This is a genomic window from Ruegeria sp. SATB027, from assembly GCF_059613825.1.
In genome coordinates this window covers 54,799-101,788 of sequence record NZ_JBXWTH010000042.1, presented here as the reverse complement: position 1 = coordinate 101,788, position 46,990 = coordinate 54,799, and the positions used below count along the sequence as shown (strand labels likewise).

Annotated in this window: 44 protein-coding genes and 1 tRNA gene (1 of these 45 cut by a window edge); 19 read left to right on the top strand and 26 right to left on the bottom strand. The window is 57.7% G+C overall.

Features of this window, described 5'->3' with window-relative positions; translation table 11 throughout:
* Positions 1 to 489: 489 nt before the first annotated feature.
* Positions 490 to 2,109 carry a GMC family oxidoreductase gene (locus AC2FPW_RS12540; protein WP_496813973.1) on the top strand — a complete coding sequence of 540 codons (1,620 nt, stop codon included), beginning with the start codon at positions 490 to 492 and terminating at the stop codon, positions 2,107 to 2,109.
* A 5-nt stretch (positions 2,110 to 2,114) separates the two neighbouring features.
* On the opposite strand, the gene AC2FPW_RS12535 is transcribed toward AC2FPW_RS12540, so the two are convergent.
* Entirely contained in the window at positions 2,115 to 2,960 is an 846-nt protein-coding gene (locus AC2FPW_RS12535; protein ID WP_496813972.1) for an SDR family oxidoreductase, read from the bottom strand.
* A gap of 87 nt (positions 2,961 to 3,047) precedes the next feature.
* Between AC2FPW_RS12535 and AC2FPW_RS12530 the strand changes: the two genes are divergently transcribed.
* Positions 3,048 to 3,680, top strand: a complete 633-nt coding sequence (locus tag AC2FPW_RS12530; protein ID WP_496813975.1) for a class I SAM-dependent DNA methyltransferase — start codon at positions 3,048 to 3,050, stop codon at positions 3,678 to 3,680.
* A gap of 22 nt (positions 3,681 to 3,702) precedes the next feature.
* On the opposite strand, the gene AC2FPW_RS12525 is transcribed toward AC2FPW_RS12530, so the two are convergent.
* Together AC2FPW_RS12525 and AC2FPW_RS12520 are read right to left on the bottom strand one after the other, a co-directional pair.
* A complete protein-coding gene (locus tag AC2FPW_RS12525; RefSeq protein ID WP_496813971.1) occupies positions 3,703 to 4,692 on the bottom strand; it encodes a sterol desaturase family protein in 990 nt (329 codons plus the stop codon).
* A gap of 21 nt (positions 4,693 to 4,713) precedes the next feature.
* Positions 4,714 to 5,469, bottom strand: a complete 756-nt coding sequence (locus AC2FPW_RS12520; RefSeq protein WP_480586741.1) for a class II aldolase and adducin N-terminal domain-containing protein — start codon at positions 5,467 to 5,469, stop codon at positions 4,714 to 4,716.
* A gap of 114 nt (positions 5,470 to 5,583) precedes the next feature.
* On the opposite strand from AC2FPW_RS12520, the gene AC2FPW_RS12515 reads away from it, so the two are divergent.
* The 5 genes from AC2FPW_RS12515 (at position 5,584) to AC2FPW_RS12495 (ending at position 10,952) form a co-directional block, all read left to right on the top strand.
* Entirely contained in the window at positions 5,584 to 6,453 is an 870-nt protein-coding gene (locus AC2FPW_RS12515) for a LysR family transcriptional regulator (RefSeq protein ID WP_496813969.1), read from the top strand.
* A gap of 140 nt (positions 6,454 to 6,593) precedes the next feature.
* On the top strand, positions 6,594 to 8,396 hold the full coding sequence (gene ade, locus AC2FPW_RS12510) for an adenine deaminase (RefSeq protein WP_496813968.1): 1,803 nt from the start codon (positions 6,594 to 6,596) through the stop codon (positions 8,394 to 8,396).
* A complete protein-coding gene (locus AC2FPW_RS12505) occupies positions 8,393 to 9,856 on the top strand; it encodes an AMP nucleosidase (protein WP_480547262.1) in 1,464 nt (487 codons plus the stop codon). Before ade ends, AC2FPW_RS12505 begins: the two co-directional genes overlap by 4 nt.
* Before the next feature lie 130 nt (positions 9,857 to 9,986).
* On the top strand, positions 9,987 to 10,274 hold the full coding sequence (locus AC2FPW_RS12500) for an HU family DNA-binding protein (protein ID WP_117871130.1): 288 nt from the start codon (positions 9,987 to 9,989) through the stop codon (positions 10,272 to 10,274).
* 204 nt (positions 10,275 to 10,478) lie between these two features.
* A complete protein-coding gene (locus AC2FPW_RS12495) occupies positions 10,479 to 10,952 on the top strand; it encodes a GNAT family N-acetyltransferase (RefSeq protein WP_496813967.1) in 474 nt (157 codons plus the stop codon).
* A 99-nt stretch (positions 10,953 to 11,051) separates the two neighbouring features.
* Here the strand turns inward: AC2FPW_RS12495 and AC2FPW_RS12490 are convergent, their stop codons facing one another.
* A complete protein-coding gene (locus tag AC2FPW_RS12490) occupies positions 11,052 to 12,248 on the bottom strand; it encodes a BCCT family transporter (protein WP_480915028.1) in 1,197 nt (398 codons plus the stop codon).
* Between the two features lie 182 nt (positions 12,249 to 12,430).
* Here AC2FPW_RS12490 and AC2FPW_RS12485 point away from each other — a divergent pair, with 182 nt between their 5' ends.
* The 3 genes from AC2FPW_RS12485 (at position 12,431) to msrA (ending at position 14,399) form a co-directional block, all read left to right on the top strand.
* On the top strand, positions 12,431 to 13,315 hold the full coding sequence (locus AC2FPW_RS12485; protein WP_496813966.1) for a DMT family transporter: 885 nt from the start codon (positions 12,431 to 12,433) through the stop codon (positions 13,313 to 13,315).
* A gap of 125 nt (positions 13,316 to 13,440) precedes the next feature.
* Positions 13,441 to 13,890 (top strand): peptide-methionine (R)-S-oxide reductase MsrB, encoded by a 450-nt coding sequence (gene msrB, locus AC2FPW_RS12480; protein WP_267363147.1) that lies wholly within the window; start codon positions 13,441 to 13,443, stop codon positions 13,888 to 13,890.
* Entirely contained in the window at positions 13,887 to 14,399 is a 513-nt protein-coding gene (gene msrA, locus AC2FPW_RS12475) for a peptide-methionine (S)-S-oxide reductase MsrA (protein ID WP_496813965.1), read from the top strand. Before msrB ends, msrA begins: the two co-directional genes overlap by 4 nt.
* Positions 14,400 to 14,438: 39 nt before the next feature.
* Here the strand turns inward: msrA and AC2FPW_RS12470 are convergent, their stop codons facing one another.
* The 8 genes from AC2FPW_RS12470 to AC2FPW_RS12435 all read right to left on the bottom strand — a co-directional run bounded on the left by AC2FPW_RS12470 (position 14,439) and on the right by AC2FPW_RS12435 (position 26,645).
* Entirely contained in the window at positions 14,439 to 16,442 is a 2,004-nt protein-coding gene (locus AC2FPW_RS12470) for a hydantoinase/oxoprolinase family protein (RefSeq protein ID WP_496813964.1), read from the bottom strand.
* A 72-nt stretch (positions 16,443 to 16,514) separates the two neighbouring features.
* Positions 16,515 to 17,552: a tRNA epoxyqueuosine(34) reductase QueG gene (gene queG, locus AC2FPW_RS12465; RefSeq protein ID WP_496813962.1), complete on the bottom strand. Its 1,038-nt coding sequence runs from the start codon at positions 17,550 to 17,552 to the stop codon at positions 16,515 to 16,517.
* A 74-nt stretch (positions 17,553 to 17,626) separates the two neighbouring features.
* Entirely contained in the window at positions 17,627 to 18,292 is a 666-nt protein-coding gene (gene fzlA, locus AC2FPW_RS12460; protein WP_267363152.1) for an FtsZ-binding protein FzlA, read from the bottom strand.
* Positions 18,293 to 18,350: 58 nt separating this feature from the next.
* On the bottom strand, positions 18,351 to 19,085 hold the full coding sequence (gene mtgA / locus AC2FPW_RS12455) for a monofunctional biosynthetic peptidoglycan transglycosylase (RefSeq protein WP_496813961.1): 735 nt from the start codon (positions 19,083 to 19,085) through the stop codon (positions 18,351 to 18,353).
* A 39-nt stretch (positions 19,086 to 19,124) separates the two neighbouring features.
* Positions 19,125 to 20,039, bottom strand: a complete 915-nt coding sequence (locus AC2FPW_RS12450; RefSeq protein ID WP_496813959.1) for a Hint domain-containing protein — start codon at positions 20,037 to 20,039, stop codon at positions 19,125 to 19,127.
* 181 nt (positions 20,040 to 20,220) lie between these two features.
* Entirely contained in the window at positions 20,221 to 24,753 is a 4,533-nt protein-coding gene (gene gltB / locus AC2FPW_RS12445; protein ID WP_496813958.1) for a glutamate synthase large subunit, read from the bottom strand.
* A complete protein-coding gene (locus tag AC2FPW_RS12440) occupies positions 24,750 to 25,187 on the bottom strand; it encodes a GFA family protein (protein WP_496813957.1) in 438 nt (145 codons plus the stop codon). The genes gltB and AC2FPW_RS12440 overlap by 4 nt, the downstream gene beginning before the upstream one ends.
* Positions 25,188 to 25,211: 24 nt before the next feature.
* Positions 25,212 to 26,645, bottom strand: coding sequence for an NAD(P)-dependent oxidoreductase (locus AC2FPW_RS12435; RefSeq protein WP_496813955.1), 1,434 nt, complete (start codon positions 26,643 to 26,645; stop codon positions 25,212 to 25,214).
* Positions 26,646 to 26,876: 231 nt separating this feature from the next.
* Between AC2FPW_RS12435 and AC2FPW_RS12430 the strand changes: the two genes are divergently transcribed.
* The gene (locus AC2FPW_RS12430; protein WP_496813954.1) at positions 26,877 to 27,680 is read left to right on the top strand and encodes an undecaprenyl-diphosphate phosphatase; all 804 of its coding nucleotides are present in this window, start codon (positions 26,877 to 26,879) and stop codon (positions 27,678 to 27,680) included.
* On the opposite strand, the gene AC2FPW_RS12425 is transcribed toward AC2FPW_RS12430, so the two are convergent.
* Complete coding sequence (locus AC2FPW_RS12425; protein WP_496813953.1) at positions 27,681 to 28,664, bottom strand: complex I NDUFA9 subunit family protein; 984 nt, start codon at positions 28,662 to 28,664, stop codon at positions 27,681 to 27,683. It abuts the gene before it with no gap.
* Between the two features lie 201 nt (positions 28,665 to 28,865).
* On the opposite strand from AC2FPW_RS12425, the gene AC2FPW_RS12420 reads away from it, so the two are divergent.
* Positions 28,866 to 28,952, top strand: a tRNA-Leu gene (locus AC2FPW_RS12420).
* Between the two features lie 622 nt (positions 28,953 to 29,574).
* On the opposite strand, the gene AC2FPW_RS12415 is transcribed toward AC2FPW_RS12420, so the two are convergent.
* Complete coding sequence (locus AC2FPW_RS12415) at positions 29,575 to 30,528, bottom strand: AraC family transcriptional regulator (RefSeq protein ID WP_480484587.1); 954 nt, start codon at positions 30,526 to 30,528, stop codon at positions 29,575 to 29,577.
* A 136-nt stretch (positions 30,529 to 30,664) separates the two neighbouring features.
* Here AC2FPW_RS12415 and AC2FPW_RS12410 point away from each other — a divergent pair, with 136 nt between their 5' ends.
* Together AC2FPW_RS12410 and AC2FPW_RS12405 are read left to right on the top strand one after the other, a co-directional pair.
* A complete protein-coding gene (locus AC2FPW_RS12410; RefSeq protein ID WP_480556396.1) occupies positions 30,665 to 31,186 on the top strand; it encodes a DUF4142 domain-containing protein in 522 nt (173 codons plus the stop codon).
* Complete coding sequence (locus tag AC2FPW_RS12405) at positions 31,186 to 31,533, top strand: cupredoxin domain-containing protein (RefSeq protein WP_496813952.1); 348 nt, start codon at positions 31,186 to 31,188, stop codon at positions 31,531 to 31,533. The genes AC2FPW_RS12410 and AC2FPW_RS12405 overlap by 1 nt, the downstream gene beginning before the upstream one ends.
* A 988-nt stretch (positions 31,534 to 32,521) precedes the next feature.
* Here AC2FPW_RS12405 and AC2FPW_RS12400 read toward each other — a convergent pair.
* Positions 32,522 to 33,007 carry an RNA pyrophosphohydrolase gene (locus tag AC2FPW_RS12400; protein WP_496813950.1) on the bottom strand — a complete coding sequence of 162 codons (486 nt, stop codon included), beginning with the start codon at positions 33,005 to 33,007 and terminating at the stop codon, positions 32,522 to 32,524.
* Positions 33,008 to 33,144: 137 nt separating this feature from the next.
* On the opposite strand from AC2FPW_RS12400, the gene AC2FPW_RS12395 reads away from it, so the two are divergent.
* Positions 33,145 to 35,172 (top strand): FAD-dependent oxidoreductase, encoded by a 2,028-nt coding sequence (locus tag AC2FPW_RS12395; protein ID WP_496813949.1) that lies wholly within the window; start codon positions 33,145 to 33,147, stop codon positions 35,170 to 35,172.
* Positions 35,173 to 35,191: 19 nt separating this feature from the next.
* Here the strand turns inward: AC2FPW_RS12395 and AC2FPW_RS12390 are convergent, their stop codons facing one another.
* Complete coding sequence (locus AC2FPW_RS12390) at positions 35,192 to 35,800, bottom strand: LysE family translocator (RefSeq protein ID WP_496813948.1); 609 nt, start codon at positions 35,798 to 35,800, stop codon at positions 35,192 to 35,194.
* A gap of 423 nt (positions 35,801 to 36,223) precedes the next feature.
* Here AC2FPW_RS12390 and AC2FPW_RS12385 point away from each other — a divergent pair, with 423 nt between their 5' ends.
* On the top strand, positions 36,224 to 37,129 hold the full coding sequence (locus AC2FPW_RS12385; protein WP_209505110.1) for a LysR family transcriptional regulator: 906 nt from the start codon (positions 36,224 to 36,226) through the stop codon (positions 37,127 to 37,129).
* A gap of 51 nt (positions 37,130 to 37,180) precedes the next feature.
* Here AC2FPW_RS12385 and AC2FPW_RS12380 read toward each other — a convergent pair whose 3' ends face one another.
* Positions 37,181 to 38,098 carry a hydrogen peroxide-inducible genes activator gene (locus tag AC2FPW_RS12380; RefSeq protein ID WP_496813947.1) on the bottom strand — a complete coding sequence of 306 codons (918 nt, stop codon included), beginning with the start codon at positions 38,096 to 38,098 and terminating at the stop codon, positions 37,181 to 37,183.
* Positions 38,099 to 38,196: 98 nt separating this feature from the next.
* Here AC2FPW_RS12380 and AC2FPW_RS12375 point away from each other — a divergent pair, with 98 nt between their 5' ends.
* Complete coding sequence (locus AC2FPW_RS12375; protein ID WP_496813946.1) at positions 38,197 to 39,159, top strand: sodium-dependent bicarbonate transport family permease; 963 nt, start codon at positions 38,197 to 38,199, stop codon at positions 39,157 to 39,159.
* Here AC2FPW_RS12375 and AC2FPW_RS12370 read toward each other — a convergent pair.
* Genes AC2FPW_RS12370 through AC2FPW_RS12355 form a run of 4 tightly spaced genes read right to left on the bottom strand, consistent with a single transcriptional unit; the run spans position 39,152 to position 42,068 of the window.
* Positions 39,152 to 40,054, bottom strand: coding sequence for an OmpA family protein (locus AC2FPW_RS12370; protein WP_496813944.1), 903 nt, complete (start codon positions 40,052 to 40,054; stop codon positions 39,152 to 39,154). The two genes, AC2FPW_RS12375 and AC2FPW_RS12370, sit on opposite strands and share 8 nt — an antisense overlap.
* Positions 40,051 to 40,623 carry a peroxidase-related enzyme gene (locus AC2FPW_RS12365; RefSeq protein ID WP_267365930.1) on the bottom strand — a complete coding sequence of 191 codons (573 nt, stop codon included), beginning with the start codon at positions 40,621 to 40,623 and terminating at the stop codon, positions 40,051 to 40,053. Before AC2FPW_RS12365 ends, AC2FPW_RS12370 begins: the two co-directional genes overlap by 4 nt.
* A 15-nt stretch (positions 40,624 to 40,638) precedes the next feature.
* Positions 40,639 to 41,349: a GNAT family N-acetyltransferase gene (locus tag AC2FPW_RS12360; protein ID WP_480484573.1), complete on the bottom strand. Its 711-nt coding sequence runs from the start codon at positions 41,347 to 41,349 to the stop codon at positions 40,639 to 40,641.
* Positions 41,346 to 42,068: a competence/damage-inducible protein A gene (locus AC2FPW_RS12355; RefSeq protein ID WP_496813942.1), complete on the bottom strand. Its 723-nt coding sequence runs from the start codon at positions 42,066 to 42,068 to the stop codon at positions 41,346 to 41,348. Before AC2FPW_RS12355 ends, AC2FPW_RS12360 begins: the two co-directional genes overlap by 4 nt.
* A 50-nt stretch (positions 42,069 to 42,118) precedes the next feature.
* On the opposite strand from AC2FPW_RS12355, the gene sfsA reads away from it, so the two are divergent.
* Positions 42,119 to 42,850, top strand: coding sequence for a DNA/RNA nuclease SfsA (gene sfsA, locus AC2FPW_RS12350; protein WP_496813940.1), 732 nt, complete (start codon positions 42,119 to 42,121; stop codon positions 42,848 to 42,850).
* Between the two features lie 73 nt (positions 42,851 to 42,923).
* On the opposite strand, the gene AC2FPW_RS12345 is transcribed toward sfsA, so the two are convergent.
* Entirely contained in the window at positions 42,924 to 43,841 is a 918-nt protein-coding gene (locus AC2FPW_RS12345; RefSeq protein ID WP_480547220.1) for a homocysteine S-methyltransferase family protein, read from the bottom strand.
* Positions 43,842 to 44,115: 274 nt separating this feature from the next.
* Between AC2FPW_RS12345 and map the strand changes: the two genes are divergently transcribed.
* On the top strand, positions 44,116 to 44,928 hold the full coding sequence (map, locus tag AC2FPW_RS12340) for a type I methionyl aminopeptidase (RefSeq protein WP_209598440.1): 813 nt from the start codon (positions 44,116 to 44,118) through the stop codon (positions 44,926 to 44,928).
* Here map and AC2FPW_RS12335 read toward each other — a convergent pair.
* The 4 genes in view from AC2FPW_RS12335 to AC2FPW_RS12320 are tightly spaced (at most 25 nt apart) and all read right to left on the bottom strand, a layout consistent with a single transcriptional unit that may run on beyond the window.
* Positions 44,916 to 45,095, bottom strand: a complete 180-nt coding sequence (locus tag AC2FPW_RS12335) for a hypothetical protein (protein ID WP_209505120.1) — start codon at positions 45,093 to 45,095, stop codon at positions 44,916 to 44,918. The two genes, map and AC2FPW_RS12335, sit on opposite strands and share 13 nt — an antisense overlap.
* Positions 45,096 to 45,120: 25 nt before the next feature.
* The gene (locus AC2FPW_RS12330; protein WP_496813938.1) at positions 45,121 to 45,756 is read right to left on the bottom strand and encodes an HAD family hydrolase; all 636 of its coding nucleotides are present in this window, start codon (positions 45,754 to 45,756) and stop codon (positions 45,121 to 45,123) included.
* Positions 45,749 to 46,309: a 16S rRNA (guanine(966)-N(2))-methyltransferase RsmD gene (rsmD, locus tag AC2FPW_RS12325; RefSeq protein WP_496813937.1), complete on the bottom strand. Its 561-nt coding sequence runs from the start codon at positions 46,307 to 46,309 to the stop codon at positions 45,749 to 45,751. The genes AC2FPW_RS12330 and rsmD overlap by 8 nt, the downstream gene beginning before the upstream one ends.
* On the bottom strand, positions 46,306 to 46,990 hold the 3' portion of the coding sequence (locus tag AC2FPW_RS12320; protein ID WP_496813936.1) for an NAD(P)/FAD-dependent oxidoreductase. It continues 527 nt past the right edge of the window; the window shows 685 of its 1,212 coding nt (coding positions 528-1,212); its start codon lies beyond the right edge, outside the window; it ends in the stop codon at positions 46,306 to 46,308. Before AC2FPW_RS12320 ends, rsmD begins: the two co-directional genes overlap by 4 nt.

Below are 46,990 nucleotides of genomic sequence, written 5' to 3'. Positions count from 1 at the left end.
CTAAACCTCAACCTCAGATGCCCACCGTCTCTCCGGCGCGTCTCAACCGTCTTTCCAGTCCGTCAGGCCAACCTCAGTTGCGCCGGTGAAGGGGTATTTACGGATTAGGCTTCCGACCTGCAACCCCCATTTTGAAAAAACTTCACATTTCTCACTATTCTCTCATTTAAATGTTGTAAATCAATAGTTTAAACAGATATTTCGCGATTCCCATCGGCCATTTCAGGTGCAGGCTCATCAGAAGAAGAGGGTGAAATCTGCACTTTGGCTGGAATCGTCGACCCCGTCAGCAAACGACGACATCGATATCCGTCTTGAGTCACTCGATCGACGCGGGCGTACCGTTTCGCTGAATGTCGAAGAACACTTGGAAACTGACTTCAGGTCACAATTGTTTTTTTACTCAATTGACGCAGTCTCAGGTGAGCCTGGCTCGGATGGCGAACAGCGGACCGGCACAATAATGGTTCTGATAGTAGGGAAGCCAGCATGGAGTTCGACTATATCATCGTGGGCGGCGGTTCGGCAGGATCCGTTCTTGCAAACCGCCTCACCGAGAACCCGGCTTCACGCGTTTGCCTGCTCGAAGCAGGTGGGAACGGAAACGGCCTGACTGTCAGGGTGCCGGCAGCTGTCGTGGCAGCCCTTCCGGGACGACCCAAAATCAACAACTGGGCTTTTGAAACCATACCGCAACGCGGGCTGAACGGACGCCGGGGGTATCAACCCCGCGGCAAAGCACTGGGTGGTTCGAGCGCGATCAACGCGATGCTTTATGTCCGGGGTCAGCGGCAGGATTACGATGGGTGGGCCGATCAGGGCTGCGACGGTTGGGATTGGGACAGCGTATTGCCGTATTTCAAACGGTCCGAGAACAATGAGCTTGGCGCAGACAGCTGGCATGGTGACAAGGGCCCGTTACAGGTGTCACAGCAAAAGGAACCTCGCCCGATCACCCGCGCGTTCATTGAAGCCGCGCGGCAACTCCAACACCGTCATACTGAAGATTTCAACCGAGGCGATAACGAAGGTGTCGGGCTGTATCAGGTAACGCAGTTTCATGACCCGACAAAGAACGGAGAGCGGTGCTCGGCGGCTGCGGGTTACCTGTTCCCGATTGCCAACCGTCCGAACCTGACGATCATTACACATGCCCACGCGAAAGGGCTGGTCTTTCAGGGTAAGCGCGCAACTGGCGTTGTTTTCAGGGTCAAAGGCAAAGAGGCAGACACCACCGTTACCGCCACTCGCGAAGTTCTGCTGTGCGCGGGAGCATTAAAAACACCGCAGCTGCTGCAAATCTCTGGGATTGGAGCAAGCGCTGATCTTGAACCGCACGGGATCGCTGTTCTCAACGAACTACCGGGTGTAGGGCGGAACCTGCAGGACCACCTCGACTTTACGCTGACCTACCGGACCAAAGACACGAACAACTTTGGGATCGGCGCAACAGCGGCAATGCGACTGCTGAAGCACATCCATCAGTGGCGCAAGACCGGTGTGTCGATGGCGGCCACACCGTTTGCCGAAGGGGCGGCGTTTCTGAAAACCTCACCCGAGCTGGAGCGCCCGGATATCCAGCTGCATTTCACCATCGCAATGGTCGATGATCACGCCCGCAAACTGCATTACGGTTACGGGTACAGCTGTCATATCTGCAAGCTTCGCCCGGAAAGCCGGGGAACCGTTGGCCTGAGCAGCGCCGACCCAATGGCAATGCCTGTCATCGACCCGGGATTTCTTGCAGATGCACGCGATCTGGACACCATGATCAAAGGCGCGCGAATGACGCGAGACATCCTGCAAGCGCCAGCTTTGGCCAAATATCGGCATAAAGAGATGTTCGGAACCGATACAGCCAAATCTGACGCCGATTGGGAGGGGCATATCCGCGCCCGCGCCGATACGATCTATCACCCGGTCGGCACCTGCAAGATGGGTACCGACGATCTGGCGGTTGTGGATCCCGAACTTCGGGTGCGGGGGATTGAGGGGCTGCGTGTAGTTGATGCGTCGGTGATGCCAACGCTGGTGTCGGGAAACACAAACGCGCCAACAATAATGATCGCGGAAAAAGCCTCGGACATGATTAAGGCAGCCGCGCAGTAAAGAACCTACCGGTCCTTCATAAGCGCCTCCAACCCCACCCGGTAGTTCGGGTAGATCAATTCGACACCCAACTCATCCTTGATCCGGTCGTTTCGGACGCGTTTGTTCTCGTTATAAAAACTGCGCGCCATCGGTGTCAGATCGGCCTCGTCAAATGAAACCGCCGGGGGCAGAGGAAGCCCCTGCAACTCGGCGGCATACCCGATGACATCCTGTGGCGGGACAGGCTCATCGTCGCAGACATTGTAAACTCTGCCCGGATTCGGCCTTGTCATCGAAGCTTGCAGAACCTGCGCAATGTCATCCACGTGGATACGCGAAAACACTTGCCCCGGCTTGATGATACGCCGCAGCCCACCGCGTGTGAGCTTAGAGAACGGCCCACGGCCCGGGCCGTAAATCCCTGCCAGACGGAAGATGTGAACAGGCAGGCCCGGCACAGCCGCCCATTGCTCTTCAGCCAGCATGCGCCACTTTCCACGCTTGGCGGTCGGTGTTGGCGGGGTGTCTTCGTCAACCCAGGCGCCCTGGTGATCGCCATAAACAGCCGTTGTCGATAAATAACCCACCCAAGTGAACTGACTTGCTCGTTTTCGGATCTCGTCGCCTAGCGCCGCCAGTACCGGATCGCCCGCCTCGCCCGGTGCCGTTGAGATCAGCAACTGCGTCACCCGATCCAGATTTGGAACCTCACCGGGCCAGATCAGCGGGTCCGCGCCAGAGGCACGTATCGCATCTGTGCCTTCGCCATCTCGTGTGGTGCCAAAAATCTGCCAGCCTTTCGGGGCAAGAATTCGGGAAAGGGCCTGCGCAGAATAGCCGTGGCCAAATGAGAAGAGTGTCTTGGTCATGCACCGTTGATGGGCTTCAGCGCATCGGGATGCAAGCGCCGCATGGACGCACTTGAATCGAATCTTCTGATGCGCCTTTCTGTGGACATGAGCAAAGAGAAACCAGACCTGCATTCTGCCTACGCGCTGAGCTCTCCGGACGAAAACAAACGCCTTTATGCGGAATGGGCCGGGGACTATGACGACAGCTTTGCCGCGCGTGAGGATTATCAGCTTCATATCCATACCGCGCGGGCGTTTGTGGGCGCGGGCGGTCAGGGGCCGGTTCTGGATGTCGGTGCGGGAACGGGCCTGTGCGGCGCGGTGTTGTCTGGGCTTGGTGTTGGGCCGATTGATGCCACGGATATCAGTTCAGAGATGCTGGAACAGGCTATGCGCAAGGATATCTACCGGGACGCGATCGAGGCTGACCTGACCCATGGCATCCCGGTTCCGCCAGACAGCTATTCCGGCATCGTGTCATCTGGCACGTTCACACACGGTCATCTGGGTCCCGAAGTGTTGCCTGCGCTGCTTCGCGTCGCACGGTCAGGCGCTACGTTCGCCCTGTCAATAAACGCCCGCCATTTCGAAAAGATGGGCTTCAAGGGCAAGCTGCACGAACTGGAACAGGACCAGATCCGCAACCTGACCCTGCCCGAGGTTCGCATCTATGGCGATCTTGCTGCAGGACCCAATAAGGATGACACGGCCTTCATTGCATTGTTCGAACGGGTTTAGTCCCCGGACAGAACCAGCCACTTCAGGTGTACATCTGCTTTTTGTAGGCCCTCGTGCGTGTCGTCGCCTCGGCTGAGCCATCGTGATAGGTGCCAAACCACTTGTCGAACGGAATTTCGGATGTACCGTAGTTGCACTCGAAATACCTGTGGTGGAGCTGGTGAAAAAAATCGCCCGCCCGCGCGGCTTCGGTCTCACCGGCCTTTAGCTTCTCGAACCCAGAATGGGACAGTATCGGGCTGACCTGCTGGAACGAGCTGTGAAACAACACATGCAGCGGATGGGAAGGCACGATCAGGTGGATGAAATACGTCGTGAAATACAGCATGTTTTCATACCAGTGATTCGAAATCCCTGACCATGGCCCGGTATTGACATTACGGTGATGGACCGCGTGCACATGTTTATAAAGCCTGGGATGATGTTCCAGCCGGTGCACCCAGTAAAAATGCAGACCGGACCACATGGGAATAAACAACATCCAAACCACGAACCACACCTGCGAGCTGGCCCAGGTAATCGTCGGAACCCAGCCATTTGCCATCGCCCAGAAGATGACCCACTGGTAAATGGTCGCCACCGTCATGGCGCTGCCCAGCGTCCACCAAATGTTATCCCAGACCTGATTGCGGAATGTGAATGTTCCGTTGTCCCGTGTCAGGTCCCTGCGATCAAACTTTTTGTACATCCCCTGCCCTTTGCGCATGTACAGCCACCAGTGCAGGCTTCCTGCTACCAGAGTTTGCGGCACCATGTTCAGCAACCAGATCCGAAACATCCATCCGGGCGCAAAGCTTTTCATCGTCTCTAACGCAGGGAAAAAGAACGCATAGGCGATGACGGCCAAGGTCATGCACAGGGTCAGGGCGGTGATTTGCAACCACGCTCCGCTGTACCATTTCAGCACGGCCGCCGGACGTGGTGGCCAACTGAACAGCGGGTTGAGACCCACTGGCCCGTCGGGGTGGTAATGCCAGCGGGCAGCTTCGGGGTCCTGCTTGGAATCTCGCATGTCGGTCACTCTGTCTTGCATTCAGGTTGCGTAATCCGAGCCTTCTGCATCGAGTATTGCCTTGATCTCTCGCAGATGCGCTTCGGCCTGATCGGGGTAGTCGTCCAGTTCCTGTGCTGTTTTCTCGGCAATCTCATCCGACAGCACCCGCAGGGGCAGGCCTGTTTGCAGCGCCCGGATGTAAGTTTCGGCAGCGCGCTCGAAATAATAGAGCCTGTTAAAGGTATCTGCAGGGTCGCTGCCAGTGATCAGAACCCCGTGGTTGCCCATGATCATGACTTTCTTCTTCGGATCAGCCAACATCCCGGCGCACCGCTCGCCTTCGCTTTCAAAAGCCAATCCGCCAAATTCTTCGTCAACAACGTAGCGGTTGTAGAAGGTCGCGGTGTTCTGGTCGATTGGCGGAAGTGTACTGTCGGCCAGTGACGCCAGAACAGTTGCGAAAATCGAATGCACATGCATGACGCAACGTGCGTGCGGGCAGTGGCGATGGATCGAGCCGTGCAGGCCCCAGGCAGTGGGATCAGGTGCGCCGGGCTGGGACATCACATCCGGATCGTTGGCGTTCAACAGCAACAGATCAGACGCGCGAATACGCGAGAAATGCGCCTGATTGGGGTTCATCAGGAACTGCGTCCCGTCTTCGTTCACAGCAAGACTGAAGTGGTTGGCAACGGCTTCGTGCATGTTCAGCCGGGCCGTCCAGCGAAAGGTTGCGGCCATGTCCACACGTTCTGACCAATGATCGATATTGGGACGAAGGTTGGTGAGACTCATGTGACGCGTCCTTTGGTATCTGCGAATGACCAAAGCCTGCATTTGGTCCGGCAATTTGACCAACGAAAAAAACGCAACTATCCCATTAGCTAAACTTATGCCGGAGTTATGTCGATGCAAAACAGGCTTCCCCCGCTTGGCTGGCTGCGCACATTCGAAGCCGCAGCCCGCCATCTGTCATTCACCGGTGCGGCGCGGGATCTGAACATGACGCAAAGTGCGGTCAGTCAGCAGATCAAATCACTGGAAGGCCATCTGGGTCAGCCACTGTTCCTGCGACGCCCGAAGGCGCTTGAGCTGACAGAGGCCGGAATCACCTATTTGCCGGTGGTGCGCGAGGCGTTTCGGACACTGATACGGGGCACTCAGGCGGTAACTGGCGCGCAACAGAATGCGGTCCAGGTGCAGTGCAACATCAGTTTCGCCGTGAACTGGCTGGCCCCGCGTCTGCCATTATTTCAGGCTGAACACCCGGATGTTCAGCTGAACATCTTCACCGAGTTGTGGGAACCGCGCGAGATGGCTGAAGGCGCAGCAGTCGAGATCCGGTATTCCCTTCGACCCTCAGATACAACCCGGACAGAGATGCTGCGCTCTGAATATTACTATCCCGTCTGCGCGCCGGGATATCAGGTGTGCCTGCAAGACCTTCAGGAAAAACCTCTGTTCGACTGTTCCAACCTGTTGACCAACTGGGCGACGTGGGCTGAAGATCAGGCTCTGAATTGGCAGAATCCGCCTATTACCTACGCGACAACCTATCTGGTTTGTTTGTCAGCTGCGATGGCCGGAGGTGGCCTGTGCCTGGCCCATGACACCATCGCAGGTCATTTGATCGATCAGGGACGACTAGTCGCACCATTTGAGCATCGCGCCCCGATGCCCGAGGCGTATTATCTGCTGCTCTCCCCTCAGGCCGAGGACACGCCCGGAGCGGTTACCTTTGCGAACTGGATACGACGAGAATTCGGGTCCGAAACGTAAACCCGGGCGGGTTCCTGCGCGCTGTCAGCGCCTATGTCAGCTTTCGACGACCGGGTCGGGCAGATTTGCAGAATTGTGATCCGTCGGCAGTAGTAAAGAACCGGGGTTGCACCCGCGCGCGCATTCGTGAAAGTTGAGCCATGGAAAACACACCCTTCCCAACTTGGCCCGATGTCGCCCCCCGATTGATCGCAGTTGCTGCCGGACGTGAGGCAGCAGATACGGTAATAAAGGGTGGGACTTGGGTAAATGTGCACAGCCGCGAACTGCTGCCGAACCATTCAGTTGCAATCGCTGCAGGCCGTATTGCATTTGTCGGTCCCGACGCCTCGCATTGTACCGGACCAGAGACACAGGTTATCGACGCGCAAGGCCGCTTTATCCTGCCCGGCTTATGCGACGCGCATATGCACATCGAATCGGGGATGCTGACCCCTGCCGAGTTTGCCCGCGCAGTTATCCCCCATGGCACAACCAGTATGTTCACCGACCCGCACGAGATCGCCAATGTGTTGGGGCTGGACGGTGTGCGCATGATGCATGACGAAGCAATGATGCAGCCGGTCAACATCTTCACTCAGATGCCGTCCTGCGCGCCCTCTGCACCGGGGTTAGAGACGACAGGCTATGAAATCACCCCCGAAGACGTGGCCGAGGCAATGAATTGGCCCGGGATCATCGGCTTGGGGGAAATGATGAACTTCCCCGGCGTGATTCACGGAGATCCCAAAATGCTGGCCGAGATTGCGGCCACGCAGCGGGCAGGCAAGGTCGTCGGCGGACATTACGCATCCCCTGATTTAGGGCCTGATTTCGCGGCTTATGTGGCTGGTGGACCTGCCGATGACCACGAAGGCACCTGCGAAGCGGATGCCATCGCACGGGTCCGTCAGGGAATGCGGTCGATGATGCGGTTGGGTTCGGCCTGGTATGACATTGAAAGCCAGATTACCGCGGTCACCAACAAAGGTCTGGATGCGCGCAATTTCATCCTGTGCACGGATGACTGCCACTCTGCCACGCTGGTCAATGATGGGCATATGAACCGCGTCGTGCGCCACGCGATTGCCTGCGGTTGTGACCCGCTTGTGGCCGTGCAGATGGCGACGATCAACACCGCCACGCATTTCGGTCTAGAACGCGAGATCGGATCGGTCACGCCGGGACGACGGGCGGACATCATCCTCAGCTCTGACCTGACCGAATTGCCGGTCGAACTGGTCATAGCGCGCGGGAAGGTTGTTGCGGAAAACGGGGTGATCAAGGTTGATTGCCCCCACCTGAACTGGCCCGACAAGGCACGTCGCACCGTTCATCTGAAGCAGGAACTGGCCGCGTCCGATTTTGAGATCGCAGCGCCGAAGGGTGCAAACAAGGTAAGGGCCAACGTCATTGGCGTGGTAGAAAACCAGGCCCCCACTAAAGCCCTGAAAGCCGAATTGCCGATAATCGGCGGGCTTGTTGAAGGTGAGGGTGACGTATGCCAGATATCACTGGTCGAACGACACCGGGCGACAGGGGGCGTCACCAACGCCTTTGTCTCGGGGTTTGGATATCAGGGAAAAATGGCCATGGCCTCGACCGTGGCGCATGACAGTCACCACATGATCGTCGTCGGCACGGACCGTGAACAGATGGCGCTGGCCGCGAATCGACTGGCCGAAGTGGGTGGCGGCATCACGATCTTCCGGGACAGCCAGGAACTGGCGATGGTCGAACTTCCCATTGCCGGTCTGATGTCCGACAGCCCGGCCGCTGAAGTTGCGGCCAAGGCGGACAGGATGGTTCAGGCTATGCAGGAATGTGGCTGCAATCTGAACAACGCGTATATGCAACATTCGCTACTGGCGTTGGTCGTCATACCGGAACTCAGGATCTCTGATCTCGGGCTGGTTGACGTGCGCACATTCGAAAAAATTGATCTTCTGGAACCCTTGGCATGACGACACTCCTGACACCTGAAGCCCTTTCGCCAGAACAGTTCACCGATCCCGCAGCCGCAGTAGCACGACTGGAGGAGCTTTACACTCAAGCAACGGAATTTCTGTGCGACAGCTTCTCGAAGGTACTGCAAGATGGTGCGCCAACTGCCAGATACAGAGCCTATTACCCAGAGATTCGCATAAAGACATCGACCTATGCACAAGTCGACAGCCGCCTGAGTTTTGGGCATGTGTCAGAGCCCGGCGTTCACGCTACAACCGTGACGCGCCCGGATTTGTTCCGATCCTACCTGACCCAGCAGATTGCCCTTTTGATCAAGAATCACGACCAACCGGTGACGATTGCAGCGTCGGATACACCGATTCCGGTGCACTTTGCCGTGGCAAATACGTCGGATCTGGTTGTGCCGCATCAGGGTGCGGCTGCTTTCACCCTGCGTGACGTGTTTGACGTGCCGGATCTGACCACCACGAATGACGACATCGTCAACGGTGTGCATGAAAATGAAGACGCCGTCGGACCTTTGTCGTTGTTTACTGCCCAGCGGGTCGATTATTCACTTGCGCGGCTGGCACATTACACAGCGACGGATGCCCGGCATTTTCAGAATCACGTTCTGTTCACGAACTATCAGTTCTATGTTTCGGAATTCGAAAACTACGCCCGCGAACAGTTGGCTGATCCCAGCAGCGGGTATACCAGTTTTATCTCGACCGGGAATGTCGAGATCACGCAGCCGGACGCAGAAATCGAGCAACCGCTGAAACTGCCGCAAATGCCAACCTATCATCTGAAGCGTGAAGATGGTTCGGGTCTTACTTTGGTGAACATCGGTGTCGGCCCGTCGAATGCGAAAACAGCGACCGACCATATCGCGGTTCTGCGCCCGCACGCGTGGCTGATGGTTGGCCATTGCGCCGGGTTGCGCAACACGCAGGCATTGGGTGATTTCGTTCTGGCCCATGCATATCTACGGGATGACAAGGTTCTGGATGATGACCTGCCGGTCTGGGTGCCCATCCCGCCCCTGGCCGAGGTTCAGGTCGCGCTGGAACGCGCCGTGGCCGAGGTGACAGAGCTGGAAGGGTATGAACTGAAGCGGATCATGCGGACGGGAACAGTTGCATCGGTCGACAATCGCAACTGGGAACTGCGCGATCAATCCGGACCGGTTCAGCGCCTCAGCCAGTCGCGGGCCATCGCGTTGGATATGGAAAGCGCCACAATCGCCGCGAACGGCTATCGCTTTCGCGTTCCTTACGGCACTTTGCTGTGCGTGTCGGACAAGCCCCTGCACGGCGAACTGAAACTACCGGGCATGGCGTCTTCCTTTTATACCACTCAGGTCGGGCGTCATTTGATGATCGGGATACGCGCTATGGAGCACCTGCGCGGCATGCCGTTGGAGCGTCTGCACAGCCGGAAATTGCGTTCCTTCGACGAAACTGCCTTCCTCTGACGCAAAAAAGCAACGTTTTCCCCATATTTTTAGGGATTTCTGCGCTACTATTCGTTGTGTTTGGCCACAATATCCCGTTACAGTTACGCGGTGAGGCCCTATAGATCGGGCACGTTAAGGAGACCAAGAAATGGCAAAACCTATGACAAAGACTCAGCTGGTTGCTGCTCTCGCTGAGGAAATGGGAACCGATAAGAAATCCGCGAACTCTGCGCTTGAGGCCATCACCGGCCTGATCACACGCGAAGTTTCCGCAGGTGGTGCAGTAACCCTGCCTGGCGTCGGCAAAATCTACTGCCGCGAACGCCCCGAGCGTCAGGTCCGCAACCCGGCAACCGGTGAAACCTTCACCAAAGAAGCCGACAAGGTTGTGAAAATGACCATCGCGAAAGCACTGAAAGACAGCGTGAACGGCTGATCTCAAGCGCTTGGAACCATGTAAAGGGGTGGCGGTTACGCGGCCCCTTTTTTTGTGTCTAAACTTTACATCCTACGGCCCGCGCAATTATGTGATAAGGCATCAGGCTGTAACTAAAGGCTACAATCCAACACTGGATGTTCTTGGAACGTTTTTTACGGACAACCCTTTGATTTCCTGCTTGGCCCGCTAAATCCCAGTTCTATGGAACAGGATATAACCTTCACGCGACTGCCCCTCATCTCAGCACCTGAGATACTGGCGCATATGAGAAATCCAATTCTTGCCGAACACATGCCTCTCCTGACGCAGGATTGGGATGAGGAAACAGTCGCCGGTTTCATTCACGCGAAAGAGTCGTGTTGGGCGCGGGACGGCCTAGGTCATTGGGCAATTCTGCACCGCGGGCAATATGTGGGATGGGGTGGTTTTCAAAAAGAAGGTGAAGAGTGGGATTTCGGGTTGGTCTTGAAGCCCGGTGCATTTGGACTGGGTGCCAAAATAGCACGTCGGGCCATCACATTCGCAAAGCAGGACAATCGTATTCCGTTCGTGACATTCTTGCTGCCGCCTTCACGCACGAAACTGCGCGCAATGACCAAACTCGGCGCTTATTTTGTTGGGCAAGTAGACTACGCTGGCCACAGTTTCCTCAAATATCGTCTCGACACGAACTGAAGTGAACGACAAGGAATGAGGGCCGGATCGGGCATTGTCCAAAAACGGCTGCGGGCCCCAATGTCGAGGCCCGCTTTTGGTTTGGTAGGTTCGAAACAATCAGTGAATCGTCTCAACCTTGTGGAAGTCCAGATCGCGATCTTCCGGCATGGCGTCGATACTCATCACCTCTTTGCGCTTGGTGACCAGGATATAGACCACGCAAGCCAGGTAGAGAGCGACTACGACGGCTCCGATCCACTGGATTTGCAACCACTGACTCTGGAACAGCAGCGTCAGCACAAACAGCAGCGCGACGTTGCCAGCGACATAGGTCGCCTTGCCGAACCGCTCAGCGGTCATGTTCAGGTTGTCCGTATAGAGCCTAATCAGCGAGTCCAGCGAGTTGATCACAAAGGTCACGCCCACGATTACCATCGCGATATTGGTGATGCCTGCGGTGCTGAAGCCGTTCAGGTGATAGTAGTAGAGAACGGTGAACCAAATCCCCAGCGGGATCGACGGGAAGATCAACAACGCCGCCAGCAGCTGCCAGGTTTTCAAACCGCCCACAAAGCGCGAAGTAAACTGGCCAATCATGATTGACCACGCAAACCACCAGAACAAGTAGAAGGCATGATAATCGGTCAGCGGCAGGACAAATTTGTGCACATTGGCGAAATAGGCACCAATGTTACTGCCGGTCTCGATAAACCCGGTCATTCCCATGCCAGCGGCCGCCCACATACCCAGAATCAGTGCAAGGAACAGAAAGGTCGAACCGACCGACAGGATGCGCACATATTTCAAATCGGTCGACGAGTATGCCGCCGCCAGAATGACCACAAACACGATGACGTAGAAGGTGGTAACGACAGATTCTCCATCTCCGACCTCTGGCAGGTAGCCAGGCAGGTAGATCAGGAACAGGCTGGCGGTAAAGGCGCAGGTGCCGATGATGACGACGTTGTTGATCAGCTTGACCAGCGGAATCTCAAAGAAGTTCACGCGGGGTTCGATCACGCAGAAATAGAAGGCTGTCAGGAAGTAAAACGCCCAGATCAGAAATCCCCAGAAACCGAACTCGATCGCCAGTGGATTGGCAAAGGCATAGGCCGGATCTTCGGCATAGCCACCAAATTCTGTCAGCGGGAACATGATCAGGCCAACATCCAGACCGGACGTAAACAGGATCGCGATGAACGTGAAAAGGTGGACAGGTGTAACGCCAACGCAGCGCAGGTTCCACCACTTCACTACGAAGAACGCGACTAGGCCCAACGCCAGCAGAACGCCAAAAGATAGAATGTACTCCAGAAGCACCGACAACCCTCCCTTGATATGTCAGATCCCGGAGCCGATAACTTTAATTGTTCAGTCAATCAATAAAAACATCCTTGTGACTTTCGTTGCATCACGGATGTGTCTTTTTTGACGCGGAGCGCTTGCGACCCATCGGAAAATCGGGGACAGTCCGCGCAAAGTGACAGGGGGTCTCCATGGATCTGCGCGCCATAGCCATGGGGCTTACTTTTGCCCTGATCTGGTCGTCTGCCTTTACCTCGGCGCGGATCATCGTGGCAGACGCCTCTCCCTTGTTTTCGCTGGCTCTGCGGTTTTTGATCTCAGGGGGTCTGGGGGTTCTGATTGCCCGGGCGATGGGGCAAAGCTGGCACCTGACCCGGAACCAATGGCGGGCGACAATTCTGTTCGGTATCTGCCAAAATGCCCTGTATTTGGGTCTGAATTTCTACGCTATGCAAACGGTCGAGGCTTCGGTTGCGGCGATTATCGCGTCCACAATGCCCTTGTTGGTGGCGCTGGCAGGGTGGCTGATTTTTGGCGAGAAACTGCGCCCTCTCGGGGTTTTGGGATTGTTTGCCGGATTCACCGGCGTCGCCCTGATCATGAGCAGCCGGATCAGTTCTGGTGTCGACATGTTCGGCATCGCGTTGTGCGGCATCGGAGCTTTGGCGCTGACCTTTGCCACCCTCGCGGTCCGCGGTGCGACTTCGGGCGGTAATTTCATGATGGTCGTCGGTCTACAGATGCTTGTAGGTTCAGCCATGTTGTTCGTGGCTGCTCCGATCTTTGAGACCATTTACATCCACTCGACGCTGCCACTGGCATTGGCGTTCACTTACACAACCCTGTTTCCTGGGCTGCTGGCCACTCTGATCTGGTTCCTTCTTCTGGATCGCATCGGCGCGATCCGCGCAGCCACGTTCCACTTTTTGAACCCGGTATTCGGTGTCACGATTGCGGCCATATTGTTGGGCGAAAAACTGGGCGCGATGGACGCAATTGGCGTTACAGTCACGACACTGGGTATTCTTGCTGTACAGCTTTCACGCCAACCTGCCGGCAAAACGACTTCGGCCTAACACAAGGACCTCAGTGTATGCGTCTGACCGACCGCACGACTGTGAGAGCGCTTTGAAATATCGCTTTGCTTTCTGTACGGCAGCCCCCAGATAATGGCACAATCGTCAAATCAGCCGGAGGATCCATGACACGCTACACCAAAGACCCCACGGTTATTGCGGCGCTTTCGCCCGAAGAATTTCACGTCACCCAACGCAACGGCACCGAACGGCCGGGGACAGGCAAGTATTTGGGGAACAAGGAACCGGGTATCTACGTGGACATCGTGTCAGGCGAACCGCTGTTTGCTTCGACCCACAAATACGAATCCGGATGTGGCTGGCCCAGCTTTACCAAGCCGATCATCCATGAGCATGTGGAAGAGTTTCGCGACACGACACATGGTATGATCCGGACCGAGGTTCGCTCGAAACACGGCGACAGCCATCTGGGGCATGTCTTCCCCGACGGCCCGCGAGAACATGGCGGCCTGCGATATTGCATCAACTCGGCCTCGCTCAGGTTCATCCATCGGGATGAGATGGAGGCTGAAGGTTACGCCGAATTCCTGATCCACGTGGAGGAAATCCAATGACTGAACAACGTGCTGTACTGGCCGGAGGCTGCTTTTGGGGTATGCAGGACCTGATCCGCAAGCTGCCTGGCGTCTTGCGAACTCGGGTGGGCTATACCGGAGGCGATGTGCCCAACGCCACCTATCGCAGCCACGGCACCCACGCCGAAGGGATCGAGATCTGGTTTGACCCATCGCAGATCAGTTTCCGCGACCTGCTGGAATTCTTTTTCCAGATTCACGACCCGACCACGGTGAATCGACAAGGCAACGACCGAGGCATGAGCTATCGTTCCGCGATTTACCACGTCGATGAAGCCCAAAGAGCAACCGCCCTGGATACAATCGCAAACGTGAATGCCAGCGGCTTGTGGCCGGGAAAAGTCGTAACCGAAGTCGAACCCGTCGGCGATTTCTGGGAGGCCGAACCCGAGCATCAGGATTATCTTGAGCGTATCCCGAACGGATATACCTGCCACTTCCCGCGCCAGGACTGGGTTCTTCCCAAACGTGCCAGCGCCGCAGAATAAAGCACCACCTGCCCGGCCCCTCTGAACGAGTCAGAGGGGCTAGCCCGCCGCAACCCGCGGTCGCCCGCTAGCCTCGACCGTGATCATTGCTTCGACAAACACATCATTGGCCTCGACCCGCGCGGTTTTGATGTCGCGATCCACGATCACCCGGATATCTTCTGCACCGGCTTCGCGCACTGCGCCTTCAGCTTCCGACCTCAGAACATTTTCCAGCAAAGCCAGCGCATCTTCTGATGCGGAAAAATCCTTGGGCCCGCCCTCGAGATGTACACGATACCGCCCTTCGGCAGGACTTGTCACCGTGCCCGTTCGCCGTAAGGTCAACCGCCCGACGACAGCGCCAATCGCATTGGCTACGCCCGCATGTTCCGGCAGTATCATCCGGCAGTGAAGCCGTTCACCAACCGCCGGGTAATAGCTGGGGGCAGATGCCCCAAGTCCCACAACATCAACGTTCAGGGCTGCGGTCAGCGACAACAAACCGCGATGCTGCGCCAATCCGCGCTGTGTCAGGATATGCCGCGCCAGCTCCTGTGGCGAAAGCCCGAAACTGTCTGGCTCCTCATCAAAAGCAGCCTCTAACAAGGTCAAACTGGTCTGTTCTGTCAACTGGTCCACGATCATCTGCGCCAGCGCTTCGGCGGAATTTGCCAACATATCTCCGGACCCAACCCGTTTGCGCGCGACCAGTTCAAGTGCCTTACGGGCGGCGTCCGCATCCCAGGCATCCACCCGCCCCAGTACATGGCTGGCATCCGACGGCGTCACGCCCGAGATCTGAATGATCCCGCGGTCCACCAACCGGGTCAATGCGCCGCTCTCCATTCGGGACCGAAGCAAGGAACCGATCGACAGAACCTGATCTCCCAACCGCTCCAACAGGGCTTCTTCTCGCACATCTATACCGTCGTCACGTTTTCCCGGCACGCGACGGGCAAAGCGCGTATCGTGCTCACCCACCGTCGTGGCCCGCAATTGCTCGTCCAGAACAGCATGGACGATCTCGGGCGCTTCCGAGGCGATCAGGGACACCGGAAGAACGCGGCGCGGCCCCAGAAAAACACCGCCCTGCAATCCCTCGGTCACGACATGCACCTGACTGTCACCTCCAAGGCCATGGGTGCGCATCGCCACCGCTTCGACCATGGTGCGGAACCCGCCCACCTGTGCCCCGGCCGAGTCTATCGCGGGCTTACCGTCTCGGATCAACGCCACGTCAGTTGTCGTACCGCCAATATCAGACACCAACGCATTCTCTGCGCCGGTCAACCAGCGCGCGCCTACAATTGACGCGGCTGGTCCGCTCAGGATCGTTTCAATGGGGCGTTCACGCGCCTGTTCAGCACTCATCAACGCCCCATCACCGCGCACGACCATCATCGGGGCCATTATCCCCAACTCGCGCAGCTGGTCCTGCGCCCGCCCGATCAAACGGTCGATCATCCCGATCAGCCGCGCATTCAACACGGCCGTCACGGCGCGTTTCGGCCCATTCAGCTTTGCCGACAAGTGATGCGAACATGTTACCGGAGCCCCGGTTCTTTCCGTAACGATCCGTGCGGCTTCCAGTTCATGCGCGGGATTACGGGTGGCAAACTGAGCGGCTATGGCAAAGCCAGAAATCCCTTTATGAGAGTCTAAAAACTGCTCCAGCGCGGCAACGTCCAATGGCGCAGCTTCGCTGCCAGAATGGGAATGCCCACCAGACATAACCAGAGACGGGTCCCCTTTTAACGCGTCCTTCAAACCGTGCTTTTCAAGGTCGCTGTCTTTGAATCCGATATAGATCAACGCAACGCGCCCGCCCTGCCCTTCGACTAAGGCATTTGTCGCCAATGTAGTGGACAAAGAGGCCATTGAAATCTGATCCGGCGCAACTTTCGCCTGCTCCAGAACGGCAGAAATCGCCTTCCCCACACCAATTGCCAGATCCGCGCGTGTGGTCAGGGACTTGGCCGAGGCTATGACCTCTTTTTCATCCCGGATCAGTACCGCATCGGTATAGGTTCCACCCGTATCCACCCCCAAAGCCAGCGCCATCGGGTTCTCCTTACTGTTCGCTGCAGATTGGTGTAGCGATTGGGGCCGACACGTCCAGCCTGTTTGCGGCAATTATGAAAGTTGTTCCACCGCCCAGCGCGCTGCGTCTGCCACGGTTTCATCCGGGTCATCTGTCAAACTCTGGGCCGCAGCCCTCAGTTTCGACTGCCCCGAGTTTCCAATGGCATAAAGCACGTTGCGCACAAACCGGTCGCGCCCAATCCGTTTGATGGGTGAGCCAGAGAACTTCGCTCGGAACGAGGTATCATCAAGCGCCACCAGCTCTTCCAACGCAGGCGCTGCCAGATCTTCACGCGCGGCATAGCGTATGTCACTTGCGGCAACCGCAAACTTGTTCCACGGGCAAGCTGCCAGGCAATCATCACAGCCGTAGATTCGATTGCCCAGCTTTCCGCGAAGTTCAGGCTCTACAGGGCCTTTATGTTCGATGGTCAGATAGGAGATGCACCGCCGTGCATCCAATTGATACGGGCCTGGAAAGGCGTCCGTGGGGCAGCTGTCCAAACAGGCCCGACAAGACCCGCAGCGATCAATCTCAGCAGAATCAGCGGGTATATCCAATGTTGAAAAAACAGACCCTATAAAGGCCCAATTACCCCATTCCCGACTGACAAGATTTGTGTGTTTCCCCTGCCAGCCCAACCCGGCGGCCTGCCCCAAGGCTTTCTCTGGCACGGGTGCAGTGTCAACAAACACCTTAACCTCGCCGCCCGCCTCGGCAATCAGCCACCGCGCCAGACGCTTCAGTCGCTTTTTGACCAGATCATGATAGTCTTTGTTCTGCGCATAGACAGAAATCGCCCCGTGGCCGCGTTGCTTCAAGACGTCTGTCGGGTCATGTTCCGGCGTGTAACTCTCGGCCAGCGTGATCACTGATCGCGCCTCGGGCCAAAGGGCTGCAGGATCACCGCGCCAATGCGTTCGTTCGGCCATCCATCCCATCTGCCCATGATACCCGGCACCCAGGTACGCGGCCAGACGCTCGGGAACTTCTGGAACATCCCACGGGCGGCAGACACGGCACGCAACAAACCCTTCTTCAAGGGCCTGCTGTACCAGCTTTTCCTTCAAATCAGATCCGCTCTTCATCTGGCCAAAAATATCCTCGGGGGGAATCGCGCATCTGCGCGATGGGGGGCAGACAGCCCCCCTGGCGCACCCTATCAGAAATCCAGATCAGCGTAATGGGGCGGCGGCCGGAATCCCGGCACCTGATCCGCCAGAATAGAGCGAAACGCAGGGCGTGATTTGATTTTCGCATACCAATCCTTGACCACCTGACTGCGGTTCCAATCCACGTCCGAGATATAGTCCAGCGAAGACAGATGCGCCGCTGCTGCGAAATCAGCCAATGTCATCTGGTCACCTGCCAACCACCGGCGGTGATCCAGCAGCCATGCCATATAATCCAGGTGGTACTTGATGGCCTTGGCACCCTGTTTGACGTTCTTGCTGTCCGGATAGCCCTGACCCGTCACTTTTTTGTTTACCCGTTCGTACAGCAGCTTCGACGTCACCTCATGGTGGAATTTGTCGTCAAACCAACCAACAAGGCGCCGCACTTCGTATCGGGCTTCGGGGCTTTTTGGCATCAATGGCGGTTCGGGACGGGTTTCTTCGATGTATTCGCAGATCGCTGCGCTTTCCGACATCATTTGTCCGTCCAGACGCAATACTGGTACTTTACCCGCGGGGTTACGGCGCAAAAAGTCGGGGTCCTGTTCCCAGTATCGCTCTTCGACAAGCTCAACCTCGATCTTCTTTTCCGCCAGAGACAGCCGAACCTTGCGGCAATATGGAGAGAGGGGAACATGAAACAGACGCGCCATGGGCTTCCAATCGAACCAGTGAGTACCCGACAGATTTAGCCTTGGCAGGCGACGGGTTTCAATCCTCGAAACAATCTGCGCGACCATCTGCGCGGATGGTGGCCGCCCCATCCAGAATAGATGCCGCCCGCCTGCGCGTTTGCGCCGTCGGGTCAGTGACCGATCTGTTGCGCGGTGACGGCAGAATGGCGGCAATCCGCGCCGCCTGAACTGGGGTCAGTTTTGAAGCACTGGTGTTGAAATACCGTTGCGCGGCAGCCTCGACCCCCAAAACGCCATTCCCGGTTTCAGCAACATTCAGATAGACCTCGAGAATTCGCTGCTTGCTCCAGAAAATCTCGACCACAGGTGTGATCGAAGTTTCCAACGCCTTGCGTATCCAACTGCGCCCTTGCCAAAGGAATACGTTCTTTACTACTTGCTGTGTAATGGTCGAAGCGCCGCGATTTCCGCCATCCTCAAGCGCATCGCGAATGGCCTCTACGTCAAATCCCCAGTGCAGGCAGAAATTTGCATCCTCTGCTGCCACGACCGAACGCGCCATGATCGGAGCCATGTCCTCGATCGGCACCCATTCGCGCTCAACCTTTCCCAAACGGCGCCATTCCGACCAGATCGTATGGGTTACGGGTGGGTTCACAACCGAATACAACAGGATTATCGCAAGCAAAGCTCCGGCAATTGCCGCAACCGCACGAGTCAGCCAACGGCGAATGTGACGCACCGTAGGTGTTTTTCTGCTGGATGCCTTGTTTTTCTTACCGCTTGATTTGCGGGCTGCTTTCTTCGCCATGCCTCAGCTATACGACGCGCGGTCCGGGTTTGAAACGGCCTAAATCGCGAAGGCGCGCGCTTCGCGCGGGTGAACAACCGGTCGTGCGGTTTCTACCGACATCGGATCATGACCTGCCAGTTCAGGGAACAAGTGCAGAACCTCGCTCTGTGTTTCGCGGTCCGAGGCCGACAACGCGTGCCCCGGATAATAGCTTTCGCTTTTGGCGCCATTGGCGATGACGATCTCGTGCTGCTTGAACAAAAGGTGGAAATACTCCACCTCGCCGCCTTCCACCCGGGTCACCGTTTTTCCATTGACCAGAGCATGTGCCGGAATCAGCGCTTCAGCGTGCCCAGACAAGTACGAGGCCCGCCAGTCTTCAACCAGCATCCGATGCTGAGGCGAAACAAGCAGCGGACGATCCAGGTCGAACACTCCGGCCTCAAACCGGATCGGGGCCAGCTTTCCTTCGGCCGCCACCACTGTACGCCCAACCCAGATCAAAGGCTGGGGGCCATGATCCACGGTCGTGACCAGATCGCCGACTTCAAGATCTTCTACCGCACGTTCGCCTTCCGAGGTCGCTATCATGGTGCCCGGCGTGAAACAGGGCGGACCCAGATTGCCGACATTCAGCGGCCCCTGTGTGTTGACGAAGGTGGCTGAAACAAATGTTCCCGGCTGCAGGACCTGGCCGTCTGTCGGTGTGAAAACCCGAGATCCGTCTGCCAGATAGAACGTGGTGCCGGTATAGGTTACGTTCCCGACGCCCGCCACGTTGATGGTAACAGTGTCCCCTGGCCAGGAATTCGTGACGTCCTGACCGTTGACGGTGTCACCACTTGGCGCATCGATTTCGTTGTCATCATCAGCATCGATCAAAGTGAAGCTGCTAACAGTGACTGCCGTTCCCGCAGGTGGCGGGTTTGCTGGATCGAAAGTATAAAACTGATCCTGATACGGTGTTGGCATCCGGTTGCCCCTGTTTGCTTATCATCTGGCGCCTAGATCGGCCCATGATTGTCGCCTGAGTGTGAAGAAAGATTGGCGATTTTCGGATAAACGGGCAAGACCTGCACTGAAACGTCGTTAACATACGAACCCCGCGTGGTGCAAATGACACGCGGGGCTTTTAGAGACAATAGGTTTCGGCTTATTCCGCCGGAACTGCTTTGGCTTCAACACTCAGCGGGTGGCTGAGCTTGTTCAGCATCTCCTTCGGGCAAACCTGCAGGAAGTTGCCTTTTTCCTCTTCCCAGTGCTGAAGAATGTCAGTGGCCTTGCGGCTTTGCGATTCAGCAGCATGGCGCATGATGAGCGATTTCAACTGCTCTTCCCAGTGATCCACGGTGACCGGGCAAGTGACCAGCGTTTCCCTGTTCATCAGCGCCTCAGCCTTGCCTTCGGGATCATACAGATAGGCCATGCCGCCTGTCATGCCCGCGCCAAAGTTGGCTCCGATCGTTCCAAGGATAACGGCGACACCACCGGTCATGTATTCACACCCGTTGGAACCGCACCCCTCGACAACAACCTTGGCACCAGAGTTCCGGACCGCGAACCGTTCACCGGCGCGACCGGCCGCGAACAGATACCCGTCGGTGGCGCCATAGAGCACCGTATTGCCAATGATCGTGTTGTCATCTGCTTTCAGCGGGCTGACCTGTGGTGGGCGTACGACGATCATGCCGCCGGACAGGCCCTTACCGACATAGTCATTGGCATCGCCCGAAACTTCCAGCTTCAGACCAGGGGCCGCAAAAGCTCCCAGCGATTGCCCGGCCGAGCCTTGCAGTTTCACATGCAGATGGTCATCCTGAAAGGTGTTCCGCATCCCGAAATTCCGCACAATATGGCTGGACACTCGGGTTCCAACGGTCCGGTGTGTGTTCTGCACGGCATAAGACAGCTGCATCTTTTCACCATCCTTCAGGAACCGGGCCGCATCACGAACGATTTCGGCGTCCAGCGTATCTGGCACCGCGTTGCGCTCTTTGTCGCGGTTGTAGACGATGTTATGTGCCCCATCGACAGTGATCAGCAGCGGGTTGAGGTCCAGATCGTCCAGATGAGCCGATCCCCGGCTGACCTGAGCCAACAGGTCGGCTCGGCCGATGATCTCATCGATTGAACGCGCGCCGAGGCTGGCCAGCAGCTCGCGCACTTCCTGCGCATAAAAGGTGATCAGGTTTACCACCTTGTCCGCATTACCAGTGAACTTGGCGCGCAGGGATTCATCCTGCGTACACACGCCCACCGGACAGGTGTTCGACTGACACTGACGCACCATGATACATCCCATTGCGATCAGCGCAGCGGTACCGATGCCGTATTCCTCGGCCCCCATCATCGCGGCCATGACAATGTCGCGCCCCGTGCGCAGGCCACCGTCGGTCCGCAGGGTGACGCGGTCGCGCAGGTTGTTCATCGCCAGAACCTGATGCGCCTCGGTCAGGCCCATCTCCCACGGCAGACCAGCGTATTTGATCGAGGTCGCAGGCGACGCGCCTGTACCGCCATTGTGACCCGAAATAAGGATAATATCCGCTTTCGCCTTGGCTACACCGGCAGCAATCGTGCCGACGCCCGAGGACGCAACCAGCTTGACCGTCACCTTGCAGCGCGGGTTGATCTGCTTCAGGTCGTAGATCAGCTGCGCCAGATCCTCGATCGAATAGATATCGTGGTGTGGCGGCGGCGAGATCAACGTCACGCCCTTGGTCGAATGGCGCAGGCGTGCGATAAGGTCAGTAACCTTCATGCCCGGCAACTGGCCACCCTCACCGGGTTTTGCACCCTGAGCGACCTTGATCTCAAGCTCCTCACACTGGTTGAGGTATTCAGCGGTCACGCCAAACCGGCCCGAAGCCACCTGTTTGATCTTGGCCGAAGGGTTGTCACCATTGGGTTCAGGCACGAAATGCGCCGGGTCTTCGCCACCTTCGCCACTGTCGGATTTCGCACCGATCCGGTTCATCGCCACGTTCAGTGTTTTATGAGCTTCTGGCGACAATGCGCCCAGCGACATACCTGGCGTGACAAAGCGTTTGCGGATCGAGGTGATCGATTCCACCTCTTCGATCGGCACCGGCTTGCCCAGCGGTTTGAAATCCATCAGATCGCGCAGATGAATTGGCGGGTTCGACTGCATCTTGGCCGAATACTGCTTCCACAACTCATACGAGGCCTTGTTGCAGGCCATCTGCATCATGTGCATCGAGGTCGCTTCCCACGCGTGGGTCTCGCCCGATTTACGCGCCTTGTAGAAACCACCGATGGGCAGCACATCCAGACCGCTGCTCCAGCCCTTGGCATGAATTTCCTCGGCCTTGGCCTGAATACCTTTGATACCTATGCCCGAGATACGGCTGGTCATTCCGGGGAAATACTCGGCCACCATGGCACGGCTGAGGCCAACGGCCTCAAAGTTCAGACCACCGCGATAGGATGAAATGACCGAGATACCCATCTTGGCCATGATTTTCAGCAAGCCCTGATCGATCGCCTCGCGATAGCGCGCTACGTTTTCTGTCAGGCTTCCGTCCAGCAAACCGCGGTCGATGCGATCGGCCAAAGAATCTTCGGCCAGATACGCGTTCACCACAGTCGCGCCACAGCCGATCAGAACGGCAAAGTAATGCGGGTCTACACATTCAGCCGAACGGACGTTCAACGAACAGAAGGTCCGCAAACCCTGACGCGTCAAATGGGAATGCACAGCGCTGGTCGCGAGGATCATTGGTATCGCAATCCGATCCTCGCCCGACCGCATATCAGACAAGACGATATGCCCGGCACCAGATCGCACAGCTTCTTCGGATTCGGCTCTGATACGGGCCAAAGCCGCGCTCAATGCGCCTTGACCAGCCTCGAAGCTACAGTCGATTTCCGCCAGCGGCGCATCAAAGTTCTCAACCAGCTTGTCCCATTGCGCGTTGCCGACAAAGGGGCTTTCCAGAACCACGATCTCGGTCTGGCTGCTGTCTTCGTCCAGCACGTTCTTGAGGTTGGCAAACCGGGTTTTCAGCGACATCACGCGGTATTCACGCAGGCTGTCGATCGGCGGGTTGGTCACCTGGCTGAAGTTCTGACGGAAAAAATGGCTGAGTGGGCGGTATTGCTTTGACAGAACAGCCGAGGGCGTATCATCCCCCATGGATGCCAGGGCTTCCTTGCCGTCTTCCGCCATCGGAGCAAGGATTTGTTCCAGCTCTTCCACCGAGTATCCCGCAGCAATCTGGCGCTTGCGCAACTCGCCACCCGCAAAGATCGGAACTTCGCTCACACCCGCAAGCGTTTCGTCCAGATCGTTTATCTTGCCAACCCATTCGCCAAATGGCAGCGCGCGGGCCAGCTTGTTCTTGATCTGGGTATCGCGGTACAGCTTGCCCTTTTTCATGTCGACCGCCAGCATCTGACCCGGCCCCAACGCGCCTTTTTCGGTCACGGTAGCTTCGTTGATCGGCACCATTCCGGCCTCGGATCCTGCGATGACAAGGCCATCGCCAGTCACAACGTACCGCATGGGGCGCAGCCCGTTCCGGTCCAGACCGGCGCAGACCCAGCGTCCATCGGTCATCGCCAGCGCGGCCGGGCCATCCCATGGCTCCATCACCGAGTTGCAGTAGGAATACATGTCGCGCCACGCTTGCGGCAGCTCGACCGCCTGCTTGGACCAGCTTTCCGGAACCAGCATGGTTTTTGCCATCGGGGCCGACCGCCCCGCGCGCACCAGAACCTCGAAAACCGAGTCTAATGCGGCAGAATCTGACGAACCACCTGCGATGATTGGCTTGATATCTTCAGCATAGTCACCAAAGGTTCCGCTGGCCATCCGGATCTCATGGCTTTTCATCCAGTTGACGTTGCCCTTGAGGGTGTTGATCTCGCCGTTGTGGGCCAGCATGCGGAATGGCTGCGCCAGCCACCATTGCGGAAACGTGTTGGTCGAATAACGCTGGTGGTAAATCGCGAATGCCGATTCAAAGCGTTCGTCCATGAGATCGGGATAGAATACAGCGACCTGTTCGGCCAGCATCATACCCTTGTAGATGATCGAACGGCAGGACAGCGACGCAAGATAAAGGCCCGAGATACCCGACACCAAAGCCGCTTTTTCGATGCGGCGACGGATGACATAGAGCTCGCGCTCGAAAGTTTCTTCGTCCACACCCTTGGAGTTCGAGATCAGGATCTGCTCAATCTCGGGGCGGGTTGCGTTGGCCTTTTCCCCAAGGCAAGTCACATCGACCGGCACGTGTCGCCAGCCATAGATGTAGTAACCCATACGCAGAACTTCGCTTTCGACGATGGTCCGGCACCGCTCCTGCGCGCCGAAATCGGTGCGGGGCAGGAAAACCTGACCAACAGCAATCAGCTCATTCAGCTTGGGTTCGTGACCCGTGCGGCGGACCTGATCATAGAAGAAGGGAACCGGAATCTGCACATGGATGCCCGCGCCATCGCCGGTCTTGCCATCCGCGTCAACGGCCCCGCGATGCCAGATCGCTTTCAGGGCATCGATCCCGGCATCCACCACCTTGCGCGACCGTTTGCCATCCACGGACACAACAAGGCCCACACCGCACGAAGAATGCTCTTCTGCCTCGGAATAGAGACCATTTTCGGCCATCCACTTGCGTTTTGCTTCTTCTGCCCGCACCCAATCGGCATCATATTTGGTCATTGGCTGTCTCCTTCGTCAGAGGGGGAATACATGGCTTCGACCTCGGCTTTGGTCATTTGCCGACGTTCACCTGCGAACGCGTATCCCTCGGGCTTTTTGTCGATATAAAGTTCAAGTTTCAGCGGGTTACCTGCTGCATTTTCAAACAGGCCAGCCGCCATTTGTGTCTGTCCGTGCATCTCACCCGGCAGCGTGATCCGATACCAGAGCGAGGATCCGCAATCGCCGCAAAAAGCACGCTCTGCCCAGTCGGACGAAGTAAATGTCTTGACCGGGCCCAGCGCGGCATAGCCTTCTTTCGCCTGAAAGGTCACCAGCATCGAACTGGTCCACCGACGGCATTGATCACAGTGACACGCCCCCAGAGCATCCCGCACAGGGGTGGCGGTGACTATGACCGCACCACACATGCATTGGCCTTGAAGTTCCGACATTTCGAACCCTCCTGAAAACTGGGGTTATTCCGCCGCCACGGCAGTTTTGGCGTTGAACCGGTCGATGATCGCGTTAGCGCAGTCGCGCCCGTCGCGGATCGCCCATACGACCAGTGAGGCACCGCGCACGATGTCCCCGATCGCGTACACACCATCCATTTCGGTTTCCCCGGTCTGGAATGCTGCCCTGACCGTTCCCCATCGGGTGACGGGCAAGTCGGGCTGCCCGAACAATGTGGGCAGGTCTTCAGGCTCAAAACCCAATGCCTTGATCACCAGATCGGCGTCCTCGATATAATCCGCGCCTTCGATCACTTCGGGGGCCTGGCGACCAGATGCATCGGGCTGACCCAGACGCATCTTCTGCACCATCACGCCGGAAACCTTGTCGTCGCCCGTGAATCCCTTCGGTGCACTGAGCCATTCGAATACCACGCCTTCTTCCTCGGCGTTCTGTGTCTCGCGCTGCGAACCCGGCATGTTTGCCCGGTCACGACGGTACAGGCATTTGACCGATGTCGCGCCCTGACGGATCGACGTACGCACACAATCCATCGCGGTGTCACCACCACCGATCACGACAACCTTCTTGCCCTCGGCATTCAGCCGTCCGTTGTCGAAATCCTCAACAGTGTCACCAAAGCTTTTACGGTTTGATGCCGTCAGGAAATCGATTGCCTTCTCGATCCCGGCAAGACCACTGCCCGGCATGGACAGATCCCTCGACTTGTAAACGCCCGTTGCGATGATGATGGCGTCATGCTTTGCGTGAATTTCAGCGAATTTTGCGGCGTCCACGTCGCAGTTCAATACGAACTCGACACCGCCGTCCGCCAACAGGTCGTTACGCCGCTGGACGACTTCTTTTTCCAGCTTGAAGCCCGGAATGCCATACATCAGCAGACCACCCGCACGGTCGTAGCGGTCATAGACCGTGACCTGAACACCGGCCCGACGCAGCATGTCCGCCGCGGCAAGACCACCCGGCCCGCCACCGATAATGCCGACGCTTTCACGGCGCTCTGTCGCAGGGACCACTGGCTTGACCCAGCCTTTGTCCCACGCCGTGTCGGTAATGTACTTTTCGATCGTGCCGATGGTGACCGTTCCGTGGCCGGATTGTTCGATCACGCAATTTCCTTCACACAAACGGTCCTGCGGGCAGATGCGGCCACAAATCTCGGGGAAGGTGTTTGTCGCCTGGCTGGTTTCGTAAGCCTCTTCCAGCCGTCCCGTTGCAGTCAGCCGCAACCAGTCGGGAATGTTGTTATGCAGCGGGCAGTGCGATTGACAGTAGGGCACACCGCATTGACTGCAACGGCTGGCCTGTTCTGCTGCTTTCTCGGCGGCGAACTCGGCATAAATTTCGTTAAAGTCTTCTCTGCGGTCATTGGCGGCACGCTTTTCCGGCATGACGCGGTCGATCTGCACAAATTTCAGCATCGGTTGCTTGGCCACGGGTCAGACTCCATGAATTGGCTTGGTTGGATTTCTTTATGCGATGCGCAAACGGATGAAAAGTCATATATGCTGACCTATTGTGAGAATTTTCCACCCGCTCACTCGAAATCTGTGAATTCTTAAAGGAATTTTAGGTACGATTCGGACCTATATGAAGACTTTCCTTTTCCCCACCACCCTTATAGCCATACACCACATAAAAAACGTGGCGGCAGCACGGCAGGGCAGATGAGTCTTTTCCACCTGATTCTCGTGGCAATCATTCAGGGAATAACTGAGTTTTTGCCCATTTCGTCTTCGGGTCACCTGATCCTGCTGCCGAACTTGTCGGGCCTTCAGGATCAGGGTCAGGCCATAGACATCGCGGTGCACGTGGGAACCCTTGGAGCGGTCGTTCTGTATTTCTGGGCGGATGTGAAGCAGGCTCTTGCCGGGGTGCCGCGCGCCCTGACCGGCCGGACAGATACGCCGCAGGCCCGTTTGGCTCTTGGTCTGATCATTGCGACACTTCCAACCGTGATTGCAGGTCTAATTTTGCATCTGACCGGGTTAAGCGAGGCCATGCGTTCGATCGCTGTAATCGGGTGGACGATGCTGGGCTTTGGCCTGCTGCTTTATTGGATTGACCAGAAAGGCCCCCAAAAGAAAGAGGCGTCTGATTGGGGTATTCGCGATGCTTTCGTCATGGGGCTGTGGCAGATTCTTGCGCTGATCCCCGGAACATCGCGGTCCGGCATCACCATTACAGGGGCACGTCAATTGGGCTATACCAGAGAAGACGGCGCGCGGATTGCCATGCTGATGTCAATCCCAATCATTCTGGCCTCTGGCACACTGCTTGCACTGGATGTGATACGCGACGCTGATGCGCAACTGGCCCGGGATGGGGCCATTGCCGCGGCATTTGCTTTTGTCTCAGCACTATTGGCGCTTAGCCTTATGATGCGACTGCTGCGCAGTGTCAGCTTTACGCCCTATGTGATCTACCGCGTCATTCTGGGCGCGGTATTGTTGTTCATGGCCTACAGCTGATCAGATACGCAGGTTTTTTGCCGAGTTCTGAATGTCGTCATACTGCCCCGACGGGCGGAACTTCCACAGATATTCCGGCAGCACCGATTCCAGAGTGGTCGGCGCAATGCCAAGGTCCGCAAAGGACTTGGCGCCGTCAGATACCACGTTGTCATGACGCAGATTCCTGACTTGATCGCGGGTCAAAATGTTGTTTGGAAACAGCTGGAAGCTGACGAACTTCGCAATATCCAGCACGCCCGCCATAATCCGGGCAGCAAAAAACGGCAGACCGACAATGATGCGCCGCCGGTGGATCACTTCAAGCATCTGCTGCATCAGGGCGCGGAAGGTTTTCACTTCCGGCCCGCCAAGCTCGTACACTCCCGGCTCTGCCTGCCCCAGAATACCTTTGACCGCTGCCTGGGCCACGTCGTCCACGTAGACGGGTTGGAATTTGGTCTCAGCACCAACCACTGGCAGGAACGGACCCATGCGGGTCATCCCGGCAAATCGGTTAAAGAACTGATCCTCGGTACCGAAGATTACAGATGGGCGAAGGATCACCGCATTCGGTATGTGCTTCAGCACACCTGCCTCGCCCAGCGCTTTGGTCCGGGCATAATCGCTGGTCGCGTTTGCATCCGCACCGATGGCCGAAATATGCACCATTCGACCAATGCCCTGCTGTGCGGCCAGGCGTGCAATACGCTCGGCCCCTTCGGCCTGAACGGCATCAAACGCGTTCTTGCCCAGCTCATTCAGCACACCTACGCAGTTCACCACGACATCGGCGCTCTGCATCGCCAGCGCGACCGAGGCGTCATCGCGGATATTGCACAGCACAGGCTCAACCTGTCCCACGACGCCGTAGGGTTTCACGAACATGGCTTCGTTCGGGCGTCGTACAGCCACCCGCACACGCCACCCCTCACTCGCCATGCGCCGCGCGATGTAGCGACCGACAAATCCCGATCCGCCATAAATCGTCACCAGTTTCGACATGAGAGGGCTCCTGCTGAGAAATTGCGCCCTAGAACTAACGCCCGCAGGCCAGCCAAACAAGGCACTAATTCGCCGCGCCGGTCATGAAATACTCAGGCCAAAATCTCAGTTCGAAAACCGAATTCAAAAAACTTTCAAAATTCATTCAGAATCCGGTTGACGCCCCCCGCCAGTCAGCTTAAACGCCGCTCCACGACACCTGCCCAGGTGGCGGAATTGGTAGACGCGCTAGCTTCAGGTGCTAGTGTCCGTATGGACGTGGAGGTTCGAGTCCTCTCCTGGGCACCATTTCTTCCTCAAAAATATATAAATTCCAAGAACTTAGCGGGAATTTCAGACCTGTAAAGGTGACACAAGAGGTGACGCAATGCCTCTAATCATCTTTGAAGCAGAAGCGATTCTGATCATGGCTAGATATACTGAACAAAAGAACTCCAATGGTGTTTGGTGATTTCGTGGGCGTGTTCCCCCAGACGTTCGAAAGCACTACCCCAAGCTAAGCAAGCGAAACAAACTCGATTTGCTCTCCAAACGAAAGACCCCAAGGAAGCGACTGTTCTGGCTCACAGAAAAGTCACCGAACAAGGTAGGTTCTGGAAAAGTGTCAGAAGGGCCGAAAGAGTATTTCAGGTTGATGGGAAAAGACCCCGAAAGCAGGCAGGAAATGGTCGCGCTCGAATAGTCTGTCTGACGTCAGACAGAGGTTGAAAACGCCCAGTCCGAGAACAAAAGGAGGCACCATCATGGCGATGGCGGCGGGATTATCGATAAGGGCGGATATATCTTTGGCGGCAAAAAGCGGAAACTTTCTTCTCCGTTGTTTTGCGACGGAAAAGTGTGCTCCTCAGCAACAGGTACTTTTGAGCACTGTCGTTGGAATGAATGCATACCCGGCAACATTGCAGATCGTTCAGACCTGAGTGGGTAACGCAGAGGTTCGAAATCTGGCAGGCGGTTGCCCGATCTCTTTCTTGAATGCGCGACTGAACGCTGCTTCTGAGGAATACCCACTCAGATCCGCGGCTTCGGCAACACTGACACCTTTCTCTACCAACGCGCTGCGGGCAATCTGCATACGCCATGCAGTCACATATTGCATCGGTGTGATCCCAAGCTTCTCGGAAAACCGCATTGCGAAACTTGTCCGAGACAATGCCGCCCTGTTGGCCAAAGAATCGACACTCCACTGCGCTGTCGGGTCATTGTGGAACGCCGTCAATGCGCGGGTAAGATGAACATCGGCGAAACCTGCGAGTTTTCCCCCTGTTCTGGCGGTATCTTCGATATGGCACCGGATAGCCTGTGCAAAAATCGCCTCTGACATCTTCAGCGCTATCAAATCACCTCCAAAACGGCCGAACCCTGCCTCGGACCCTATCACGCGCAACGTCGCTTCCAGCCAATCGCTGGCCTCGGCGCCATAATCCCGGATGACAATGCTTGGCGGCAATCGGTCAAGCAACAGATGCCTTGATCCTTCGGCTAGTGAAAAATGACCACAAATCAGCTGGTTCTCCATGTTGGGGTCGTTGCCGCCATACACCAGAACACCCTTACCATCATAGCCGGACCTTTCCAGCACGTCATCCAGCGGCAAGGCGTCTTCCGGGCCCGAAACACGACAATTCAACGTATGCGCCGCCCCGTGTGGAACCAGGATAAGATCGCCTTTGGTAAGGCGTAGCGCCCGATCTTCTCCTGCGACGCGCACTACGCACTCACCGCGATGTACATAGTGGAACCGGGCCACGTTCTGAAACGCCGGCACCTGGATCCCCCAGGGCTGTTCGCTAAGGCTGGTGCGGAAATACAGTGTCCCCTTGAGCGACAGGCGGGTCAGAATATCACTTAGCAGATCAAGCATGGTTGCTGATATTACCAAGAGTTCGATATCTGTCTACATGTTCGAACGATAGGGCATGTCTTCTGGACGGCAGGTAATTCAAAGACAAGGCAAACTGTACGCATATCAGGGCTTCAATCAACTTTGGAGATTCCAGATGAAAACCGCTTTCCTTTCTGCTGCTCTTGTCGTCGTCGGCTATGCTGCTGTTGCAGATGAGAACAAGATGAACGATCTTGAAATCGCGCATACAGCGTATACTGCCGGTGAAATTGACATCCGCTATGCGCATCTTGCTCTTGCTGTGTCCGACAATAACGACGTTCGGGATTTTGCGAACACAATGATCCGTGATCATGCGGCCGTGAACCAAGCTGCAGGGGCGTTGATCCAACAACTGAATGTAACGCCTCAGGACAACGCCCTCAGCCAGGCCCTGGTTAAAGGTTCGGTCGAGAAACGCGATGAGCTGAGCGGGCTGCGCGGCAAAGCCTTTGATTGCGCCTACGCTCAGAATGAGCTCGCCTATCATCAGATCGTGAACAAAACGGTTGAGGACGAGTTCATCCCCAACACCACCGTTGAGCCGCTCACCAACCTGCTGCAGGATGCTCTTGCCACATTCAAACAGCATGAAGGCCACGCCGAACAGATGGTGTCTGGGCTGGATTGCGGCTGATGGCTGTACTGTCACGCAGAAAGTTTGGTGCCGTATTGGGTGCGGCACCGCTTACTCTCCTGGCTGGCGCATTGGGTGCGTCCACCGGGGCAACCAGCCATCAGGTTTCCATTCGCAAATTCAAGTTCGCGCCTGAGGAACTCGAAGTTTCGGTCGGTGATGAGGTGATCTGGACAAATCTGGACATCGCGCCTCACACCGCAACGGAACAAAAGATACAAGACTGGGACACCGGACCGCTAGAGCGGAACGAAAAGGCAGCCGTGGTATTCGACAAACCCGGGGTTTATGCCTATTTCTGCGTGTTTCACCCGCATATGAAGGGGGCTATCGTTGTGAAAGATTAATCAGCGGCTACACGCGGGAAACTGAGCGTCGCCGTGTTTTGAATTCTTCATCAGAGTCACCTCATTCACCCGTAAAAAACCTACGTCCAAACGCCCCAATTATTCGGTGAGATTTCCACCCGGCGCGTTTGGTAATACGATTACAGCAACATCAGACCACACTCATCACTCAGCAATCAGACACCCGCAGACGCGTGCCAGGCAAATGAGTATTCCAATGGCTTTACACCCGGCGTGCCTGTTCAACCCGCGGCCGAAGAATACGAAAAGCACACCTGCAAGAACGAGGGAGTGTCAGAGGCAGAGTATACGCGCGAAGTTGTCGTGATATTCGGTGGCGGACCAATTCCATTCCTATGATCCTGCTGTTTTGTCACGTTTTCCTTTTGGATTGAAATAACGCGTCGCACCCGAAGAAATCGCACGCCATTATGCGCGGCGCCTTCAGATGCACTGGTTGGTCACCGCAGGGTTATTGTGTTGAATTCGGGCCTTCAGGATGTTTTCTGCTTTGGCCTTCTTAAGAGGATTACGGGTCTATTTCCCCACGATCAGCTGGTGGGTGCGGTCTCTGAAATCACAGATTTGAATCGATGTTTCTGGATGCGATTTTGCGAAAAACGACCAAAAGTTCACGGTTGTTTACTCCAACAGCTTGGAACGCGTTGCCGACTTTGGCCCCAAGATTGTGGCCGGAATTGGAGTAAATTTGGTTTATATCTGCGTTTATGCCTCAATTTTGGCGACGGAGAGCGGCCGCTATTCAACTTATTGTTATATTGAAGAAAAATGTCGATCACAAAGGCGTTATTTTTCCGATTTCTGTGGCGGCACCCTTGGTACCTTGCGCCCTGTTCAGTGATGTGAATTGTGGCGCGGCTTTGAAACCCAAACCGTCTATGGCATTTGCCAAGCGAATCCCTACGCCGCCCGCATTCCGAGGCGTGATGGTGTTCGCAAAAGGGCCATTACGGTTCAGTCGCCGCTGTTACGACAGATGGGCCATGAATGCCTCGACCACACGCTCATACACATCGCGCTTGAAGGGCACGATTTCCGCGATCAGCTGGTCGGGCTCTTGCCATTTCCAGCGGGTAAATTCCGGGTGATCAGTTTCAATGTTGATCTGATCGTCGGCGCCGGTGAAGCGCAGCAGGAACCATTTCTGTTCCTGCCCGCGATAGCGGCCTTTCCAGATGTGGGGCACGATGTCATAGGGCAGGTCATAGGGCAGCCAGCCCTCGGTTTCGGCGATGATTTCGACCAGATCAGCCGTGACCCCGGTTTCCTCCCACAGCTCTCGCAGGGCTGCGTCGCGGGGATCTTCGCCCTTGTCCACACCGCCCTGCGGCATTTGCCAGGCGTCTTGTGGGCCGTCGTTTCGCATACCCACAAAAACCCTCCCCTCGGCATTCATCAGCATCAGCCCGACGCAGGGGCGATAGGGCAGTTTGGCGATTTCTTCGGGGGTCATGCGCGGCCTCATCGGGTTGTTCCGCCCACCTCTAGCAATCACCGGCGCCACAGCAAAGAGGGTGACGTGGGGTTTCGCGTGACAAAGTTGACGCGAACGTCAATCTAGCAGGCAAATTCAGGAGGGAGAGTTCCGCCATGACTGCGTACCCGAATATGCTGGCCCCGCTGGATCTGGGCTTTACCACGTTGAAAAACCGCGTGCTGATGGGCTCGATGCATACGGGGCTTGAGGAAACCGGCGACTGGAACCGGGTGGCCGAGTTCTATGCCGACCGGGCGCGGGGCGGCGTGGCGCTGATGGTGACGGGTGGGATAGGTCCGAACCTTGAAGGCTCGGTCCTGCCGGGGGCCTCGATGATGGTGAGTGAAAAGGACGTGGCGCACCATTCCATCGTGACGCAGCGCGTACATGAAGCGGGCGGCAAGATCGCAATGCAGATCCTGCATGCGGGGCGCTATGCCTATGGGCCGAAATGCGTGGCCCCCAGCCCGGTGAAATCGCCGATCTCTCCGTTCCCGCCCACTGAGCTGGATGAAGAGGGCATCGAGAAGCAGATCAGCGATATCGTCAACGCCGCCGTACTGGCGCAAAAGGCGGGTTATGACGGGGTCGAGATTATGGGGTCGGAGGGGTACTTCCTGAACCAGTTCCTTGTGACCCATACCAACAAGCGCACCGACCGCTGGGGCGGATCTTATGAAAACCGGATGCGTCTGCCGATCGAAGTTGTGCGCCGCACGCGCGAGGCGGTGGGCACCGATTTCATCATCATCTACCGGCTGTCGATGATCGATCTGGTACCCGACGGATCGACCCATGACGAGGTGGTGCAACTGGCGCAGGAGATCGAAAAGGCCGGGGCCACGATCATCAACACCGGCATTGGCTGGCACGAGGCGCGAATCCCGACCATTGCCACCAGCGTGCCGCGCGCGGCCTTTGCCTGGGTGACCAAGAAGCTGATGGGCAAGGTGGGGATACCGGTGATCACATCGAACCGGATCAACACCCCTGAGGTGGCCGAAGAGGTTCTGTCGACCGGTTGCGCCGACATGGTCTCGCTGGCCCGCCCGATGCTGGCGGATGCGGATTTCGTGGCCAAGGCGATTGCGGGTGAGGCCGCGAAGATCGCTCCCTGCATTGCCTGCAATCAGGCCTGTCTGGATCACACGTTCAGCGGCAAGCTGACCTCGTGCCTCGTGAACCCGCGCGCCTGTCATGAGACCGAACTGGTGATTGAACCGGCCAAAACGCGCAAATCCATTGCCATTGTGGGCGCAGGTCCTGCCGGACTGTCGACCGCAATGATTGCGGCCCAGCGCGGCCACAATGTTACCCTGTTCGACCGCGCTGATGAGGTCGGCGGGCAGCTGAACATGGCCAAGCAGGTGCCGGGGAAAGAAGAATTCTGGGGCCTTGTCGACTGGTACCGTACCATGATGGATGATCTGGGTGTGTCTGTCGAACTGAACCGCGAGGTAGGCGCAGATGACCTGACCGGCTTTGACGAGGTGGTCATCGCCACCGGTGTCAGCCCGCGTGATCCGCAGATACCGGGGCAGGATCGGGACAACGTCCTGAGTTACATCGACGTGCTGCGTGGCAAGGCCGAGGTTGGCAAGTCTGCCGCCGTGATCGGGGCCGGTGGCATCGGCTTTGATGTGTCCGAGTTCCTGCTGGAAGAGGGTCACAGCGCCACGACCGACCTGCCGCTATGGATGAAGGAATGGGGCGTGACGGACCCGGCTGAACACCGCGCAGGGTTAGCGCCCGAAGGTCCGCAACCCAGCGCACCCGCGCGGCAGGTCACCCTGTTGCAGCGCAAGAAGCAGGCACATGGCAAGGGTTTGGGCAAAACCACCGGCTGGATTCACCGGGCAACACTGAAGATGAAGAACGTCAATTTCGTGGGCGGCGTGAATTATGAGCGCATCGACGATGACGGTCTGCATGTCAGCTTTGGCGAAGAGCGCGCAGACCCGACGGTGATCGCGGCCGATACCATCGTGTTGTGTGCCGGTCAGGTGTCCGAACGGTCACTGGCGGACGCGCTGATCGAGCGGGGCATCACCCCCCATGTGATCGGGGGTGCGGATGTCGCCGCCGAGCTGGACGCCAAGCGCGCGATCAATCAGGGCACGCGGCTGGCGGCGGAATTCTGATCGCCAAGTTTGGCGTTTCCTAATCGGCCAGCGCGAGTTTTGCACCCAGTGCGCCAAAGGCCGTTGCAAAACTCCGCCTGATCCACTTCATCACCGTTGGACGGCTGATCACATAGTCGCGGGCCAGCGCTGCGCAGGCCCCGTATCCGACGAAGACAACAAAGGTCATGGCCATAAAGGCCAGGGCCAGCTGGATCAGCGCACCCCCTGCGTTCGCCGTGTCGGCTGGCAGGAACTGCGGCAGAAACGCCAGAAAGAACAGCGACAGCTTGGGGTTCAGCACGTTGATGAGCGTTCCGGTGACGGCAATCTTGAAACTGCTTTTCGCGGTCTTGTCGGCGGTGACATCCAAGGCGCCGCCACTCCTGAGGATGCCCCACGCCATGTAGAAAAGGTAAATGACACCTAGGTATTTCACGAGCTGAAACGCCACGGCACTGGTGTGCAGCAATGCGGCAAGCCCGACGATACTGGCCACGGCAGCGGGAACGATTCCCACTGTGCATCCGACCGCGGCGGCAACGCTGGCCCGGAAACCGCGGCCCAGGCCAACGGCCAGTGTGTAGATGACACCGGTGCCCGGCAGCAGCACGACGATCATGGAAGTGATGAAGAATTCCAGTGACATTCAAACCCCCTGCAAATGCGCGCAGGGTCGCGAACATCCGCAAAGATGTAAATACCGATCGGTCAGGGAACAGGGGTTACGGCCCGGTGTTGCCGTCGGACGAGGTGGTGAAACATGGCGTTGCAAAGGGTTTTCGGGGTTCCGCGCCCCCGGCCAAAAGACCAACAAGGACGGAGACGGAGAAAACGGATTTCCTGACCCCTTCTGTGGTCACAAAAATGCCATTCTAAGATGAACAGAAACGAAGGATTGCGCGGAAAATGCAATATCGCAGGGTTCGGGGCCGGTTTGGAAACCACTGTTTCTGCGTTTCTGATACGCAAACGATCCGATTCAAATCCCTGATATTATCCCATGTATGCCCCGATTCCGCCCAGATTCAGAGCGATAGTCGGGTTGGAAATCAAGATCTGGGGAACGAGAATGGACCGACTGACCGAAATGGAAGCCTTCGCCAATGTGGTGGACCAGGGTGGCTTCACCGATGCGGCCAAGAAGATGGGCATCTCCAAATCGGCCGTGTCCAAACACGTCTCGAGCCTCGAAGCGCGTCTGGGAGCCCGGCTGCTGAACCGCACCACGCGCCGGGTGTCGCCGACAGAAATCGGCCTGGCCTATTATGACCGCGCGCGTCGCGTTCTGAATGATGCGGGTGAAGCGGATTCGCTGGTCACATCGATGCAATCGGCTCCGTCCGGTCTGCTGCGCATCAGCGTTGCCACGGATTTCGGCGTCAATCACCTGTCGCCGGTCCTGTCCGATTTCCTGGCCGTCTACCCCGACATCACCGTGAACATGGTTCTGAACAACCGCTATGTCGAACTGATTTCCGAAGGATTTGACGTGGCCGTGCGCATCGGAGAGCTGGAAGACAGCACGTTGCGCGCCCGCAAGCTGACCGAAACGGTCAAACGCATGGTCGCCGCGCCCAGCTATATCGAACGGTTCGGGCGCCCGCAGAAGATCGACGATCTGAACGAACACAAGTTGCTGCACTATTCCAGCCAGTCGTCAGGCAATGTCTGGAAGCTGACCGCACCGTCCGGTGAAAAGCGTCAGGTGCGCACCGCGGGCTGGCTAAGCGTGAATGACGGCCAGTCGCTGCTGAACGCAGCCATCTCGGGGCTGGGGATCGCATATCTGCCCAGCTATCTTTATGCCGAAGCGTTGAAATCGGGGCGGGTTGTCGATGCCATGCCGTCCCTGCCGGACGAGGTACAGGGCATTTACGCAGTTTATCCGCCCGGCCGCTTCACACAACCCAAAGTACGGGCCTTCATCGATTTTCTGGTCGATGCATTCGAAGACAAAAGCCCGATGGATTGGTAGTTTCTCCCTGAAGACCAACCTTAGGCCCGCATGTTATAGTGCGGGCCTTTTTTATGAACCGATCACCGTCAGGCCGATGGATCGCGCGGAAGAGCGCAGGCTTTCCATCAACACGTTCTGACCCGGCGGAGGCGTTTCGGCATTGCGCGCCAGCAATGCGATATCGCGATTGGCATTGGGAATGGACAGCGGGCGCAGCCGCACTTCGTCGCGGTAAATGCCCTGTCTGCGGGCAAACAGATCCGGCAGAACCGCAACCCCGACCCCCGAGGCCGCCATCAGGACAATGGAATCAAGCGTTGTGCCTTCATATTCATCCGAAACCACACCGCCGCATTCCGCTGCCAGCGCATAGACGATGCGCGACAGGCGGTGACTTTGGTCAAGGGTCAGGAACAGCCGGTTCTGCAAGTCGGCGGCACTGACGCCTTGTGGGTCCTGCGCCAGAACGTCGTCAACGGCCACCGCGACCCAGAGGGGTTCGTTGAACAAGCGTTGCTGCACGGTATTGGGGTGATCCTCGGGCGTTGACAGGATCAGATCAAACCGACCGGATTTCAGGCCCTGTTCCAGATCGCGGGTGTTTTCCTCGCGCACGACAATGCGTAATCCGGGGCGCAGGCGGTGCACCTCTTTGATGGCTTGCGGCAACAGGTACGGCCCGATCGAAGGCAAAACACCCAGTCGCAACCTTCCTCCGACAGGCATATCGTTGGTCATGGCGTGGCGCAGGTCCTTGACCTCGGCAAGGATCTTTTGCGCGCGCGAGATGAACTCTTCCCCCTTTGTCGTCACCTGAATTCCACCGCGGTTACGGTCAAAGATCCGAATGCCTAGCTCTTGTTCTACGGTCGCGATTTGCGCTGACAGGCTGGGTTGGCTGACATTCAGCACTTCGGCGGCCAAACTGAACCGCCCGAGGCGGCTGACCGTGACGATGTATTCCAATTGGCGCAGGGTTGGACGCATTTCATAGCCTGAAACTATATTAAACTTATAAAGATAGTATTTGGCCAAATCAATTTTGCAAGGCACCTAGCCCGGAAACGAGGGATCAGGAGTCAAGTATGCCCGGAGTGATCGAGACGCTGTCCAGCAACCTGCTGGTGCCCACCATTTTGTTTTTTGCCTTGGGGCTTCTGGCCGCTTTTGTGCGCAGTGATTTGTCTATCCCAGCCGGCGCGGCCAAGTTCATGTCGCTCTACCTGCTGCTAGCCATCGGGTTCAAAGGCGGTGCCAGTCTGGCCGCGCATGGCATCCACCTGCAATTGTTCCTGACACTGCTGGGCGGCGTGGCCCTGTCCTTTACAATCCCCTTCGTGGCCTTTGCCCTGCTGAGGATGATGACACGGTTGGATGCGTTGAACGCTGCGGCGGTCGCGGGGCATTACGGCTCGATTTCGATTGTCACCTTTGTCACCGCCACTAGCCTGCTGGATCTGGTAGGTCTTGCCCATGACGGGTTCATGGTGGCGGTTGCGGCAGCGATGGAGGTGCCGGCCATTCTGTCGGCGCTATGGCTGGCGCACAAGACCGGCGGCAATGGCGTCAAGGATGACAAGCTGTGGCGTGATCTGCTGGCCAATGGATCGATTGTGCTGCTGACCGGAGCGTTCCTGATCGGGGCCATAACCGGGGGTGAAGGCATGCAGATGATCGCGCCTTTCATCGTCACGCCTTTCACCGGCATCCTGTGTCTGTTTCTGCTGGATATGGGGCTTTCGGCGGGGCGCAGCCTGATCAGCAATCGCGACAAATTGTCGGTTGGCCTGTTTGCCTTTGGCGTATTTATGCCCCTGATCGGCGCGCTGATGGCATGGGCCGTCGGTGCGGTGATCGGATTGCCGCAAGGCAGCCTGTTCCTGTTCATGGTGCTGTCAGCCTCGGCGTCTTATATCGCGGTTCCGGCCGCCATGAAAATTGCACTGCCGAAGGCCGAGGCCGGGATTTATCTGACCCTGTCGCTGGGTGTGTCGTTTCCGTTCAACATCACGGTCGGACTGCCGCTCTACCTGTGGTGGGTCAGTTGACGAGCAAGACCGCCTCGACCCGGCGGTTCAGCTCGCGCCCTTCGGGGGTTGCGTTCGAGGTAAGCGGGGACAGATAGCCGACGCCCTGCGCCTCGATCCGGTCGGCGGCCACGCCATGCGCATCAATCAGACGGGTGCGGACCGACTCGGCCCGACCTTTGCTGACCGCGATATTGGCCTGCAACGCGCCGGTGTCATCGGTATGCCCCACCAGCGCCAGTCGCATCTTGGGGTTTTCGGCCAGATACCCGGCCAGCAGGGTCAGAGAGGCATATGTCCCCTCGTCCAACGCAACCTCACCGGTTGGAAAATGCAGATCGTCCAGTATCACGTGACCCGATGTCGCCAGTGCCTCAAGCAGTCCGCCCGACCCCTCGACAGCCTGTTCGATCACGACCGGAACAGGGTCCGGTGCATTCTGGGGTGTGACGCGGATCATCTGAACATACCCGTCCGGGGGGTTGCGGCTGACCAGCAGGCTGAGGGCAACAGGCCCCTTGGTGGCCGACAGGAAACGGTAATCCTGAATGGCGACATACATGTCCGGGGTCGGAACGACCTCGGTGCCAAAGCGGAAATCGAAGCCGCCACAGGCGCGGGCATCACATTCGAACAGAATCTTGTAGCCCTGCGACTCGATCTGGTCGCGCAGCGGCGTCAGAAGCTGAAGGGTTGTGCTTGAGCCCGCCTGAAGCCGCCACGTGTAGCGTTCAACCCGGCCTTCGAGGGTGTCAGCAGGCACCGCGCCATTCGCATAAGGCCCCGTTGGCAGGTCATAGCTGTCCAGCGGCGAGGTACGGTCGCTGATCTGGCGGGCGCTGGCTGGCAGGGTCAGGTCCTGCGCCAGAACCGGCCCCGCCAGCAGCGTGGCAATGAGGGCGGCTGATCGGATCATCGAAACTGCGCGTGATACTCGGGGTTGGGTACCATTGCCGTGGCACTGGCCACCCGGTTGGACATGTTGAAGAACCCGGCAACATTGGCGATGTCCCAGATGTCGCGGTCGGAAAAGCCTGCGTCGCGCAGGTTCTGGCGGTCGGGCTCTTCGATCTCGGCGCTGGCGGTTGTCATTTTGGCGGCAAAGTCCAGCATTGCGCGCTGCCGGGGCTCGATCGGGGCAACACGGTAATTCATCACCAGCATCTCGCCCAGTTGCGGGTTGCCCGAAAGCTGCCGGACCGCCGCGCCGTGTGCGACCAGACAGTAGAAGCACTTGTTGATCGACGATACGACCACGGCAATCATCTCGCGCTCCAGCTTGGACAGGCCGCTGTTGGCCAGCATCAGATCATTATACATCGCCGTGAACGTGTTCAGCTTGTCGATATCGAAGGCGTTTGCCTTTAGCACATTCGGCACCATGCCCAGCTTTTCGACACAGATATCGAAATATTTCTGCGTTTCCGGCGGCAGTGGATCGACCATGGGCAGGTTCAGCGCGGTGGGCATGTCTTTCTGTGTCATGGCGACCTCTTTTGTTCAGACAAGGTGACGGTAATGGTATTCACTGGCGATCTCCATCCCGAGGGCGCAATAGAGACCGTTGGCACCTTCATTGGCCTTGGTGCAGATCACACTGAAGGTTTGAGCACCGTTGTCACCTGCCCAAATCGCCGCGGCGCGCATGGTCCACTGACCCAGCCCCTGACGGCGGTGCGCGGGCAGGATTTCAAGCGCATGTAGCATCGCGACATCGCCATGCATCGCCACGAAGGCTGCGCCGCTGGGTTGGTCGTTGTGGCGCAGCAGCAGACCGGTTTTGGGACCCTTCGCGCGCTCCATCACCGCCAGACGTTCGGGCCCGATCCCACCAGCTGCCCAGATTTCGCGCATGATTTCAAGCGGCTCCCAGACCGAAAACACCATGACCGGAGGGATCGGCTGATCGGTGAGGTGAGAGACGGGGCACGTATAGATGTTGACCGGATCAAGGATGTCATATCCCCGTTGCGCCAGCTTTGCATCCAGCGCCTCATCCCCCGGACGCAGGCAAAATATGGATTTCTGCCCCATGGCCTGCATCGCGGCCTCGGCCGCGTCGATATCGGCATCGCTGGCCGGGGCCAGTGCATTGGCCGCAGAAACACGCGAGCCACCTCCCTGCCCTTCGCGCAGTTGAAACGGCCCCAGCCTGCGATACCGCGCGGCAGGCCATGTGCCGTCGACGATGTCCGCCCAATCGCCGCTCAAAGCGCAAGCTCTTTCGCCAGACGGGTCATGGCCGCGTCAATCCGGCTGCCATCGGTGCCGCGCACCACCACGTTGGCCCCAAAGGCCCCATTGATCTGAAACGGATAGCAGCCGATGGACAGATCGCTGAAATCCTCGGCCAGCGCAGACAGGTTGGCGGCGATATCGCCTTCGCCCCGGTCCACGCGCAGGGTTTGCGACAGCAGGGGGCTGCCACCGGTCAGTGTGGGCAGGACGCTGGCGACCATGGCCTGAAACACCAGCGGCACCCCGGCCATCACATGCACGTTCTTCAGGGTGAAACCCGGCGCGGTCGAGACCGGATTGTCGATCAATGTCGCGCCATCCGGGATACGCGCCATGCGCAGGCGGGCGGCGTTCAGTTCCAGCCCGGATTTGTCGTAATGCGCTTGCAACAGCGCGCGCGCGTCGTCGCGAATGTCAATCGGGGTATCAAAGGCGCGCGCAATGCAATCGGCGGTGATATCGTCATGGGTCGGGCCGATGCCGCCGCTGGTAAAGACCGTGTCGTGGGTGTCAGACAGCGCTTTGACTGCCGCTTCGATGGCGGGGGCGTCATCGCTGACGATGCGGACCTCTTTGAGATCGATGCCGTGTTTTGCCAGTTCCTGCGCCAGAAAATGCATGTTTGCATCGCGGGTGCGGCCCGACAGGATTTCATCCCCGATCACCAGCATTGCTGCGGTTGGATTGGCCATGGCGCGGACTCCTCTTGATCGTCTTCAGGGGCAGGTATAGGCCGTGAGACATGCGTTTTGAAACCCCTCTTGTCCCCGCCCGCCTGATCCGTCGCTACAAACGCTTTCTGGCCGATTGCAGGCTGGATGACGGGCGCGAAGTGACGGCCCATTGCGCCAATCCGGGATCCATGATGGGGCTGGCCGAACCGGGCCAGATGATCTGGCTGGAGCCCAATGACGACCCGAAGAAAAAGCTGAAATTCGGCTGGCGGCTGGTGGATCACGAAAACGGGCATTTCACCGGAGTTGATACATCCGTCCCGAACCGGGCTTTGCGGGCGGCGCTTGCGGCGCGCGAGATCCCCGAGCTGGCCGCTTATGACACTGTCCGGCCCGAGGTGAAATACGGGCAAAACAGCCGTATCGATTTCCTGCTGAGCGGCCCCGGCCTGCCAGATGCCTATATCGAGGTCAAAAGCGTGACGCTGTCCCGCCAGCCCGGTCTGGCCGAGTTCCCCGACAGCGTCACCGCCCGCGGCACCAAACATCTGGGCGAGCTGGCACAGATGGCAGCGCAGGGGCACCGGGCGATCATGCTGTACCTGGTGCAACGCACCGATTGCGACCGGTTCGCGCTGGCCGCGGATATCGATCCGGCCTATGCGGCGGCGTTTGAGGTCGCGCGGGCGCAAGGGGTAGAGCGGATGATTTGCGGGACGCGGATTTCGCCGGATGGGGTTTGGGTTGACGTCAGTACCTTTCCAGTAATCAACCAGCATGACCCTGGCCTGCTGACCTAGCCCAAAAATGCGCGCGATTGACTAATGCGCGCGATTGTCTAAGGAGCACTGATTGAGACTGATTGGTGCGCGTCTAAGACGCAGCAACCGCTTGTGCCATGAGTTTCAAATGCCTCATATCTGTACCGCAGCACCCTCCTATCACTGAAATTGACGGGTTGTTATGCACGACGTCCGCAATCTCTTGCCCAAGCACATGGGGGTCACCTTCGTCTAATTCCTCGGCCTCATCCAGTTCCGCATGAGAGCAACTTGATGCGTTTGCGACAACGCCTCTTAGTCTTGGATGGCGATTTAGCGCATCGGAAAAGTGGGTCGGATGGGCACAATTGACCATGAAGAACTGCGCAGCCGCATCCGTGGCGACATCGATTTGATCCAGCGCGTCTACAAGCTTTGTTCCATCAGCCAGACACCCGTCGGTTTCAACAACCAATGACATCACTATCGGTAGTCCAAAATCCTGCGCAGCCAGAATGCAGCCCGCTGCTTCGCTAGGTCTGTTGAACGTATAAGCTGTCACCAAGTCGACACTGGTTTGTTTCAAAACGGCAAGCTGCGCACTGTGATACCGACGGGCATCATCGATCGACATGGCCGGAACGTCCGCATAGGGATCGTGGCGTGGGCCGACGCAAGCGGAAACCAAAACGTCATCTCGACCAGCGCTCTGACGCACGTCTTCCATTAACGCGACAGCATCCCGGTTTATTTCATCCAGTTGTTCAGCGTCGTAACCCAGAGGAGCAGCCCGATCAGCATTGGCCATCCAAGTCGGTGCATCAAGTATGCAACCCACCTCCATCTCGCCCGCCAACTGAACAAGCGCGTGCATCTGACCTGCAAGGACAGAACGGGTTTCTGGGTTCTCTAGCAATGGAAATGAGGCAAATCCCGGCAAATCTATGCCGTGGTTAAAGATCAGATCCGTGCCAGTTCCGGCAAAAACCAAATACTTCTTGTCTGTCTCGTGCGGGAGCTGTCGTGGCACTTCAGTGCGCTCCTTAGTTGTTGGAGTTCATCGCAACAATAACAGGGCAGAGGCTGTCTGTGAAATTTGCTGTGTAAACTGAACAAACACCAAACCGTTATGCGTCAACGCAATGGTCGATGGGTCAAACCGGATTTGAAACCTAACTGCAGTTCAAGTTCTTGAACTCTCGTGGTTCTGCCCCATGTGCCGCCTGATACACTGCGCCCTCTGGTACTTTCTGCACAAGCAGCGTAAAAGAAGTGCCGCGCGTAACATTTGGAGCTTTGCGTCGATGAAAGAGCATCGTGGCCGCCTGACCAAGGACGGTATCCGCATCTATGAACAGGGTGATTTTGCCGGGATGCACGCGGCGGGCGCTCTGGCGGCGCGGATTCTGGATGACATTGCCGCGCATGTCTTTCCCGGTCAGACTACGGGTGCGCTTGACGGGCTGATCACGCAGATGGTCGAGGATGCGGGCGCGACCTCGGCCACGATCGGCTATAAGGGATATGAACACGCCAGCTGCATCAGTGTGAACCATGTGGTCTGCCACGGTATTCCCGGTGACAAGAAGCTGAAGGATGGCGACATCCTGAACATCGATGTGACCGTCATCGTGGATGGCTGGTTCGGTGACACCTCGCGCATGTATGTGGCGGGCAAACTGCCGCGCAAGGCCGAGCGTCTGATCCAGGTAACCCATGACGCGCTGTTCAAGGGCATCGAGATGGTCAAACCGGGCAACACGTTCGGCGATATCGGCCATGCCATTCAGGCCTATGTCGAAGCGCATCGGATGAGTGTTGTTCGCGACTTTTGCGGGCACGGTCTGGGCCGCGTGTTCCACGCGCCGCCGAATGTGCTGCATTATGGCCGCCCCGGCACAGGCGCGGTTCTTGAGGAAGGCATGTTCTTTACCATCGAGCCGATGGTCAATCTGGGCCGCCCCGAAACCAAGACACTGGCCGATGACTGGACCGCCGTGACCCGCGACAAGTCGCTGTCGGCACAGTTCGAGCATTCGGTGGGCGTAACGGCAAATGGGGTCGATATCTTTACCCTGTCGCCAGGCGGCAAGTTTCACCCGACCTATTCGTCCTGATCGGCGGCCTGTTCGCGCAGGAGTTTCAGCAGCATCGTCTCAGCCCCCCAAGGGGTAACCGCATCGTGGATGAACACCGGCGCGCGCAGGGGCTTGGGGTCAGGTTTCGTCGTGACCTCGGCGTCGCGGGAGACTGTCCAGACAAAGGGTGTCAGCGCATGATCCATGGCTGCACCCTAGCACAGTTGGGGGTCAGAGTCCCAACAGCGGGTGCGCCTGTGACATATCCGTGATCACCTCGGCCCCAAGATCGGCCAGCCTGTCACCACCGCCATGCGGCGCGTAGGCCAGACAGCGCATATTGGCCCGGATTGCGGCTGTAACGCCATTGTGGCTGTCTTCGATGACCACCGGGGCCTGTGCGCCAAAATTCTCGGCCGCCAGTTGGAACATCTTTGGATCAGGCTTGCCGGTGCCAAGCACATGGGCCGAGAACATCACATCTTTGAACCGGTCCCAAAGCCCGTTCTGGCCCAGCGTGATCTGCATCTTGTCCGGGCTGCCGTTTGAGGCCACGCAACAGGGGATGCCCCGCTGATCCAGCGCCGCAAGCAGGTCCGCGACACCAGACACCAAAGGCACACCGGCGCGCAGGCGGTCGTAGGTTTCGGCATAGACCTGATCAATCCAGTCTTCGGGCAGATCAGCGCCCATCGCACGCGCCTTGTCGCGCACCCCAACCATGGTTCCGCCCACAAACAGGGACATGCATTCGGGCAAGGACAGGTGCAGGCCATAGCCCGCCAGATTGTCCGCCAGCACCTGGTTCGAGATCACCTCGCTGTCGACCAGAACGCCATCGCAATCGAAAATGACCAGATCATGCACTTTGATCACCGTTCCGCATCAATGAAATATACGTGTCGCCATATTTTCGGCTGTCGTGCAACGTGAACCCGGCCGGAGCCTGCATCCGTGAGTTTTCTTCCCAAACCAGCAGCGCATCATCCGCGATCCAGCCATTGGACAGCGCGGCAATGGCTTTCTGACCCATGGCCTTGCCATAGGGCGGGTCCAGAAAGATCAGATCATAGGGCGCGCCCGGATTTTCGCCCATCCGGGTTGCATCGCGGCGGATCAGGTCTGTGCGCCCGGCACTGCGGGTCAGGTCGATATTCTTGCGGATCAAACCCTGCGCCACGCGCCCGTCATCAACGAAGGTGACATGTGCCGCACCGCGTGACAGTGCTTCGAGCCCGAGCGCCCCGGTGCCAGCAAACAGGTCCAGCACGCGCAGGCCGTCGAAATCGATCTGATGGGCCAGCACGTTGAACAGGCTTTCGCGAACCCGGTCGGTGGTCGGGCGCAGATGTGCGCCCGCATCGCCCTTGCCGATGGGGGTCAGGGCGCGACCGCGGAACTCTCCGGCGATGATCCTCATGCCTTGAGCAACGGCTTAAGGTCTGCATCCGGGTCGGCCACGACGGCCGGGTCGGCCGTTTTTCCCATCTCGATCAGGCGCTTGCCAACCATATAGGCGCGCGGATCGTTCATCGCGTCGACCGCAATCAGCTTGTCACCGTTGTAATACCAGAAGGATACGGTCTGCCCTTCGCCCTGCCGCGTCACCACGCGGTCATACCCGGTGTTCAGGCCCGCGATCTGAAGCTTGACGTCGTACTGATCCGACCAGAACCACGGGGTTGCCACATAGTCCTTGGCCGCGCCCAACATGTTCTGAGCCACGATCTCGGCCTGATCAATGGCGTTGGGGACGCTTTCCAGACGGATGCGGCCTTCGCCATGGGGAAAGGAGGCGCAATCGCCAGCCGCCCAGATCGACGGGTCGGACGTGCGGCCATGGGCGTCGGTCCTAATGCCGTTGTCCAGGTCCAGTCCCGCCATCTCGGCCAGTTGGGTTGCGGGTGCAATGCCGACGCCAACCACAACAAAATCAACGTCCAGCTTTGTGCCGTCGGTCAGAACCGCGCCGGTGACCTTGCCGTTTTCGCCGATCAGACGATCCAGCCCGACGCCTTCGCGGATGTCAGCGCCGTATGCACTGTGCAACGCGCGGAAATAATCGCTGGTCTCGGGCGCTGCGACCCGTTGCAGGATACGG

Bases quoted from the DNA above. Each gene is read 5' to 3' on its own strand.
- AC2FPW_RS12540 (WP_496813973.1), top strand. From the start codon at position 490: ATGGAGTTCGACTATATCATCGTGGGCGGCGGTTCGGCAGGATCCGTT.
- AC2FPW_RS12535 (WP_496813972.1), bottom strand. From the start codon at position 2,960: ATGACCAAGACACTCTTCTCATTTGGCCACGGCTATTCTGCGCAGGCC.
- AC2FPW_RS12530 (WP_496813975.1), top strand. From the start codon at position 3,048: ATGAGCAAAGAGAAACCAGACCTGCATTCTGCCTACGCGCTGAGCTCT.
- AC2FPW_RS12525 (WP_496813971.1), bottom strand. From the start codon at position 4,692: ATGCGAGATTCCAAGCAGGACCCCGAAGCTGCCCGCTGGCATTACCAC.
- AC2FPW_RS12520 (WP_480586741.1), bottom strand. From the start codon at position 5,469: ATGAGTCTCACCAACCTTCGTCCCAATATCGATCATTGGTCAGAACGT.
- AC2FPW_RS12515 (WP_496813969.1), top strand. From the start codon at position 5,584: ATGCAAAACAGGCTTCCCCCGCTTGGCTGGCTGCGCACATTCGAAGCC.
- ade (WP_496813968.1), top strand. From the start codon at position 6,594: ATGGAAAACACACCCTTCCCAACTTGGCCCGATGTCGCCCCCCGATTG.
- AC2FPW_RS12505 (WP_480547262.1), top strand. From the start codon at position 8,393: ATGACGACACTCCTGACACCTGAAGCCCTTTCGCCAGAACAGTTCACC.
- AC2FPW_RS12500 (WP_117871130.1), top strand. From the start codon at position 9,987: ATGGCAAAACCTATGACAAAGACTCAGCTGGTTGCTGCTCTCGCTGAG.
- AC2FPW_RS12495 (WP_496813967.1), top strand. From the start codon at position 10,479: ATGGAACAGGATATAACCTTCACGCGACTGCCCCTCATCTCAGCACCT.
- AC2FPW_RS12485 (WP_496813966.1), top strand. From the start codon at position 12,431: ATGGATCTGCGCGCCATAGCCATGGGGCTTACTTTTGCCCTGATCTGG.
- msrB (WP_267363147.1), top strand. From the start codon at position 13,441: ATGACACGCTACACCAAAGACCCCACGGTTATTGCGGCGCTTTCGCCC.
- msrA (WP_496813965.1), top strand. From the start codon at position 13,887: ATGACTGAACAACGTGCTGTACTGGCCGGAGGCTGCTTTTGGGGTATG.
- AC2FPW_RS12470 (WP_496813964.1), bottom strand. From the start codon at position 16,442: ATGGCGCTGGCTTTGGGGGTGGATACGGGTGGAACCTATACCGATGCG.
- queG (WP_496813962.1), bottom strand. From the start codon at position 17,552: ATGAAGAGCGGATCTGATTTGAAGGAAAAGCTGGTACAGCAGGCCCTT.
- fzlA (WP_267363152.1), bottom strand. From the start codon at position 18,292: ATGGCGCGTCTGTTTCATGTTCCCCTCTCTCCATATTGCCGCAAGGTT.
- mtgA (WP_496813961.1), bottom strand. From the start codon at position 19,085: ATGGCGAAGAAAGCAGCCCGCAAATCAAGCGGTAAGAAAAACAAGGCA.
- AC2FPW_RS12450 (WP_496813959.1), bottom strand. From the start codon at position 20,039: ATGCCAACACCGTATCAGGATCAGTTTTATACTTTCGATCCAGCAAAC.
- gltB (WP_496813958.1), bottom strand. From the start codon at position 24,753: ATGACCAAATATGATGCCGATTGGGTGCGGGCAGAAGAAGCAAAACGC.
- AC2FPW_RS12440 (WP_496813957.1), bottom strand. From the start codon at position 25,187: ATGTCGGAACTTCAAGGCCAATGCATGTGTGGTGCGGTCATAGTCACC.
- AC2FPW_RS12430 (WP_496813954.1), top strand. From the start codon at position 26,877: ATGAGTCTTTTCCACCTGATTCTCGTGGCAATCATTCAGGGAATAACT.
- AC2FPW_RS12425 (WP_496813953.1), bottom strand. From the start codon at position 28,664: ATGTCGAAACTGGTGACGATTTATGGCGGATCGGGATTTGTCGGTCGC.
- AC2FPW_RS12415 (WP_480484587.1), bottom strand. From the start codon at position 30,528: ATGCTTGATCTGCTAAGTGATATTCTGACCCGCCTGTCGCTCAAGGGG.
- AC2FPW_RS12410 (WP_480556396.1), top strand. From the start codon at position 30,665: ATGAAAACCGCTTTCCTTTCTGCTGCTCTTGTCGTCGTCGGCTATGCT.
- AC2FPW_RS12405 (WP_496813952.1), top strand. From the start codon at position 31,186: ATGGCTGTACTGTCACGCAGAAAGTTTGGTGCCGTATTGGGTGCGGCA.
- AC2FPW_RS12400 (WP_496813950.1), bottom strand. From the start codon at position 33,007: ATGACCCCCGAAGAAATCGCCAAACTGCCCTATCGCCCCTGCGTCGGG.
- AC2FPW_RS12395 (WP_496813949.1), top strand. From the start codon at position 33,145: ATGACTGCGTACCCGAATATGCTGGCCCCGCTGGATCTGGGCTTTACC.
- AC2FPW_RS12390 (WP_496813948.1), bottom strand. From the start codon at position 35,800: ATGTCACTGGAATTCTTCATCACTTCCATGATCGTCGTGCTGCTGCCG.
- AC2FPW_RS12385 (WP_209505110.1), top strand. From the start codon at position 36,224: ATGGACCGACTGACCGAAATGGAAGCCTTCGCCAATGTGGTGGACCAG.
- AC2FPW_RS12380 (WP_496813947.1), bottom strand. From the start codon at position 38,098: ATGCGTCCAACCCTGCGCCAATTGGAATACATCGTCACGGTCAGCCGC.
- AC2FPW_RS12375 (WP_496813946.1), top strand. From the start codon at position 38,197: ATGCCCGGAGTGATCGAGACGCTGTCCAGCAACCTGCTGGTGCCCACC.
- AC2FPW_RS12370 (WP_496813944.1), bottom strand. From the start codon at position 40,054: ATGATCCGATCAGCCGCCCTCATTGCCACGCTGCTGGCGGGGCCGGTT.
- AC2FPW_RS12365 (WP_267365930.1), bottom strand. From the start codon at position 40,623: ATGACACAGAAAGACATGCCCACCGCGCTGAACCTGCCCATGGTCGAT.
- AC2FPW_RS12355 (WP_496813942.1), bottom strand. From the start codon at position 42,068: ATGGCCAATCCAACCGCAGCAATGCTGGTGATCGGGGATGAAATCCTG.
- sfsA (WP_496813940.1), top strand. From the start codon at position 42,119: ATGCGTTTTGAAACCCCTCTTGTCCCCGCCCGCCTGATCCGTCGCTAC.
- map (WP_209598440.1), top strand. From the start codon at position 44,116: ATGAAAGAGCATCGTGGCCGCCTGACCAAGGACGGTATCCGCATCTAT.
- AC2FPW_RS12335 (WP_209505120.1), bottom strand. From the start codon at position 45,095: ATGGATCATGCGCTGACACCCTTTGTCTGGACAGTCTCCCGCGACGCC.
- rsmD (WP_496813937.1), bottom strand. From the start codon at position 46,309: ATGAGGATCATCGCCGGAGAGTTCCGCGGTCGCGCCCTGACCCCCATC.